This window comes from Ekhidna sp. ABH4_415, from assembly GCF_056161305.1.
This window is the reverse complement of sequence record NZ_JBSWYW010000003.1, coordinates 115,344-157,500: the sequence shown is the minus strand read 5'-3', so window position 1 is coordinate 157,500 and position 42,157 is coordinate 115,344. Positions and strand designations below refer to the sequence as shown.

The following is a 42,157-nucleotide window of genomic DNA, read 5'->3' as shown; positions in this document are numbered from 1 at the left end:
TTGCAATAATTGACCAACGGTCGTTTGAATGTTTTGAATGCGCGGATCACAGAACTCATGCACCTTATTGCAATCGGTGCAAATGAGGTGGTCATGCTGACGGAATCCATAGGCTTTTTCAAACTGAGCCAGGTTTTTTCCGAACTGATGCTTGGTGACCAAGTCGCAATCTACCAACAAGTCTAACGTATTATATACTGTGGCTCGACTAACCCGGTAGTTTTTGTCCTTCATACTAACATATAAGGACTCCACATCGAAATGCCCATCACGATTGTAAATCTCTTCCAAGATCGCAAACCTCTCCGGCGTTTTCCGTAAATTCTTATTCTCAAGGTGCGCTTGAAAAATTTTCCTTACTTCATCCATAATATTCTGTCCCTGCATATTGCAAATATAATTTATGGGATTCGATCAATTGGTGCGGCTCACCTTTACTACACCATTTACTTTCTCTAACTTCTTAACAAGTGTGTCAAGGTGTGAGGTGTCTTCTACATATAAGCGTATATTCCCTTCAAAGATTCCCCCTTCTGTATTAATAGATAAGGAGCGCATGTTTACCTTCAATTCCTCTGAAATAATATTGGACACATCACTCACGAGTCCCATTCTATCCGTACCTATAATGGCCAAGGTTGCTTCAAATGAATGTTTACGTGAGGATGCCCATTTCGCTTTTATTATTCGGTAACCATAATTGGATAAGAGTTCCGCAGCGTTAGGACAAGTAGTTCTGTGAATCTTAATACCCTCACTTACTGTGACGAAACCAAACACATCATCTCCCGCTATCGGATTGCAACACTTAGCGAATTTGTAGTCGATGATATCAAGATCTTCACCAAGAAGCAGTAAATCACTATCTGTTTTACGTACTCGGCTAAGCTTCTCTTCAATGTCTTTGGCTCCTCTTACACTCGGCTTTTTAATTTCATCTTTCTCACTTTTAGCAAAGGACTTTATTAATGAGTGATCAATCTTACCTGTTCCAACCAGGTAAAGCATATCCGTCACGCTCTTAGCGTTGAAATAGTGGGATATATCTTCAAGCACCGATTGCTTGTATTCCAGTTTGAGCTGTTTTAGCTTTCGTTTTACAATTTCCTTCCCTTCATCAATAAATACCTTTCTCTCCTCTTTGAGTGCATCTTTAATTTTCGATTTTGCCTTGGAACTCACTACATATTGTAGCCAGCTTTCATTTGGCTTTTGCTTACTAGAAGTAAGGATTTCTACCTGATCTCCATTTTTCAGCTCAAAGTTCAGTGGGACCAACTTTTGGTTCACCTTTGCCCCCAGACAATGCTCCCCTATTTCTGTATGTATATCAAAGGCAAAGTCTAATGCTGTTGCTCCTTGCGGCAAAGTCCTTAAATCACCTTTTGGTGTGAATACAAAAACTTCATCACTATATAGATTTGAACGAAAATCATCAACAAATTCGATGGCGTTACCGTCATTTTGCTCAAGGATCTCTCGTACTTTCGCGATCCACATTTCCAACCCACTCTCATCTGTTGTCTTTCCATCTTTATATTTCCAATGAGCTGCATATCCTTTTTCTGCAATTTCATCCATGCGTGTTGTCCTTATCTGCACCTCAACCCACTTCCCCGTATCGCTCATTACAGTGGTATGAAGTGATTCATAGCCATTTGCTTTGGGAATACTAATCCAATCCCTCAAGCGATCCGGGTTAGGCTGGTAATAATCTGTTACTAGAGAATAAACCTGCCAACAGTATGCTTTCTCATCTTTATATGGAACTTCCAGAATTATTCGTACAGCGAACAAGTCATAAACCTCCTCGAAAGGCACATTCTGTTTTTTCATTTTATTCCAGATGGAATGAATGGATTTTGGCCTTCCTTTTATTTCATAATCAACACCTAAAGAATTTAGTTTGTCCTTTATTGGACGAATAAAATTTCTTATAAACTTATTCCTCGAGTCCTTCGTTTCATTAATTTTTCCAGCAATTTCTTCATAGACCTCAGGTTCGCTGTATTTGAGGTAGAGATCTTCTAATTCGGACTTGAAAGCATATAGACCTAAGCGATGCGCGAGAGGAGCATATAGGTATATGGTTTCATTGGCAATCTTTAGCTGCTTGTTTCTAGGCATACTTTCCAGTGTACGCATATTATGCAGTCGATCTGCCAGCTTTATAAGAATCACCCGTACATCATCAGAAAGTGTGAGTAGCATTTTTCGGAAGTTTTCAGCCTGCTGAGAGCTTCCATGATCAAACACACCAGAAATTTTCGTAAGCCCATCAATAATGGTGGCCACTTTCTTCCCGAATAGTCTTTCAATATCATCCAGTTCATAGTCGGTATCCTCAACAACGTCATGTAATAATGCAGCGACGATGGATGTGGTACCCAGACCAATTTCCGAAACACATATTTCGGCTACCTCTAGTGGATGAAAAATGTAAGGCTCGCCAGATCTTCTGCGCATACCACTATGCGCTTCCATAGATGTATTGAATGCTTTTTTAATGATTTTAGCATCCCCATCTTTAAGAATAGGTTTTGCCTTTCGGAGCAAGCGTCTATAGCGCCTGATAATCTCTTTTTTTTCTGATTCTAAATCTTCCTCTACTACCATAATAATTTTACAAAATTAATCCCTTGTTGAATCAAAAATATTACCTACTTTTGCCTTCCAATTTTCGGAGCAAGAAAAAGTTCTCGCAAAGAAAACTGCGGATGTGGCGAAATTGGTAGACGCACTAGACTTAGGATCTAGCGCCGCGAGGCATGGGGGTTCGAGTCCCTCCATCCGCACTGAAAAACAACCCTCTTTCCGAAACCTCCCGATAGCTATCGGGATAGGGCCGAGTAAGAGGGTTTTTATTTTATAAATACCAAACAATAGTACGTTGGAAATAACTTTTGACAAAAACGAAAAAACTCAAGGTGTAATTAAAATTAGCGTAAACAGAGCTGATTTTCAACCTGGTGTAGATCAAAAAATCAAAGAGTACAGCAAGACTGCCAACATTAAGGGATTTCGTCAAGGAAAAGTGCCTCCGGGCATGATCCGAAAAATGTATGGAAGTGCATTGATTGTAGAAGAGATCAATAAATTGGTTTCTGATAAACTAAATTCATACCTAAGAGAAAGTGATACACAATTCTTAGGTGAGCCTTTACCAGTAGAAACTGATAAACAATTTGACTGGGAAAATGACGAGCAATTCGAATTCAATTATGAAATCGGATTTGCTGAGCCGTTTGAGGTAAAGGTTGATAAGAAGGTCAAGCTTGATAAGCACTCTATCAAAGTGGATGATAAGGTGATTGATGAGACCATAGAGAACCTGCAGCGTCAATTCGGTGAAATGGAGAATCCTGACACCTCTTCAGAGAAGGATACCTTATATGGTACGATCAAATCAAAAGATGGATCGGTTGATCAGGAGGTAAGTATTGATTTGAGAGATGTAGAAAAAGGTGCATTGAAAAAACTTACCGATGTGAAAGTAGGCGCTGAGGTTGAAGTGGATCCTAAGAAAAGCTTCAAGAATGATAATGTATTGAAAAATCAGCTCCGAATGGATGATGATGAATACAAAAAGCTAAAAAAGCTTACGTTCACCGTTCAAGCTATCAACCATTACAAGCTCGCTCCAATTGATCAGGAGCTGTTTGACAAGACCTTCGGTAAAGGTACGATCAAAGATGAGGCTGGATTTAGGGATCGTGTTAAAGAAATCGTATCTCAGAATTATAAAGGAGAAGAGGGGAAGTTTTTTGACCATCAGGTAAGAGAAAAGCTGACTGAATCTGCCAAAATTAATTTACCGGATGAGTTTTTGAAGAAATGGTTGATCAGAACCAATGAAAACATCACTCCTGAATTGATGGAGCTTGAGTACGCATCTTATGCCAAAGAGCTCAAATGGTCATTGATCCGGAATCAGATTGTAAAAAATCAGGACATTAAGGTAGAGCACGAGGACGTGATCAATGAGGCAAAAGCGCTTATTAAGCAGCAATTTGCAGGCTCAGGAATGGGGGATCAAATGAATGACCAGTTGGATACTTTTGCCAATAATTACCTACAAGGTGAGAATGGTGAAAATTACATGAAGGTTTTCAATCAGGTTCAGTCTCAAAAAGTACTTGATTACATCAAAAGCGAGATTACCGTAAAAGAAAAAGCAGTAACTCTAGATGAATTCAGAAAGCTGTGATTCTGAGCATTTGGTCATATAATTTGAACCATACGACATCATTTTAAGTTTTGAAGAAGTCCTGTACACGGGACTTTTTTATTTTTACACCGGATATCTTTAAATTATAGAAATGATAAACACTGAGGAATTCAGAAAATATGCCGTAAAAGGCCAGAATATAAGCGGAACTGCTGTTGACGATTATGTCCACCATGTGGAGAGCATGACACGAGCAGTAATCGAAGAGCGACCAACCAATTTTCGTGAAATTGACGTCTTTTCGCGTCTAATCATGGATCGTATTATCTTCCTGGGTATGCAGGTAGAGGAAAACATCGCTAATATCATAACGGCTCAGTTGCTCTTTCTTGAGTCTGTGGATTCTAAAAAAGACATTCTTCTATATATTAATAGTCCGGGTGGATCTGTCTATGCAGGGCTTGGCATGTATGACACCATGCAATATGTAAGCCCTGATGTAGCTACTATTTGCACTGGTATGGCTGCCTCTATGGGTGCGGTCTTATTATCTGGTGGAGCAGCTGGAAAGCGTTCTGCTCTTCCTCATGCGCGAGTGATGATTCACCAACCAAGTGGCGGAATGCAGGGTCAATCTAGAGATATGGAGATTACTCTCAAGCAGATGCAAGAATTAAGAAAAGACCTTTATAATATCTTGTCTAAGCATTCTGGCAAATCATTGAAGGACATAGAACGAGATTCAGATAGAGATTATTGGATGAGAGCATCCGAAGCAAAAGAATATGGCCTCATCGACGAGGTATTGGAAAAAAAATAAATCAGCATGGCTCAGGTAACTTGTAGTTTTTGTGGTAGAAATAAAAAAGATGTAGATCTGATGATCTCTGGCATACATGCTCACATTTGTGATAAGTGTATTGCTCAGGCTCAGCAGATTCTGAATGAAGAGTTGAAAACTACATCTGAGAATGAAAGTCCGAACTTCAAACTCATCAAGCCAGCCGATATGAAATCGCACCTTGATGAGTTTGTAATTGGGCAGGATGAGGCAAAGAAATATATCTCTGTTGCTGTGTACAATCATTATAAACGATTGATGCAGACGGCTGACAAAGATGATGTGGTTATTGAAAAATCAAACATCATCATGGTCGGTCAAACCGGAACAGGTAAAACATACCTGGCCAGAACGCTTGCAAAAATCCTACAGGTACCATTCTGCATTGCTGATGCGACGGTTCTAACCGAAGCTGGCTATGTAGGAGAGGACGTAGAAAGTATCCTGACTCGATTGCTCCAATCTGCAAATTATGATGTAGAAGCAGCTGAGCGAGGTATTGTTTACATTGATGAGATTGACAAGATTGCCCGAAAGTCTGACAATCCCTCTATTACACGAGATGTAAGTGGCGAAGGTGTGCAGCAGGCGTTGCTTAAACTGCTTGAGGGAACTACAGTAAATGTTCCACCACAAGGAGGAAGAAAGCACCCGGATCAGAAGATGATCAATGTGAATACCGAAAATATCCTATTCATTTGTGGTGGTGCTTTTGATGGAATTGAGCGTCACATTGCCAATAGACTGAACACTCGTCCAATTGGATTTGCTAATGACAATGAGTTCAAGTCGGGAGTTATTGATAAGGATAACTTATTGCAATACATCACTGCCCAGGACATTAAGAGTTTCGGTCTTATACCAGAGCTAATAGGGAGATTGCCAGTTTTAACCCATTTGGATCCTCTCAATAATGATGCATTGAAACAGATTCTAACTGAGCCTAAAAATGCGCTAATCAAACAGTACACTAAGCTTTTTGAAATGGAGGATGTTAAGCTCGATCTTCAAGAAGATGCGCTTGACTACATAGTGGAAAAGGCGATGGAATTTAAGCTGGGCGCCAGAGGACTGAGATCTATTTGCGAGGCAATTGTAACCGATGCGATGTTCGAACTTCCATCGAACAAGGACATCAAAGAAATAGTGATCGACCGAGCATATGCAGCTGAGAAGTTTGAGAAATCTAAATTTAATAAGCTGAGAGCTGCTTAATTGTCCTTATCTATCCACTCAATGATTTCCTGAGCTGCCTGCCTGGCAAATGGCTGAATTCCTATTATTGACTTGAGTTCCTGGTAACTTTGCATAATACCTGCACAATACTGATGGTCGTGTAATACTTTTTTGATCTCAAAAATTAAAACTCCTGTCTTATTTGCTGGAATATTGCTAATGATGTCCTTACCTAAAAGTTTATTAATCACTGCATTTTCATTATTCGATTTCCTGAATAGTGATTTTTGATAAACATTAACTGTAGGGCAATTTGTATACGCCGCAAACACATTGCTGAATTGATCCAAAGCAATGGATGCATTGGAACGATTAGCTGCAGCGACTGCTTCTTTCAGACTTAGGGAAACATCCAGAGTATTAAAATTGATATCAGGATTTAATTTCGAGATGTTTTTTAACAAGTTGTCTGCTAATCCTTTCTTCCCACGGTCTGAATAGAAAATAGACACCTCAGTAGATTCAACCTCATCATAATTATTGCCATTCAATTTTCTGATTACATCTGACAATAACAAGACATTTGGGATTTCGAGGCTTTTTACAGGAACATCCGTATAAACTTTTCTTACAGACAGCTGAGATAAATTCCTACGATCATGTTTATCCATCAACGTTTGATGAAAGAAGCAACACTTAATCTTTCGCTTTCTTGCCCGTTTTACTATTGAAATTGATTTGCTTGTTCCTATTACAATCAATAGATCTGGTCTGGATTTCTTTAATTGAGAGGTTACATTAGAGGGGTTAAACAAAATCTCATGACGGATATCAAATCGTCTGATTTCGTCGATAAGCTTTTCTGACAACTGGGAACAAAGAAGGCTTTCGGAAACGACCAGATACCTCATCTATTCCCCGTAGTAGTCAACAAAGTTTCTTGGAGTTTCATATAATCTCAATCTGTGCAGTTTAGCAGTTGGGATTATTGCATTGATCCTTGGTTCAAGTATTTTCCAAAATTCTATAACCAGGTTTTCACAGCTTCCCATTTTGCCCTGCATAAAAGGAACATCGAGATTGATATTCTTATGATCAACCTTCTCGATAATCTCTGATTGTATGATCTCTTTGAGTTTCTTAAGATCAATTACAAATCCAGTTTCCGGATCCACTTCACCTTTCACTGATGTGATCAACTCAAAATTATGCCCGTGCCAATTTTCATTGGCACAGGGGCCAAACACTTCGAAATTTTTTTCTTTAGACCAATTCGGATTGTACAGTTTATGCGCTGCGTTGAAGTGTTCCTTTCGGTGGATTACTAGCATTGAAGTAAAGTTAATCTGAAAGAAAAAAGCCATCATAATTGATGGCTTTATGTTTATCGCAATTTTATTTTATCTAAGTAAGCTTCAATATCCGGGGCTTTCTTCATCTTTCTAAGATTCTTCTCTATATCTTCAGTGTAATAATTTTTTAGTTTTATCGCTTTTGTCAAGACTCTTTTCATCCTAATTGAAGCATTCAACTCTGTGATTTCTCCATTTTCAACAGCCTTCTCATAATATTTATTTATCCTCCATACTGCCTTGTGGATATTGGGCTTTATCACTTTCTTTTCCTCAACTGCATAAGCACCTGTTCCCATCTCATAATAAACAAATTCATTCTCGAATTTATTCAATAACATAGTTACAGTATCACCCAAAATATGTGGACCAACATAATAACCTCTTTTGCTGGCATCATCTCCTAAGGAGCTAGAACTCTTATTGAGATACGTAACTCCACCCGTACCAACCGTCTCACTGCCTCCCGAAAACCTGGCCTGCCCCTGCACAACAAAGGTCAAAAAAATTACACTAATAAAATATATGACTCTCATCGTTTAATAAATCTTTTTGTTACTTCAATTTCGTTATTCTTCATGCGAAGAAAGTAAATACCACTCTTTAAACCACTTACATTAATAGTATTTTGAGAATCGGTTAAATATCCAGCTAAATGGCTTTTGCCAGACACATCAGTGACCTGATAGTAATATTCGTAATTTAATCCAGCTATTGTTACTACATTTTCAGAAGGATTAGGAAATACAGTGACATTATCATTTGTATTGACGCTAAGAACCATATCTTCCGATATAACAACTGTCTCAGTATAGTTTGAACGGTTTCCTTTTACTCCATCTGCGTAAAGTCTGTAACTGTATGAATTACCAGCTTCCAAAGTATCTCGATAAAATATTGTATTGTTTTCTAACCTTTTATATTCAGTGAACTCAGAGCCGTTAACTGAACGTTCCAACACATATGAAGTTTCATTTGTAGATCCATCAAACCATCTGATTGTTGCCACTTGATTTTCTACTTTGGAAAGCCTAAAATCAATTGGATCATCAACTGTATAATCAGGCTCTACACTTATATTGTCAATGAAAAGATTATTCCCATTCTTAGAAATATTACGAAAGGCAAATCGAGCGAATTCTAATTCTTCAGGAACCTCATACTTTATAGTCCTGGAAGACCATTCACTCCCATCAGATGGAACAAAACTTGATAAAATAGGATCTGCTGTTGCAAGTTCTGCTCCCCCCTGCTGCCATATTTCTATTTCTTTTGATCCACACTGAGAAGCCAATATTAATTCTAATGTGTCATACTTTGCAGGAATATCATTTTCAATATCAATAGGCCTGAAAGTGTAGGCAAGATCAAAAGAAATTGAAAATGACTTAATTCCATCAGTATTATAATTTCTAAGTATTAAAAAGTCAATATTTCTATTTAGTTCAGTAGAATAGCCGTGATTATCTATCCAAAAACTACCTGAAGAAGCATTACCTTCACTATCAACATCACCTCTGTACTCAAATGTCAAAGCTCTGTCTTCATTCTCAATGGTAAAATCAGAAGGAATTCCACTGTCTACCGAGGAAAAGTAAGGATCAATCAAAGTATTAGCCAAAGGATCGGTAATGCTGACAAAAGTCGCTCTTGATAAGGTTGATGTTTCTCCCTGACTATTTGTGACTGTGAGTGTAACGCCAAATATCCCAGATTGATTATATGTTACAACAGGATCTTCTGCTGTACTGGATGAAGGAGTACCTCCTTCAAATGTCCACTCATATGAGGTTGCTCCAAAGGCATCACCGTCAAATGACACTTGAGAACCAATGCATGTTGATGGATCATCCGCAGTAAACTTAGCTGTAAACCCATCTGTTTTAAATTTTAGATAAAACCTTCCATTCTCGAACCCTTCTCGCACACGATCATATTGGCCGGCAGTAAACATATCCTGACAAGCATCCAATGAGTAGGCCATGATATTACTTGGGTCTGGCTCATAGGGATCTCCGTTGGCATCCGTTGCACTACCAACATAAGAACAGTTATTTGAATTAACCATTCCACTTAAATTCGGATCTGCAGGTGTATCACAGATATTATCTCCTGCAGTCGTGCAGTTACTTCCATCGACTAATTCGTCCGTTGTTCCGGTATTTGTCTTTCCGTGTGTATGGAATAAGGTGAAATAATGACCTAATTCATGTTCTAATGTTGTTCCATTTAGTGTACAACCGTAAGTAGTAAAAACCCTATCAGAACTTGGAGGAAACCGTGTGTAACCACAAAGAGGTAGATTACCACTTGATAGTGAACCTGAAAAATAAATATTAATAACTCCAGAAATATCATTCGCTGATGCTACTGCTCCTTCATTAGAACTATCCAAATTATAATTATCATCATCAACTATAATGTTCACTTCACCTTCATGCTCAAATTGCATGTTCGCATTTGAATACAAAGCATTCAGTCTAGATATTATAGAATTAATCTGTGTTGTGGTAAGTCCGCCATCACCGGAACTTGTCATTATTGTATGAAATTTGATAGGAATCGTTACTTCAGTTGAGGCTAAAGTAGAAACTCCTCTGCTTCTAAGTGTTTGTATACTTTTCATGAAAGCGATGTTCTCTTCCGTCACTTCAGTACCGCACTCTTGAGAGAAAACAGAATGAATGGCAACCAAGCTTAAAAACAAATACAAAAATCTTCTCATAACATTATTTATAAACAAATAGAGCGGTAAAACATTACCGCTCTATTAACAAAATTAATACCAAATAAATTTATGGTTCAGGGAAAATATCCTCCATTTCGTGAATAACTCCGTTATTCGCCCATATATTAAAATTCAATACTTCAATCTCTCCACTATTAGGATTACTAGGGTTGGTAATTACAACTAACTCAAGAGCAGTATCTCCACTTGCATCTATAAGACCCCAAACAATTTCCTCACCATTAGCCAATGTTTGAGTTGGCAGGTCATCATTTAGGATTACAGAACTTACAACTTCACCCGGAACCATTTGATTGTCAAGGAATTCTGCAAATGCATCAGTGATTTCCACATCTTCCTCGCCACCAGCTGATAATGTATCAATATCAGCAGGATCTGAATAACCGAAATAGAAATCTATTAACGCATCACTTACTGCATAAAAAGTTACATCTTGAGCATCTGCCTCAGCATCCTTTCCTGTTACACGGAGCATGGCAGCTAATAAAGTATAGCCATTATTATCTAATACTTCAGTTATATCTTCCGAAGGTATTGGAGTAGGATAAGCCGATTCATTGTCAGTCAACTCATTTACAAAACCATTGTAAACAGCGACTGAGGCAGTCTCGTTTAACGTGTCGACTCCATTGAGAGTTAAAGTTCCTTCATCAGAATGCTGGATATAAAATTCCGATCCATTAACACTTTCAACTTTTGTTCCCGATGCTAAACTTGTAAAGTCTATAGCACCTTCAAAAGTATAAGTTTCAAGAAAATCCTGAATTTCATCTCCATCAGCAAAATCACCAGTAGCAGGTACGTAAGCATCAGATCCTTGCGTATTAACTAGCACAGTTACAAACTGATCAAGTGAAGTATAATCTCTAGCTGCAGTTGCACTTGCATTAAGCGTCGCAAAGCCACCCAAGAAATCAGCAATAACCAAATCATTGGTTAGAACTGCATCAATCTCATGAACTACTCCGTTATCTGCTGAGAAATTAGCTGAATCTGAATCGATCTCTACCTCATTCCAGTTAAATGCACCATCAACTACAACCCATTCCTGAAATCCGTCTGCCTCAGCACCTAGTAATGTTTCATACTTCCCATCAGCAAATTCAGTCTGATAAGTTCTACTACCAATAACATGAAATTTCAATAAACTATCGACTTCATTATCACTAAGAGCAGCTAATGTAGCAGCATCAAATCCTGCATCAATAAATGCTTGATCAGAAGGCGCTAAAACTGTGAAAGTCCCACTTCCAGATAGGGTTGCATCCAATCCTACTCTTACAAGAAGTCCCTCTAGAGTTACGTGATTACTTGAATTAGCAATAACACTAAACACATCATCGGCTGGAGCTGAAAGTACCTGACTAATGCCATGAGACACTCCGTCCGTACTAAATAAATCAGCTTCAACGACTGCTGCTTTACCATTTACACCTATACTTCCATCAGTTGAAAACGTAGGATAACTGCTTTTTCCAGCAAGTAACGTCTCCAGTGAAGCAATATTTGATGAAGATGTGAATGGAGTATTTGAAACATGGTACCTCAAAACATCTGCTAAGGCAGATGCATCGACATCAGAAATGGTATTAAAACCATTTGCGCTTAAATAATTGACAAATGCTTGGTTTGTCGGAGCGAATACTGTCACTGTATCCGTAGAAGCGAATAATTCACTACTTACACCAGCATGTGTTACCGCATCGACAAAAAGGGTGTAACCTCTTAATTCAAGCAAATCTAAGGTGCTGAGATTAGAGTAAAATCCCGTGTCGGAAGTCTTTACATCCGGATCATAGTCCTTACAGCCTATTAAAAAGACCGTAAGTGCTAAACTTATATATATGATTTTCTTCATAGTCTTAATTGATTTATTCATTAGTTGACTTTCTTAAGTTCCATTGTGAACTCACCATTGCCACCAAGTAAACCGATTATGGTAATATCTTTGGTGTCAGGATTATATGTCCCCAAAGTTGGACCTTGTGCCATAGTCCAGCCAATTCCGAACCATGCAGTCAAAGGTGTCACTACCTCTACTTGCTCTGGACACGTGATAAACTTAATACCATACGAACCTGTAAACGAAGGGTGATCCAAAATCGCCGAAGTTCCGGTTGGATCCGATGGATCAGCAGTTAATGTCACGGTTCCTGAACAGTCACGTGAAGCAGCTGCACATAAATCGAAATCCGGACAGCAAGAGTTTTCCGTTCCAAAAGAAGCCAAAGAGTACTCGCCTTCGAAAGAAGCTAAGTCAATTGGACAATCATCATCAACAAGCGTAACGGTAGCTACTCCTGCTTTAGCAAGTGTCGCATTCCCAATAGAATAACTATTATCAGATACACCAGTTATTTCCAAAGTAATTTGTTTATCTCCTTTTGGAAATAGGTCATTAACAGTAATTATACTGAAAGTAGCTGATGAAGAACCTGCAGGAATAACAACCGAAGATAAATCAGTAGTTACCGAATACTCATTACTTGCATCGTCTCCCTGATCTGCAAAATCAGACTGATCGAGGTATACAGCCGTAGCTGAAATAGTAACAGTTAAACTATTACTCAGGTCTGAAGATGATCTTAATACTGAAACCTGTACAGTAGATGCACCCACGGTACTATTCCCGTTTAATTCTGAAGTAGCAGAGGCCTCACCTACTGAAAATGAATTCGAAGCAAATGCTACAAACTTTTGATCTTCAATAGATGCAAATTCTGATTCCTTACAGGAGTAAATGACACCTGCAAGAAATACTATTAGTGTTATTATTTTAAAATATCTCATATCATTAAAATCTAGGTTCACAAACGACATATTAGTATCCCGCATTTTGAGTTAAATTCGGGTTTTGCTGTCGCTCTCTTTGAGGTACTGGCATCAATACATCCGTAGCAGCAAAATTACTTCCAGCCACTCCACTCATGATTGATTCAGCGTTTCCAGTTCGAACAATATCAAACCACCTGTGCCCTTCAAATGATAGCTCAATGAATCGCTCAGCTAAAACATCAGAAACAGAGCCACTTCCTGCATAAGCAGGAGCACCAGCTCTTGTACGTAAAGCATTGATATCAGATACTGCCTGGGCACCACCATTTCCTTCTGCTCTGATCAGGTACATTTCTGCTAATCTGAAAATAACTGTATTATCAGTTCCAGTAGCTACGTCGGTGTACTTTTCCACTATGTATCGACCACTTGGATCGCTTTCATTTAAAGAAATCAATGCTCTTGGATCATCATCGCTAGTGATGCTTCTATCTCCAAGCATAGCATCCACTAATTCCTCACCAACTGCATATTCAAATCTACCTCCATCTTGAAGAAACTGGAATGCTAATCCACTTTGGTCAGTCCCACTATAAAACATAGCGAAGATGATTGGACCTCCTGATTCAGGATTTCTAAACGCAGGAGTAAAGATTCCGGTATACGTACTACCTAAAGTATATGGACCATTTGTAATCACATCGTCAGCCACTGTAGCAGCTCCTGCTGCATCACCATCATACAACAATGCTCTGGCATGTAGCGCCTTGGCAGCCCACTCAGTCGCTCTATACTGATTGTTGTTACCCCAGTCTGCTGTAGCTAGTTCAGTAGCTGCAGTTTGAGCCTCAGTGATAACAAAATCATAAACGTCCGCTTGTGGAGTTCTGCTAATCGTACTATTAGTTGCAACATCAGTGGTTGTAACCAAAGGTACAGCGCCGTATAGAGCCGCTAAATGATGATGAAGAAATGCTCTTACAAATCTTGCTTCACCAATATGTACGTTTTTCTGATCTGCATCCAAATCAGGGAAATCCGTATTACTTAGAATTTCGATTACGTTATTGCACTGGAAAATAGTGGTGTACGCTTGCTGCCAAATGTTGTCTAAAGAAACGTTAGCTGCACTTACATCATTTTGATCCATCTCTGCAATGGATGGAAATGAACCACTATGCTGTAATTCATCACTTAGAATACCTGGATAACCAATACTAGAGTTACCATAAAGGCTCCCCGTTTGCATCCTACTATAAATACCAAGTATAGCTTGATCTGCACTTGCAGCATCAATAATTGTATTTTCTGTTAGAATCTGATCTACGGGCTCTTCCGTTACAAAATCCTCACATGAAAATGCAATGGTACTTAATCCAATTATTGTTAATAATATTTTTTTCATTGTCATATCTAGTTTATAGTCCCAGATTAATTCCTACTGAATACATTTTTGTATTCGGGAATGTCAAGAAATCAGTTCCCAGTGCCGTATTGGTAAATCCAAATGCACTTATCTCTGGATCTGGTCCATTGTAAGCAGTCCAAGTGATCAGGTTAGTACCCTGAACATAAATTCTTGCACTTCTAAGCTTAGCTTTAGAAACCAGCTCAGATGGAAGAGTATACGCAAGTGTTACATTCTTCAAACGAACATATGATCCGTCACTTAGAAAACGGCTGTTATCATTCGTGAAATCAAGAGAAGTTGTTTGAGATGCTCTAGGAATATCTGTTACATCTCCTGGCTGTCTCCATCTCCTCAATACATTTCTATCCAGCCCCCATCCTGCACTTACGTTTTGTGAGAACTGATGTGTATTGTTATATACGTCTACACCTTCAACAAACTGGAAGAACGCATCAAGGGTAATCCCCTTGTAAGAGAACCCTGTTGACAGACCTCCTATTATTTCTGGTGAGTGGTTACCAATTACCTGATTATCATCACTTGTAATAACACCGTCACCATTTGCATCTTCAAACACTGAATTTCCAGTAGCCGGATCTACACCTAGCCACTTAAGTGCATAGAATGTATTAATTGGTTCTCCTTCAATAATCGCACTTGCAAAACCAGCAAGGATTGGCTCATCTGAATTCAGTTCTTTAACCTCATTTCTCATGAAGGTTAAATTCAATTTACCTGTCCATTGAAATCCATTCAAATCAAGTATCACACCATTTAAGTCTAGCTCAATACCTTCATTTTGAACCACTCCAATATTATCCTGGAATGAGGTAAATCCTGTTGTCCATGGCACTTGGTTGTTAAAAAGTAATCCTTCCGTTTCCTGACGGAAAACACCCGCATTCATGTTCAATCTGTTGTTGAACATAGCCAATTCAAGACCCACATCAATCATAGTAGTTTCCTCCCAGCTAAGCTCCGGGTTCTCAAGACGAGAAGGAGTAAGTCCTGGTTGATCTAAATAAGAAGCTCCTCCAGAGAATGTACCTACATACTGGAAGCTACCAATCTGGTCGTTACCAGTTACACCGTAACTCGCTCTAATCTTACCAAAAGTAATGACATCAACATTGAAGAAATCTTCCTCAGAGAAGTTCCAACCAACGGAGAATGCGTAGAAGTTACCAAATTTGTTTTCAGGTCCAAATTGAGATGAACCATCCCTTCTGAATGAAACGGAAGCAAGATATTTTTCATCGTACGCATAGTTTACTCGGGTAAACCCTGACATGAAGCTTTGATCCAATCTAAATGAATCCCCTCCTGTGAAAACAGCAGCTGATCGGATGTACTTTAAGGATCCTCTAGCAAACCCGGTTGCGGTCACAAATCCTTGAGTGGTTCTTCTATTCTGCCATGTCATACCAGCTACAGCCGTAATTTTATGAGATCCACCAAAAGTTCTACTGAATCTAAAAGTCGGCTCAATATTATATGTTCCTTGATCAAGAGTAGAATAAGATCCTGCGCCTTGTGTACCTCTACCCTGAGCGGTAGTTTCAGGAGCGTACTGATCTTCTCTTACATAGTTCCAATCATAGCTAATATCCGTTCTAAAAGCTAAACCTTCAACTGGAAGCTTGTAAGTAATATTCCAGTTACCAAGAAACTTATTAGTAGTAGTTTCAAGCTTTTGCTGTAATGCTGCTCTAAGTGGGTTTGTGTTAAAACCTGGAAAGGTATCTTCAAACTCACCTGTTTCTGCATTTCTCAAAGGACGGTAGTTTGGCGCTAGTATAGCTGAACCATAAGTTCCGTAAATATTATTACCACTTTCTACCAAATTTTGCTTGTTGCTCGCGAAACTAATGCTGGTTCCGATAGTTAGGTCATCTGTTGCATTGTAATCAATATTGAGTCGAGTAGATAGTCTCTCAAATTGAGATCCAAGCATTACTCCTTCTTCATCTCTATAACCTCCACTAAGGAAGTACTTCAATGACTCGTTACCTCCAGATGCACTCACATTATATTCTCGAACGATTGCATCTCTAAAGATCGCCCCAATTAGATCAGAATCTGTTACTCCGTCCCAACCCAGTGCTTCATTTGAAAGACTTGGATCATTTGGACTTAGCCATGGAGAGTCATTTAAATACCCTTCTCTTTCAATCATGATTTGCTCAGGACCTGACAACTTTTCTACAAGTGCCAATGGCTTAGCCACTCCAGTCCATGCTCTAAAATCAATCTTAGCTTTACCGCTAGAACCTCTTTTGGTAGTGATCAACACAACTCCGTTTGCAGCTCTTGCACCATAAATAGCAGTACTCGCAGCATCTTTTAGAACCTGAATTGACTCAATATCCTGAGGGTTCAATGTTGCGAGAACATTTTGATCTTCACCTCCAATTGCATTTTGAGTCAAGTCTCCGTTCGAAATAATGATACCATCAACAACATAAAGTGGTTGAGCACCAGCATTTACTGATGTTTGACCTCTTACTCTAACGCTAACAGCACCGCCTGGCTGTCCACCTTGAGACTGAACAAATACCCCGGAAGCAAGCCCTTGTAATGATTGCTCTGGCGATACGTTTGGAAGTCTTTCAATATCTTCTTTGTTGACTGAGGCAATTGCACTCGTTAGCTCGGTTTTTAGCGTAGTACCGTAACCAACAACAACAACCTCCTGAAGCTCGGTTGCTCCTCCAAGTGTTACATCGATTGTAGTACGTGCACCTACTTGAATCTCTTGTGTCTCAAAACCTACATAAGAGAAAATAAGTGTGGCGCCATCATCTACTGAAAGTCGGTAGTTTCCATCCAAATCAGTAGTAACACCAGTTGTTGTGCCTTTAATCACAACATTCACCCCTGGTAAAGCCTCACCTGTATCATCGGTGACTTTACCTGAGACCGTTCTTTGCGCCATTGCACTAAATGCAATAACAGTTAAGAACGCAAAACTTAGTAGTAAAATCCTCTTCATACTTACTAGTTAATCGTTAAACATTAATTATTTGAAACCCGCAAGATATGCCATTTTAAGATTATTTAACAAAATAAGTTTTTGCCAAACGAGCATTTTAAACGACATTTTGTTTGAAAAAAAATAAAATCAATTTGATCGTATTGGGAAATAGGAAAAAGCCAAATTTTCCCTTCGCTATTAAAGTATTACTTTAATAAAATTTCGATAATCAGAGATGAATTTTTTAACAAAAACAAAACCTTTCAGTGTTTCATCCGTATGACACGAAATTCTATCCTGCGGTTGGACTGGCGGTTGATTTCAGAGGTATTTGGTTGGAGTGGCTGTGTATCTGCATAGCCTTTATACATTAAGCGTCCTTCATTAATACCCTTGGAAACCAGCGCGTCAAACACGGCTTTAGCTCTCTTCTCAGAAAGCGATTGATTATATGATATTGTTCCTGTATCGTCTGTATGACCGGCTATCTCTACTGTGATGTTTGGGTTTTCCTTCAAGAGCCAAAAGGCATTGTCAATTTCGGATTCCGAGCGTTTACTTATTTCATGGGAGTCCACCTCGAAATAGATGTTTTTTAAAACGAGTGTTTCTCCTTCCCTAACCGGAATAAGTTCAATATTTATGGTATCCGGTTTTAATGCTGTGTTGGAATCAGTCTTAAAGTGAAAGTCTGTATAGAGATACCCTTTCTTTTTAACATAACCTGCCAAATCCAAACCTACTGGTAAAACCATATAGTATTGTCCACTCACAGAATCCGATGTACTCTCATATATTGGGGTGTTACTCGAAAGGTCTACAACCTGAATGTCCGTGCTAAGTGGCTCACCAGTACTTGCATCTTTTACCACACCTACTATATAAGATGCACTTTTTGACCTCAATTCATCTGGAAGCATGATAGCAACAAGCTTGCTGTCCAGAATTTGATAGTTTTTTTGTTCTTCTTTTGCATAATAGGCTTTAGATCCTTCTCCTATAATTACGATGGACACTTCATCACGATACGTATTAATTGGGTATCCTAAATTTTTAGGCTTTGACCATGTTGAATCTTTCTTCTCTGATCGATACAAATCATACCCACCCATTCCAGGATAGCCATTTCCTGAAAAGTAAAGGGAGACTCCATTGGGATGAATGAACGGTGTGGTTTCATCTTTTCGAGTATTGATTGTCTTGCCAAGATTCTTTGGAACAGACCACTGGTCGTTTTCATATTTAGTAACCCAGATATCTCTTCCACCCAAACCTCCTCTCCTATTGGATGCGAAATACAGAGTTTTTCCGTCTGCGGATAACGATGGCTGAGATTCCCAATATATTGAATTGACTGGTTTTCCCAGATTTTTGGGATGTGTCCATGTATCGCCTATTTTATTTGTTATATATAGGTCACAGCTTCCCAATGAATTCCGACCGTCACAAGAGGTGAAAATCATGGTTCGACCGTCCGCTGAAACCGTACAAGCTCCCTCATTTAATGGCGTATTGATTCGAGAAGAAACAGATTGGGCAGGAAGCCATTTACCGTCTTTTCTATAGCTAACCACTATATCTTCATCTCCTCTTACATCATCTCTTTTCGTGAAGAAGATAGAAGCATCATCAATGGTGACTGATGGAAGATATTGTAGACGAAAGCGATTGATCTCTTTAGGCAGTAAGCTGACTTTGATACTATCGGTCGAATTTGCCAACTGATCTATGGCGAATTCAAGGCTTTTGGAAAGCAGGTCTATGTCAAAGTTTTCAGATCTTTCAGGAACCTTCTTTAAAAACTGACTCAGATAATCCTTTGCTTTTACATATTCACCCCTATCGAATGCCATAAAGGCCTGCTTTTCTAATACAGAGGCTATGGGATCAGGGGATGTTTCTATATAGGATTGGAATTTTGAATAAGCAGAGTCTTCTTTTCCTATCGCTTTGTAAAGACTGCCCATCCTTATATACGCTTCAAAGAAAGAGGGATCTTCTTTCGCTGATTCCTCTAGCAGTTCCAATGCTGAATAGAAATCACGATCCTTGTATTTCTTATCTGCTTTTTCATAAAGCTTTTTGGCCTTTTTATTTTCAGTGGATAAGACCTGGGAGTATGAAGATCCCAATAGCAAGAGAATCCCAATAAACAGGAGAATCCCTTTCAGGGAATATCCATGTACTTGTGTGTTTGAAGTGATATTTTCCATTTGGGATTTCGCTTCACAAAATCAACGATCAAAGGTGTCATTTCTTTTTCTTTTGACCACTCCGGTTGCAAGAATAGTTCCGCATTCGGATTCATTTTATCTCCATGCTCAGTAGCCCACTTAAAATCAGACTTGTTATAAGCTATCACTTTCAATTCGTGCGAATGAGCATAAAACTCCTTAAGAGGTTCTTTGAATTTCTTTGGAGAAAAACATACCCAATCCCATTGACCGGTGAGTGGATAGGCTCCAGAGGTTTCGATGTTGGTCTGAAGATTTACCCTGCTTAACTCCTCCGTAAGTTCAGTGAGATCATACATCAATGGCTCACCGCCAGTGACGACTACTACCTTCGCTCCAGACTGCTTTGCATCATCAACAATTTGCTTCACTGAAAACCACTTAAACTGTGAAGCATCCCAGGATTCTTTCACATCGCACCATACACAGCCCACATCGCAACCACCCAGTCTCACAAAATAAGCTGGAGTGCCGGAATAGAAGCCCTCACCCTGAATGGTGTAAAAAGACTCCATCACCGGAAGGAATTCCGGATCAGTGATTTCGCTCATAGGCTTTGAAAGTATTCAGTAGCAAGGAAGCAATGGTCATCGGACCTACTCCTCCTGGGACAGGTGTAATGAAGCTCGAAATAGGAGCCACCTCATCGTATACGACATCTCCTGCCAACCGGAAACCTGATTTTCTGGATGCATCTTCTACTCGTGTTGTGCCCACATCGATGATAACAGCACCCTCTTTCACCATGTCTTTTGTGATTAAACCAGGCTTGCCAACAGCAACCACCAAAATGTCAGCCTCTTTGGTATGACTTTTTAAATCTTTAGTGAGCTTGTGACAAACTGTTACCGTGGCGCCACCATCCTGCAACATCATTAAACTCAATGGTGCCCCGGCAATACGGGAAGCCCCTACAATTACACAATGCTTTCCTTCGGTTGGAATTTCATATCTCCTGATCAATTCCATCACTCCGAAAGGAGTGGCTGGCAAAAGCAGCTGATGGCTGGACATGATACTACCAAAATTTTGGTTTGTAAAACCATCTACATCTTTCAAAGGGGCGATACGTTCTGTAATATGCTCAACTGAAATGTGCTCTGGAAGAGGGATTTGAACAATGAAACCATCAATGTCTTCATCCTCGTTTAATTGCTCAATGTGCTTGATCAGCTTTTCTTCGGAAATGGTGCTTGCAAAATGCATGAGCGTGAAATCAAATCCGACTGCCTTACATGCATTGATTTTTCCATTTACGTAGGTATGGCTTGCGCCATCATCACCAACAATAATTATCGCTAAATGAGGCGGTCGCTTACCTTCGGCTTTTAGCTTCTCAACTTTTTCAGCGATCTCATTTTTAATGTCTTTGGAGACCTTTCTTCCGTCAATAATTATTGGTGATGACATTTTTTAATCAATTTTTAGTACAGCCATGAATGCTTCTTGCGGGATTTCTACATTACCAACCTGGCGCATTCGTTTTTTACCTTTTTTCTGCTTTTCCAGGAGCTTTCGCTTTCTGGAGATATCTCCTCCGTAACATTTAGCCAATACGTTTTTACGCATGGCTTTAACAGTTTCTCTAGCGATGATTTTTGTTCCAATTGCTGCCTGTACAGCAATTTCAAACATCTGACGTGGAATCAGCTCTTTTAGCTTTTCACACAGTCTTTTCCCCCATTCATAAGCTTTATCACGATGAACAATTGCAGAGAGTGCGTCCACTGTATCACCATTCAGCATGATGTCCAGCTTCACCATGTTGGATCTTCGATAACCAATTAGCTCATAGTCCAGAGAGGCATATCCGCGGGAGAGGGTCTTCAACTTATCAAAGAAATCAAATACAATTTCCGCTAATGGAATTTCGAATGTCAATTCCACACGGTCGGAGGTTAAGTAAACCTGATTCTTGATCTCACCTCTCTTATCCATACAAAGTGCGATGATCGGACCAATGAATTCGGACTTAGTGATAATCTGTGCACGTATGAAAGGCTCTTCAATGTGATCGATCATATTTGGCTCAGGAAGCTCTGATGGTGCACTTACTTTTAGGATTTCACCATCACTTTCAATCGCATGAAACTGCACAGAAGGCACGGTGGTAATCACGGTCATATCAAACTCGCGCTCCAATCGTTCCTGAACAATCTCCATGTGAAGCATACCCAAGAATCCGCACCTAAACCCAAACCCCAGAGCTGCAGATGTTTCTGGCTCCCATATTAAAGATGCATCATTAAGTTGGAGCTTTTCCATTGATGCCCTCAGCTCTTCAAACTCGCTGGTGTCTACCGGGTAGATGCCTGCAAAAACCATTGGTTTCACATCCTCAAACCCTTTTACCTGTCTTTGGGTAGGGCGATTGACATGTGTGATCGTATCACCAACTTTTACCTCTTTTGCTACTTTGATTCCTGAAATCAGGTATCCTACATTTCCTGCTGAAATCGAATTTTTAGGTTGATGTTCAAGTCTCAATACACCAATCTCATCCGCCTCGTATGTCTTTCCTGTATTGACAAATTTCACTTTGTCACCTTTATTCAAAGTGCCGTTAAATACCCTGAAGAATACCTCAATGCCCCTGTATGGATTGAATACGGAATCAAAAATCATGGCCTGAAGTGGCTCCTCCGGATCTCCTTTTGGAGAGGGGACTCTGTCCACAATTGCAGCTAAAATTTCGGTAATACCAATGCCTTCTTTGGCACTCGCGTGAATGATGTCTTCTTTATCGCACCCTATCAAATCGATGATCTGATCGGATACTTCTTCTGGCATTGCACCAGGTAGATCAATTTTATTAAGTACTGGAATGATCTCTAAATCATGCTCAAGGGCAAGGTATAGATTAGAGATCGTTTGTGCCTCAATTCCCTGAGCGGCATCAACTACCAATAGCGCTCCTTCACAAGCTGCAATGGATCGGGAAACTTCATAGGAAAAATCTACGTGTCCCGGGGTGTCAATAAGATTGAGGATGTACTTCTCATTGTTCAGCTCATAATCCATTTGGATTGCGTGGCTTTTGATGGTAATCCCACGCTCACGCTCCAGATCCATGTCATCCAGCAGTTGAGCCTGCATATCACGTTCGGTCACCGTTTGGGTGAACTCTAAAAGCCGATCAGCCAGGGTACTTTTACCATGATCGATATGGGCAATAATGCAGAAATTTCGAATGTTCTTCATATACTATAAGCCGGTGGATTGTGACTTTCTTTCTCCTCAATCCTTTGAAAATTAGCCGCAAAGGTAACATGCCGTCACCCTCCTTCAAAGTGCGTGTAAGTATTTGAGTAAAAATAAATTACTGCTTGTTTTTTGTGTCCATCATGATGGTAACCGGACCATCATTAATTAGGGATATTTTCATGTCAGCACCAAACTCACCTGTTTTCACTTCAGAAGATAATTGGCTTTCTAACTCCTCAACAAATGACTCATACATAGGGATTGCAACATCCGGCTTAGCTGCCTGAATATAGCTGGGACGATTTCCTTTTTTGGTGCTGGCATGGAGTGTAAATTGGCTAACAACCAAAGCCTCTCCACCAACATCAAGAAGACTCTTGTTCATCACCCCCTCTTCATCAGGGAAGATTCTCATATTGCTGATCTTGCGACACAACCATTCAATATCTTCTTTCGTGTCTGCATCTTCAATACCTAAAAGGATTAATAAGCCTATTCCTATTTCAGATTTAACTTGGCTATCAATTGTGACTGACGCTTCTGAAACTCTTTGAATTACTGCTCTCATGATGAATATGCGATATCTATCATTTCACCTGGTTTGATTCTTCTGAACCCCTCCTCATTTTGATGTGCGACCTTAATCATTGATTTGGCTACTTCCACATCCCGGATAGCTCCAACTTGTTTCTTAGATCCGATCACGAAAAAGGAGGCAATCTTACTGATCACTTTGGCTACTTCCTCAAACAATCGAAACTCTTTACGGTCGCCCAGTAGTAAGGAAGGCTGAAATATTTTTAATGCCCTCAACTTCAGATTCTGAAGCTGGTCCTCCAACTCACCTTTTGCCTTATTGTAAAATAGTGGCGAAGAGCTATTAGCACCAACTGCCGAAACAACCAATAACTGCTGAAAATCCTTTTGTTTACCCGCTATTTGTGCAAATGTCAGCGGGTACTCTACATCTACCTTTAGAAAAGCTTCTTTCGATCCGGCTTTTTTTCTGGTTGTGCCAAGTGCACAGTAGAAATCATGACCATTCATTTTAGCTTCATGCTTTGACAGGTCGTCAAAGTCTGCAATCTGAACTTCTACTACTTTCGGATCTTTTATGTGATACGGCCGTCTGGTTACAACCAAGATTGACTCATAATTATCATCTTTCAACATGAGTCTTACTAGTTGCCTTCCCACTAAACCAGTGGCTCCAATTACTACTGCTTTTTTCTTCATTTCGAATAATTATGAGCATGTAGTACAAAGAAATCAGTCAGCTTGTTCCCACTGTCCATCTTCCCATTGATGAAACTTCTTAATATCTCGATTAAGCTTCTTCACAATGAGTAAAACGACGGACGCATCATCAGTAAAACCAATTGCCGGAATGAAATCAGGAATGAGATCTGTAGGTGTGATGAAGTAAACCAATGCAAAAACAATAAGTACAATGGTAGATACAGGGAAGGCACGGTACTCTCCGGAGATATGAGATCGGAACATGCGCATCAAAATCTCGAGTTTTGATTTGAGCTCTTGCAGTTCATTGGAGTTTTCTGCCAGTCTTTTCAGCTTATTTCCCGCTTTGGTTAAAGTAGACTTCATCGCCTCTTTGTCAGTGGCGGTTTTTTTAGCTTTTTCCCATATTTTTTCCGTCTTTTCCATAATCTAAAAAACGTCCTGAATTTCTTCTTTGATATATCTGATTGCCTGTTTTGGTGTATCCATTTCTTCTCCTGCACTATTTTCTAAAATAGCCCTCGCAAGATCAAATCCTTTCGCTTTTTTCTCTAACGAATTAGCGGAAGAATTAATGACAGAAATGGTTTGTTCTACAGCGGTGGTTACATATGTCCAGGCGCTATCAGACATGTACACTTGCTGTGAAAGGTTGTGATTGAATTCATTTCTAATCTCATGAATTAATATTTGCTGAAACTCCTCTGCCGAATAATCCGAACTGCTCAATCTCGATATGAGATTTGCCGGGGTGATTCTTTCAAGCAGCAGAACAATCCGCTCATATGCCTGAAGGCGAATTGGCACTACGATTTCCTGGTTTTTCTGACGAACATTAAATGCAATCTCATCAAGTTGTTTTTGAAGGAACGATCGAACAAGCAAATAAGCAAGATAAAGAACCAGGCCAGCAGGGATTGTAATTTTTAGAAGGTCGTAAACCATTTCCATTGATTGGATTGTTTAGTGTTTTGATAAACGTCAAAAATAATACTTTTACACGGAGGCAATAAGTAAATCATAAAGTGATGAAACCACCTGTGGAAATAACGGATCGAGCGCTGGAAGAGGTTAAAAATATCTTAAAAAACAAAGGCATCCCTGAAGGCTATGGATTACGAATCGCAACCAAGGGCATGGGCTGTGGTGTTGGATTTAAACTGGGCTTTGATAAGAAAAAAGATACGGATGATGAATACAATGTTGATGGAGTACAGGTGCTCATCCGAAAAAGCGAAATGATGTTTTTGGTTGGGAAAAAAATCGAATTTTATGATGAGTCCGATGGAAGAGGCTTTGTGTTTACCTAACCCTCCAGCTCAACCGTGGCTTTATGACAAAGTCCTTTTATTGGTGGGTTGTATTTGCTGATTCGAACCTGCACACGATTGACCTGAGAAAAGTTTTCTTTCAAGGCCTTAATCATCTTGCCAGCCAGATGCTCCAGGAGATTGGCATCTATGCTCATTACTTCCTGTACAATCTCATACACCTTTTCGTAATTGACCGTGCCTTCCAGTTTATCATCCGATGCTGCTTCTGAAAAGTCTACATCCAGTGTTACGTCCACACTGTATTTGTTGCCGATTACACGTTCTTCTTCATAGTAGCCGTGGCGGGCGTAGAATTCCATGCCCTCTAATGACACCTTTCCCATCCTAGCTGTCAGTATCTAGTTCGTCAAAGAATGAAACGGTTTTAGATACACGCGGACCTTTCTTCCTCTCAGTTTCCTCTTTATTAGCCTTTGGCTCTTCCTTTTTTACCTCCTCTTTCTGAACTGGGGGCTCTTCTTTTACCTCCTGAGGCTTCTCGGCTTTTGGCTTTTCTTCTTCCTTCTCATCCTCCTGCTTTCTTTGGATAATCCGTTCTCGGAGTTCCTCCGTTTTAGGAGGCTCGGGTGAAGGTTCTGGTTTCTTTTCGGGTTCCGTTGGCTTTGGAACCTCTGCTTTCGGAGCTTCTATATCAATTGGAGGAGATTCCAGTTTTTTGCTTTCAGCCTGTACTTCTGTCTTCTCAGATTTAATTCTTTCTTCACTTTCTCTTGCCAGCTTCTTTACCCGCTTGACATAATCGTCAAACTTAAATTCCTTATTAGCACTGGTATTTTTCTCAACCTTCTCAATCAAAGTGACAGAAAGGTTCTTTAGCTCTTGCAGTGCATTTTGCCGATGATTCTCGATATCCCTATGATTCTGCTCAATGCTTTTCACTGCATCCTGCAACTCCTCGATGATCTGCCTTGCCTCCATTTCAGCCTGCTCGATCATCGCTCGGGCTTTATTCTTAGATTCACTTAGGAGCGCCTCTGCGTTCATCTTCGTCTCTTTCATGTGAAGCTCAGCGGCTTTATTGGCCTGCTCTATCACATTCGCACCGGTATCTTCAGCGGTCTTCAGTGTTTTGTATAGTGAGCTTTCTACCTCACGAAGTTTTTCTACCTCTTTTTCTGCCTGCTTCAGCTTAAGGGTCAATTCTTTATTCTCCTCCAGCATTCGCTCCCATTCATTGGATAATGACTGGAGAAAAGCGTTGACTTCATCCTTATCGAACCCTCTTAGCTTTTTCTCAAAGTCTTTCTGACGAATTTCCAGCGGTGTTATCTTCATTCTGCAAATTTAATTTCCCAAACGGAGATTGAGCGATCATCGCTACAAGTTACTAACAAGTCACGATAATTCATCCATAGCAGCTTATTAACGCTATTTCCGTGCCCAGCATGCCTGTGTTTATCCAGTACTTTTATTAATCTGAAATTATGAGCATCCCACAGCTTAACGGATTTGTCCATACTTCCGGTAATAAAATATCGACCATCCGCACGAAAGATCACGTCATTGATTGTGTATAAATGCCCTGCAATCGACTCCCGTAAAAGGTAATTTTCCTGCGTATCCCATACTTTCAGATGAGCATCTCTTCCTGTTGTGATCAGGTATTTCCCAGAAGGATGGTATTTCGCTGCGAAAACTGAGTTTTTGTGTCCTTTCAACACTTGCTTAACATCCATCGTATCAGGATCTACTACTCGAGCAACATTATCACTACAACCGATAACAATCTCACCTTCTATTTGAGCTATACTTCTAATGCGATCATTGGCATATTTTACCCTCTTCAGAATAGTGAGATCTTTTGAGAGAACAAGAACCTCTCCATTGGACAAGCCTGCCCAAAGTACATCTCCAACAATTTGAATATCAAAAATCTGATAATCGCCCAATTGGATTGACTTCACTTCTTTTTTTGCCTGAAGATTGATTTTATGAATCCCTTGATTGTTTTGTCCGGCATAAAGAAATCCATCCCGAGGATCATAAGTCAACGCATAAACCGAACTTGGAATTTTCACAATAACTTCTCCCTCATCGGGTGACCGTAAATCCCACATCACGATCATCCCGTCACCTCCGGCGGAGATAAATCGATGATCATCCAATGCCTGAAGCGTGTAGATACTATCATTATGACCGAGAAAAGTGTGGAGTTTTTTTACTTCGATTTTGCTCATTTGGAATACAAAATTATTACAATTGCCCATGCCATTGTTATTAAACAAGCAGATTGATGAACATTCTGCCTATGCGGTTTGGAACATCCAGGAAACATTTCTTGAAATTCCCTACCTCTCGCCGGAACCATATCCTGCCGAACTTCATCCGGTAAGGCAGGCTGAGTGGATCATTGGGCGTATTCTGGTAAAAACCCTTTGTGAAAAATTCAACATTGAATATCAGGGCATCAGCAAGCAAGACAAAGGCAAACCTTACCTCAACGGCAGTAATGCTAACATCTCTATCTCTCATTCGTTCCCAATAGCCGCGGCAATGATTCACCTGGAAAAACCGTGTGGAATAGACATGGAGCGCCCCCGAGATAAACACGAGTATGTTAAACTCAAATACCTGCATGAGTCAGAAATTCAATACCAGGATGACTTGCAAAAACTTTGCACCATCTGGTGTGCGAAAGAGGTGATCTATAAAATTTTCGGACGGAAGTTCCTCAGCTTAAAAGATGAGATCAAGCTGTCGTTTGAATCTGAAAGCCTGATCAAAGGAGAAATCCTGAAGCCAGGTCACGAAGAAGTTCACCACATTCATTATGAGTGGGTGAAAGACTATTTATTGGCCTTTGGCACCTAAATCACAAACTAAAATACTGATCATCAAGCTTTTGAAGGATCAATTTGACCTCATCTGCTTTGTGATAATCACCAAGTTTTTCGAAGGATACAATGAGGTTACGAAGGGCACGTAAAATGATATCCAGATTGGAGCACGGCTCGTAAAAAATGTCTTTCTTGTCCAATTGGAGGCTCTCAAGGTAATTATCTATGTCGTCTTTGGTAAATACCAATCCCCTATTGAAAACATTGATATAAAAGGACTCCTCTCCTATTTTGTAAGTTAGAATAAAGAGATTCGGTAGGTTCACTCCAAAAATCGGTAAATCCATTTTTTGCGCCAGCAGCAAATAAACCGCACACAATGAAATTGGATTTCCTTTCCTTGTTTCTAAAACCGCATTGAGCATTGAGTTGGCTGGAGAATGGAAGTTTTTCGTATTTGCCCGGAATTTGTACTTATTAAAGAAAACCTCATTAAAGACCTTGATACGATCGTATGGAGCCATCTCCTCGCTCATATGTCTCCACAGTTCATGATACAGCTGGTCCAGGTCTTTGCTTAGATCATCCAGTTCCAAATCAGGATATTGATAGGTAGCTACTATCCAAAGACCCTTTAGTAAGTCATCGGATTCATTTTCTTTCCATTCGACAAAACGCTCTTTTAATAGCTCAAACTGAAGCTCGTGGATCAGGTCTTCAATTTTACTTTGAATGATCGGATTGAATGTGCTTTCCCATTCCTGCTCCAACATTGGAATCACGCTTGTCCCGATAGACATAATCTTTTCCTCTACATGAGATACTACCTCATGATCTTCGTCATCCAGCAGGACTACTAACGCCTTTATTTCAGAATCTTTCAGCACTTAATAAAGTTATTAAGTTTGGATGACACCTACATTCATACGCTCTTCAATTGGCGCATGATTGGCCATCTCAATTCCTTTGGAAATGACTTCCCTGGTGTCTTTCGGATCAATGATGCCATCCACCCACAACCTGGAGGCCGCAAAGTACGGACTTAATTTTTCCTTGTACGAATCCTCGATCTTTTTCAGCTGTTCTTTTTTATCCTCCTCGGTTAGCTCCTTGCCTTTAGCTTTTGCTGAAGCTATTTCGATTTGAAGCAATGTTTTTGCAGCTGAGCCACCACTCATTACCGCTATTTCGGCAGTTGGCCATGCGTATATCAATCGTGGGTCATAAGCCTTGCCACACATGGCATAGTTTCCTGCGCCATATGAGCTCCCCATCACGATACTGAATTTTGGAACAACAGAATTAGAAACAGCATTCACCATTTTCGCTCCGTCCTTGATAATGCCTCCATGCTCTGAACGGGATCCTACCATGAACCCATTCACATCGTGAAGGAAAACTAAAGGGATTTTTCTCTGATTGCAGTTCATGATGAAGCGCGCAGCTTTATCGGCTGAATCAGAGTAGATAACCCCACCCATCTGCATTTCGCCTTTCTTAGTCTTCACCACTTTTCGTTGATTCGCGACAATACCTACACTCCATCCATCTATTCTGCCATATCCACATACAATCGACTTTCCGTAAAGTTCTTTGTACTGATCAAATTCTGAATCATCGACCAGACATTTGATCACATCGACTGCATCATATTGAATGCCTCGATTGGCCGGAAATTCTCCATAAATGTCTTCTAGTTTTTTCTTAGGAGGTTTGCTCTCCGCTCTGTTAAAACCAGCAGTTTCGGGTCCACCTGTTTTATCAAAAATCTTTTTTATCGCGTCGAGTGCTGCTTTGTCATCCGGGAATTTATTGTCGGTTACTCCAGAAATCTCACAATGCGTGGTTGCACCACCCAATGTTTCATTGTCAATATCCTCACCAATTGCAGACTTTACTAGGTAGCTGCCCGCCAGGAAAACGGAACCTGTGCCATCAACAATCAGTGCTTCATCAGCCATGATTGGTAAATAAGCCCCTCCAGCTACACAGCTTCCCATTATAGCTGCAATCTGAATGATTCCTTTTGAGGACATGACAGCATTATTTCTAAACTGTCTCCCAAAATGTTCTTTGTCAGGAAAAATTTCATCCTGCATTGGAAGGAAGACCCCAGCGCTATCAACCAGATAGATAATCGGCAGGTTATTTTCCATAGAGATTTCCTGAGCTCTTAGATTCTTTTTTGCCGTCATCGGAAACCAGGCTCCAGCCTTTACTGTAGCATCATTTGCTACAATCATGCATTGTCTGCCTGAAACCTTCCCTATTCCTGTAACCACACCGGCTGATGGACATCCTCCCACTTCTTCGTACATGCCATCTGCTGCAAATGCTCCTACTTCCAGGAAATCATTGGGATCGTCAAGCAAATAATCGATTCGTTCCCGAGCGGTAAGTTTTCCTTTTTTTTGGTGAGAGGCAATCTTTTTTTCTCCTCCGCCAAGCTTCACTTTTTTTAGACGCTCGTTTAGTTTGTACACCAACTGCTTGTTGGCATCTTCATTTTTATTGAATTGAATGTCCATGAATGTTCGCTACTTTCCTTCCTGTGGAATACCCTTCAGTTTTTTATTCTTTCTTCCGAGTGGACCTAAAAAGTCTTTTGGATAATTATTAAAATGAATGATTAATTCATCCATATCTACTAAAAGCTTATTCAGATTGTTATAAACAGAGTCGTTGTTCAGTAGCTTACCTACAGTTCCTTCGTCTGATTGGACAGCTAGCAGCAATCGATTTACATGCTCCAGTGATTCGTTTACTTTTTCAAGTGTAGCGGCTACTGGTACCTCATTCAGAGAGTCCATGAGCATTTTCGAGCTTGAAATTAATCCTTCAAGTTGCTCACTTCTGTCCTTAATACTTATAATCAATGAATCTGATGATCTTAAAACCTTTTCAACTTCAAGTTTATTTACCTTGTAGGTGATCGATCCAATGGCATATTTTAATGTATCCACTGTTCCAGCTATATCCGTTGCTCGTAATTCATCCAGTACATCATTGAGTTTTGCAAGTGTAGTATTCAAGTTATCTGCTACCGGCTCAAACTGAGACAACATCCCCCCATCCATTTCAGATGCCAGTGTATCTCCTGGTTGCGCCCTTTCGGGTGATTCCCCTACATTTAATACAATCGCCTTTCCTCCAAAGAGCCCGTCATTCGCCAATGTGGCAGAAGCATCCTTTCCAATCACCAGATTTTCATCAATATCTATAGAAACCACGATGTATCCCTTATTCTGCACCAGGTCAAAGCCACTGACTCTACCGACAGGTAGTCCATTGAAGTAAACGGGGTTGGATACATTAAGTCCAGAGACATTTGTATAGGCGGCATAGTATCTGTTAGAGGGTGAAAATAGATCAGACCCTCGCAAAAAATTGAAGCCATAATAGAGAAGAGCTCCGGCAATAATGGTGATTAGACCAATCTTGAATTCTTTTGACACAGTTCTTAATTTTTAGTTCTGAGCATCAAATGCTTCTTTATATTCTTTGATGGCACGATAAATACCAGATGCAATGTATGACTGCACTTCCGGGTTATTTAATTCTTTTTCCTCCACCGGGTTGGAAAGGTAGCCAATTTCCACCAACACACTAGGCATTGCAGTGCTCCACATTACATATAAACTGGATTGCTTTACCCCATAACTTCTTCTTCCTGCACGGTTTCTGAGCTGATCATCAATCAAGCCCGCCAGTAGGAGGCTATTATCCTGATAGGCTGACTGAGTGAGGTTAAAAAGGATGTAAGATTCCTCAGATTTTGGATCGAAATCATAATTCTTCTCATAATCCTCCTCCAATAGAATTACTGAGTTTTCTCGCTTTGCTACTTCCAATGCCCGATCGGTATTCTGTGCTCCCATTACGTATACCTCAGATCCCCTGATGGCCTTTTTTCTGGAGTATGGAGTTGTTTTTGGTAAGGAGTTTGCATGGATCGAGACAAACAAGTCGGCATCATGATTATTTGCAATCTCAGATCGCTTTTTCAGATCAATGAACGTATCGTCTTTACGAGTGAAAATAACCTCTACTCCGGGCACATATTTTTCAACATATTCGCCCACTTGCATCGCTACCTGAAGAGCTACATCTTTTTCTTTGGTGTAGGAACCAACCGTTCCTGGGTCTTTTCCACCATGCCCGGGATCAATTACAATTTTGGTAACAGAAAAATTTTTCTTCCCTACCGGCTGAAAAGATGCTAAAACTAAAAATAAGGTCAATCCGATGGGTACTACTAGATTTCTCACTCCCTATATTGTCTAAAATGAAATACTTTTACGCAAAAGTTAAAAAAACAGGCAATAATTGCAGTTTTCAAATGTTCTCATTTGCAAAAAATCTGCCAATTGCAACAAAAATTAAACATCTCAAAGATAGTTTGGTCATCATTCATTTTCAAAAAAGCGAGTTGGATTGAGGTGTCTCATTTTACTTTTCTGTTTAACTATCTGTTTCCATGGGCTTTCACAGGAAATAGACACACTATCTGCTGAGGGCTCTCAACCCTTAATGGAAGCTGATACACTAATATCAGATAGCACCAGAGCGGACTCTGTGGTTCAGTCAACTTCAGCTAACAAGCGAAGTGATATTGAAACTACAATTAACTACAATGCAAACGATTCCATTTTTTTTAATATAAAAAGCAGAGAGCTTTTTATGTATGGAGATACACACATTGACTACGGGAGTGTTGCACTTGATGCTGAACGCACAGATGTAGATTGGAATAAACGCACGCTTAAGGCAAAGTATGTGACTGACTCGACCGGAAAAAAAATAGGCAAGCCCGTTTTTACCGACGGTCCTGACACATATGTAACAGACGACATTATTTATAACTTCAAATCTGAAAGAGCCTTAATTAAAGGTGTTATCACTGAACAAGATGGCGGGTTTATGCATGGTGAGGATGTAAAGAAAAATTCAGAAGATGAGTTATTCATTCGTGGAGCTGAATACACTACATGCAATCTGGAGGACCCTCACTTTTCCATCAAGTCTACCAAAATCAAGGTAATTCCAAACAACAAGGTTGTTTCAGGACCTTTTAATATGCGTTTCCGGGATTTACCCACACCCTTATTTTTCCCATTTGGGATGTTCCCACAGCCAAAAGAAAAGTCATCGGGTATTGTCGTCCCATCTTACGGAGAAGAGCGAAGAAGAGGTTTTTTTCTCCGAAACGGAGGATACTATTTTGCAATCAGCGATTACATTGATTTAAGACTAACAGGAGATATTTACTCTAAAGGGGGGCATGGTGTTCAGGCTGTTTCCAATTATTATAAGCGGTATGCTTTTAGAGGCACCTTCAATTTTTCATATGTAAAATCAATTTCGGATGATTTGGAAAACCCACTGGAAACGAACGACTACAGCATCCGGTGGAATCACACCCCCGAATCAAGGGGAAACTCTTCATTCTCAGCCTCAGTAAATGCGGCATCAACCAGTTATAATACAAACAACAATCTTGTTGTTCAGGATTTTGATAGAAGTATAAACTCTCAGCTAGCATCAAATATTAGTTACAGAAAAACGTTTGCTGGTACTCCTTTCCAAATGTCCAGTAACCTTCGACACAGCCAAAACTTGAGCACGGGCATTGTTAACCTTACACTTCCTGATCTTACTGTAAATATGCAGCGGATTTACCCGTTTAAAAATGTGGTTAACTCAAGCAAATCACCATTGGCAAAGCTCAATTTCAGTCACAACTTCGTAGCAAAAAATGAGCTCTCCAATGCGGCTGTAAGAAATGTCGGCTTCAACGTGGTGAACCGTGGTGAACGTTCTGATGAAGTTATAGATTTTAATCAAGGCAATCTTGGAGAAATAATGGATAGGTCAAAACTGGGAGGAAAGCACACTATTCCAATCTCCACCTCTCTAAGTCTCTTGAAGTTCTTTACATTAAACCCAACCTTCAATTACCAGGAACTTTGGTACAATAAAGAGTTACAATATGAATATGTTGAAGAAGAAAATGGTGTTAGAATAGATACTGTAGACGGCTTCAGCAGAGCAGGTAGCTGGTCTACAGGAGCTTCTTTAAACACCCGAGTATATGGCACAGCCTTTTTCAATAAGGGAAAAATCCAGGCTATCCGTCATGTTATGACCCCTAGTGTATCTTTTAGTTATAGCCCGGACTTTTCTGATCCTAAATATGGTGTTTACAGCGATATTCAGGTCGATTCACTCGGAAATACCCAGCGTGTCAGTCGATATGAAGGGTTCGCCTACGGTTCTCCACCAGGGGGTGAAAGTAAAACGCTTGGATTCTCTCTCTCAAACAACATTGAGATGAAGGTTACAAGTAAGAAGGATACGGTGAATGGTTTTAAAAAAATAAAACTATTCGATAACCTTGGCCTTAGCACGGGATATAACTTAGCCGCAGACTCATTCAAGCTAAGCAACATAAATGTTAATGCACGTACCAGCTTTTTTGATGGAAAAGTCTCTCTTAACTTCACCGGGACATTAGATCCCTACGAGTATCTTCTAATTTCAGAAAGTGTGAATAGTAGTGGGGAAAGAACAGTACGACAAAGAAGGCTAGACAGGTATACATGGAATAACGGAAATGGGATAGGTAGACTTTCAAATATGACGACAGCTATTAGCTTAAATTTATCTCCCAAAGGATCTTCCAGTCGTAATAACTCTAATCAAAACAATCAGGGAGCTCTCCCTGGAGATCAAGGTATAGCTCCGCCAGATGAGCAAGTAGGTTTTGATGGTATGACTGACCTTGAACGTCAACAAGTAGAACATATCCAGAACAACCCCGAACATTACGTAGATTTTGCTGTTCCCTGGAGCTTAAGGGTACAGTATTCAATCAATAGAAATAAGCGCGGATTTGAAGACCCCACTATTCGTCAAAGTCTTTCTTTCAGCGGCACTTTAGGTCTTACTGACAAAACTCAAATCACCTTCAATTCAGGTTATGATTTTGAGGCAAAAGATTTCACAACTACACGATTAGGAATATCGCGTGATTTACATTGCTGGACAATGAACTTTGACTGGGTGCCGTTTGGGCGATATCAATCATACTTTTTATCCATCAGAGTTAAGTCACAAGTGCTTCAGGATCTAAAACTAGAGAAACGGAGAAGCTTCTTCGATTTCTTCAATTAAAATAGACCAAAAAAATTGTAAAATAGCATTGACAACTCCCCCAGCCCTCAAATCCCTTATGGTTTGAGGGCTTTTTTTTTACAATTAAAATGACTTTTTCAAAGCTACTCTTACAGGTTTAAATCAATTTTTAAACAAACAAATCATGCTTATGAAAAAGTTTTTCTTTTCAATGATTGCTTGCCTCTTTGCAATGGCTTATGCCCAGGCTCAGAGGACGGTATCCGGTCGCGTCACCGACGATGTTGGTGTAGGTTTACCCGGAGTAAATGTGGTAATAAAAGGAACTACTACAGGAACTACTACAGACATTGATGGCAACTATCGCTTACAAGTAGATGAAGGCGATGTTCTGGTTTTTTCTTTTGTGGGTTTTAATACTCAGGAGGTCAATACCGGCAGTCGGTCAGTAATTGACGTCACCATGGGTGGAGCTACTGAATTACAAGAAGTAGTTGTCGTAGGTTTAGGGGGAGAGGTAGATAGAAGAAAGCTAGCTACTACAGTTGACAGGGTTTCTGCTAAAGATCTGGAAGCAACTCCCATTGTACGGATTGATCAACTTTTACAATCCAAGCTGCCTAATACTCAAATACTTCAAAGCACAGGTGCTCCCGGAGGTACCTCGATAATTAGAAGTAGGGGTGTTAATTCGGCGTTACTTGGACAGCAACCAGTTATCTACATTGATGGCGTTCGCGTTGATAATCTCAATACTTCACCGGGACTATCCGCAGCAACTGGCGGCCAACAGAACAGTTCGTTAGCTGATATTCCAGTTGACCAAATCAAGGACATCACATTTCTGAAAGGAGGAGCTGCAACGACATTATATGGTTCTGATGCGGCAAATGGTGTCTTGTTAATCACGACAAACAAAGGTCAGGCAAACCAGACTACTGTGACCTACGAAGCTCAATTAGGGGCTATTCAAGGCACCACAGACTACTTTGTTTATGGAGACATTATTAAAGATGTAGCATTTAAGACTGGATTCCTGAATTCACATCGAATTGGATTTAGCGGTGGAAATCAGAATGTTACCTATAACTTCTTTGCTAAGTACCGAGATGATGAATCATTTGTTGAAGGTCTGGGTGAAACTCGATACTCAATTGGAGGAGGGTATCAAGCTACAATCAATGATAAATTGATATACCAGGGTTCCTTCTCTTATTTAAGAAATGAGTACACTTTGCTTAATAATGCCAATAGCTCATTTGACCGAATATTTGGAATCGATCAGGGTGGTATTGGAACGGCCTTTGGGCTATCAACAAATGACCCGGCTGAATGGACAGCTGAAGACATTGAACTAGCCCGTGAGCTGGTCAGTGATGTGAATCGACTTTCAGACATTTCTAATAATGTAAGTCGTTTTACGAATTCGCATAAGTTCTCATACAGCCCAATCGACAACTTATCTATAGATGCAACCATAGGTTTTGATTATAGATTTAGTAGGAATCAAAATATTCAAACAAATGAATTTTTGGTTGCACAAGGTGCAGTGGCTCCTGGAACAACTGATCAGGGCTCTATTAACAGAAATGACAGAAGTTTTCTTGGAACAACTGGTACACTTTCTGTAAAATATGATGCTCAAATCAATGATTTCACATTTACTACAATTGGAGGGGGGCAATTCTTTCGAACCGCAGATAATCAGACACAAATAATCACCTCAAATCAAGCTGAAACTTCTACTTCGGTAAATATTTCTGCTGAACAAACGGTTGCTGATTTTCAATCCAGCGTTGCTAACTGGGGTTTCTTTTTGCAGGAGACCATTGGATTTAAGGATAAAGTTTACCTTGACCTGGGTTTTAGAAACGATAGAAATACTGCATTCGGTGAGGATGTGATTAGTGAGTTTTACCCTAAAGCAGGCATTTCATATGTTATCAGTGAAGAGCCATTCTGGAGTGGCGCATCCAATATCGTTAATTCACTTAAGCTAAGAGCTAGCTACGGAGAAGCCGGAAATTTCCCTCCTCCATTTACAAGAGATGCACAGCTGAACGCAAATGCATTTAATGGTCAACTTGCTTTTCAGCCAGGTCAGCCAGGAGAACCTGGTTTAGGGCCTGAGAGACTGAAAACGACAGAGTTTGGTGCTGATGTTGGATTTTTGAGTGACAAGATTAACCTCGGTGTTACCATGTGGCAATCAGTTACAGAAGATGCTATTTTCACAGCTCCATTCGCTCCATCTACAGGAACAGAGAATCAGCCAAGAAACCTTGGTGAAATTGAAAATAAAGGCGTGGAAATTACCTCAAGTTTCAAGATTATCAATAACTCAGACTGGACACTATCATTCAACGCTTCTGCAAATTTGCAAAAAAACGAAGTTGTTAGCAGTGGTGGATCTCCTGAATTCAACATTGGAGGATTCACTTTTCTTGGTCCATTTGTTAAAGAAGGATTACCTGTTGGTTATCTAAGGGGTTCACAGCCCACTTTTGACGAAAGTGGTAACGTGACAAACGTAGAACAGAATGCCAATCTGGGAACACCAATTCCTGACGTTTATGGTAGTCTCGGCCTAAACGCTAGCTACAAGAAGCTTAGTCTCTATATTGCTGGAGACTATCAGAAGGGTGCTTCGGGTGTGAACACAGATGAAGTTCTTCGTTTTTTTAGAGGCCTGGATGATGATAGAATTCCTGAACCAGCGAAATCAAACAGCTTTTTTGATCTGGCTGGAGTTTGGGTAGAAGACACAGACTTTTTAAAGATTAGAAATATCACACTTACGTATGACCTAAGCGATGTGTTAGGTAATCTAGCACTTATCAAAGGAGGGACAGTTTCATTCTCGGCGTTAAATCCATTTAATTTTTATTCTTCTGTTTTTGACCCGGAATTGACAGGAGCTGGTGCTAGAGGCACACTACCTGGAACGAATACTGTGACTCAAAATAATGTGACTGTTGGATCCTTTGGTTTTGGGACATTCTCAGCACCTAGGCAATACGTGGGTACTGTTAGACTCAGATTTTAAGAGTTGTTAAAATTCAGATTTTGAAGAAATGAAAAAGAATATTAAATCTATAGGCTTAATCGTTACAATACTGTTTTTTTCAGTTGCTTGTGAGGATTTTGAACCAAATAAGAATATTGAGAATCCCAATCTTTTATTGGAAAATGTGATTGGTTCCCCGGGATCTACCGCATCATGGATTGTAGGTCAGGAAAGGCAAATGGCTATTTTATATAATCAGTTGCTCACACTTGCTGAACTGGGAAGTGACAACTATGAGAATACACAAACGTTCTACAATCAACAGTTTGATGGTTTGAATATGTCGTTTCAAGATGCCAACATTAATACTTTGGCATTTAGAATAGCTGACCTTCGTGTTTCTGGTAACATAGGATTGCAGGATATACAACCTGCTGATCCTGATGGAACTGACGCTCAGCGAGCAGAACTTCTATTCTTTACCGGTTGGGCGAAGCTTCTGGCAGGTGAACTATTTGTTTCACTGCCAGATACTGAACTTCCAGAATCAGATCCAGCTACCCCTAAGTCTACTACCGAGAATTTACAAGCTGCAGTAACTGATTTTTTAGCTGCAGAGGCACTGGACGCTTCTAATGCAGGAATAAAACTTGCTTTAGCACGAGCATATTATGCTTTAGGAAATCAAGCCAATGCAGTAACTAAGGCGAATGAAGCCCTTGCATTGGATGATGAATATGTTAGAACTGTGGAGTTTGATGGATCTAATGGACCTACAAACACCATGGCAGATGCCGTATTCCAGAGGGGTAATTTTGACGACCTTCAGCCACTTCCAAGATTGGACTTTTTGGATCCTAAGTACATTGTACTAGGTGAAGATGAAAGCCCTATCGCTATTCAAAAGTCAGAGGAGGCGTATTTGATTTTGGCTGAGGCAGAACTTGCAGATAATGATATAGCAGGAGCCCAAGCAGCACTAACAAGCCTTTTAAGTTTAGTGAATACAAGACCATCTCATCTTGATCCGGGCGCACCCGTTCAGGATGTGAGTTTTGATGATGCCGTAGAAGGGCGTATAGGCGGAGGCAGCATTCAGAGGCCAAATGCTGACACTGTTACTGTAGCTGCTAGTGCTTCTGACCCATTTGTTAGCGGTCTTGTTTTAACCCGGGGTGTTAATCCACTTCCCATTCCTGCAATTTCAGGAACTAGCGTGGTCCAGACAGACATTGATGCGTTGGCAACAGTTGATGATGCATTGGAGCTGGTTTATTTAATGAGACAGGAAATTTTCTTTGGAGAAGGCAGAAGGTTCTTCGATTTAGGATTAAAAATGCCTATTTCAGAAAACGAACAATTAACTAATCCGAATGTCTCATCAAGCGATATACAGTCATTCATCCCTTCATTTATACCAACAGATATGGATACGTTTACGATAGATGCTGCAAATGGTGAAATTACAATTACCCATAACATGAATACAATTATTGTTCAGAATAGAACCGACGACAGTGTTGTTCCATTCTTTTAGACACCTTAGAACCAGTACGTATTAAAAAAGGGGCTTAAGCCCCTTTTTTAAATTTCAAATGATAATATAGGAACTATATCAAAGTATAATTCCCAAAAAATTTACGAGGACTTGCATCCAGAAAGTACTTAAAATCCTTTATTAAATGCGACTGATCATAATATCCGCAATGGTAGGTCAATTCCGTTAGACTAATATCTCCATTTTCCCTGTAGGAATTAATGAAATAATTGATCTTCTGAACTTTGCAGAACTCTTTGGGAGTCAATCCAATTTCTCTATTGAAGTGCTGTTCAAGTTTTGATTTGCTAACTCTGAGCTTTGTATATATCTCTTTAACCGACACAGTGCCATTGCTTTCTCGGATTTGGTCTATGGCATCAACTATGATCATATTATACTCAAAAAAGCCAGAGCTGCCATCTAAGAGATCTTCAAGTCGATCACTCAGTTTATACTTATCCGTTAGGTCAAACCCCTTACACAGCCTCTCTAGCCCATTCTTATCTAAACCAAGATCGAATACACCATATGAGATCTCGTTGAGATTATCCGAAATCTTTTTAGCATAAATTGGATTTACCTTGATTATAAGACAATTTGATTTAACCGAAAGTGGAATGACAGCTCCCTTTCGCCTGGGCATTAGGAAATAACTTTTTCCCACCAAAAAGGTGAGCGGTCTCACGCTTCCAATGCATTTGAATGTGAGGTTTCCACTAATTGGAATAATTATTTCAGCATTATTATCAGGGATTAGTGTGTAATACCCTTTCAATACGTCTGCTGTTATCTGGAAGAAATCTACCACAATAGCCAGTTTTTCAGTTAGTCCTAGTTCTTGAGTGTACATCTTGGTGACATTTAGAGTTTCAACCAAAACGTATTAAACCACCCTCCTACCTATTGATTTTCAGTCACATATGTTAACAATCGTGATTCTTTATATAAAGGATCACGCTTTTTTACTTATCTAATAAATAAACTTAGGGGAAAACCTAACTGGATTGTTTTACTTCTCTAAATTGAGTTGGCGACATCCCTGTTTCGCTTTTAAAGGCATTGTAGAAGGATACTTTATTAGAAAAACCGCATTCATCGGCAATCGCTTCAATTGTATAATGATCGAACTGACCGCCTGAAAGAAGCTCTTTTGAGTACTCGATACGAAAAGAGTTTATGAATTTATTGAAATTGCCATTGCTGAAACGATTTATTGCCCTGGAAACCTGTCGCTCATTGTAGGTCAACTCAGAAGCGAGATCCGAAAGTTTCACACTCTTATTTAAATAATACTTCTCATTTGATATAAGGGCTATGGTCTTATTGTAGATTAACCGCAACTCCTCCTCATCTTCATTTGTTTTCGCCTCAGCTCCTGGCCTGGGTCGGTATTTTGTATACCAGATCAGGGCTATCCCTAACAGGGTAAGACCTATTGCAATCATTATCCAATTCACTTTGAGTTATTAAGGTTATAACAAACGATAAAGCTACAAACCCTGATCAGTGAGAAAAATCTTCTTTTTTACAGATAAAAAAGTTTCAGTTTTTTTTACAATTATTCAGGTTGGTGCTACTCTATTCTTGTATTCCTCTTCATACTTTATAGAGGGGTACAGGGTTACTACTGGCCCCTCTTTTTTTATAATCGGTCACAATTTTGTTTAGAATTATTCTAAGATTCTTGTTAGAACATTCCGAGGTATTTCAATATCCGCAACCATAAATATTTTTTTTTCGTTAAAAAATGTACATTTGATTATCAATCAGTTACACTGTCAACCATGAAAAAGAAAAGAGACAACTGGCTCAATTTCAAGAATATCATCCATTACGCCTTTGATGATATGTGGACAAGTGTGTGGAGGTTTCTCCTTAAAAGACAGAACAGATTTCATCGGCATCATATTCATCATGACAATGAATAGGATTGTAAAAAATTATAGATTTTCAAGAAGTCGGCATTTGCCGACTTTTTTTATTTAAATATTTTCACCCTGACGCAACCAATGGCAGCATCGCTGCATCTACCCCATGAAGGTCAAAACCATGCTGCGAATAAATAAGTCACTAACCGAAGAAGAATTGCTGGAAGGCTGCCGGAAGGGTAAGGCTTCAGCGCAGCGTGGTTTGTACGATCGACTGGCTCCCAAAATGTTGGGAGTTTGCCTCAGATACATAAGAGACAGAGAAGAAGCTGAACATATTATGATCGGAGGCATAGTAAAAGTATTTGAAAAAC

Annotated in this window: 37 protein-coding genes and 1 tRNA gene (2 of these 38 only partly in view); 11 read left to right on the top strand and 27 right to left on the bottom strand. The window is 39.8% G+C overall.

Annotated features, from left to right (window positions below; all coding sequences use genetic code 11):
- Together ACXAH9_RS05945 and ACXAH9_RS05940 are read right to left on the bottom strand one after the other, a co-directional pair.
- Positions 1-387, bottom strand: the 5' portion of a protein-coding gene (locus ACXAH9_RS05945; protein ID WP_349563457.1) for a Fur family transcriptional regulator. 78 nt of this gene lie to the left of the window's left edge; only the first 387 of its 465 coding nucleotides appear in the window; its start codon is at positions 385-387; its stop codon lies off the left edge, out of view.
- Positions 388-414: 27 nt separating this feature from the next.
- The gene (locus tag ACXAH9_RS05940) at positions 415-2,616 is read right to left on the bottom strand and encodes a RelA/SpoT family protein (protein ID WP_474893942.1); all 2,202 of its coding nucleotides are present in this window, start codon (positions 2,614-2,616) and stop codon (positions 415-417) included.
- 97 nt (positions 2,617-2,713) lie between these two features.
- Between ACXAH9_RS05940 and ACXAH9_RS05935 the strand changes: the two genes are divergently transcribed.
- The 4 genes from ACXAH9_RS05935 (at position 2,714) to clpX (ending at position 6,224) form a co-directional block, all read left to right on the top strand.
- A tRNA-Leu gene (locus tag ACXAH9_RS05935) sits at positions 2,714-2,795 on the top strand.
- A gap of 95 nt (positions 2,796-2,890) precedes the next feature.
- Entirely contained in the window at positions 2,891-4,207 is a 1,317-nt protein-coding gene (gene tig, locus ACXAH9_RS05930; protein ID WP_474893941.1) for a trigger factor, read from the top strand.
- 112 nt (positions 4,208-4,319) lie between these two features.
- Positions 4,320-4,988: a ClpP family protease gene (locus ACXAH9_RS05925; RefSeq protein WP_474893940.1), complete on the top strand. Its 669-nt coding sequence runs from the start codon at positions 4,320-4,322 to the stop codon at positions 4,986-4,988.
- Positions 4,989-4,994: 6 nt separating this feature from the next.
- The gene (clpX, locus tag ACXAH9_RS05920) at positions 4,995-6,224 is read left to right on the top strand and encodes an ATP-dependent Clp protease ATP-binding subunit ClpX (protein ID WP_474893939.1); all 1,230 of its coding nucleotides are present in this window, start codon (positions 4,995-4,997) and stop codon (positions 6,222-6,224) included.
- On the opposite strand, the gene ACXAH9_RS05915 is transcribed toward clpX, so the two are convergent.
- From ACXAH9_RS05915 to ACXAH9_RS05840, 16 genes are all read right to left on the bottom strand, one after another.
- Positions 6,221-7,096: a hypothetical protein gene (locus ACXAH9_RS05915; RefSeq protein ID WP_474893938.1), complete on the bottom strand. Its 876-nt coding sequence runs from the start codon at positions 7,094-7,096 to the stop codon at positions 6,221-6,223. The genes clpX and ACXAH9_RS05915 overlap by 4 nt on opposite strands.
- The gene (locus ACXAH9_RS05910; RefSeq protein ID WP_474893937.1) at positions 7,097-7,516 is read right to left on the bottom strand and encodes a 6-pyruvoyl trahydropterin synthase family protein; all 420 of its coding nucleotides are present in this window, start codon (positions 7,514-7,516) and stop codon (positions 7,097-7,099) included.
- A 53-nt stretch (positions 7,517-7,569) separates the two neighbouring features.
- Complete coding sequence (locus ACXAH9_RS05905; RefSeq protein ID WP_474893936.1) at positions 7,570-8,073, bottom strand: hypothetical protein; 504 nt, start codon at positions 8,071-8,073, stop codon at positions 7,570-7,572.
- Positions 8,070-10,262, bottom strand: coding sequence for a T9SS type A sorting domain-containing protein (locus ACXAH9_RS05900; RefSeq protein ID WP_474893935.1), 2,193 nt, complete (start codon positions 10,260-10,262; stop codon positions 8,070-8,072). Before ACXAH9_RS05900 ends, ACXAH9_RS05905 begins: the two co-directional genes overlap by 4 nt.
- A 70-nt stretch (positions 10,263-10,332) precedes the next feature.
- Positions 10,333-12,144, bottom strand: a complete 1,812-nt coding sequence (locus ACXAH9_RS05895; protein ID WP_474893934.1) for a fasciclin domain-containing protein — start codon at positions 12,142-12,144, stop codon at positions 10,333-10,335.
- Between the two features lie 20 nt (positions 12,145-12,164).
- A complete protein-coding gene (locus tag ACXAH9_RS05890; RefSeq protein WP_474893933.1) occupies positions 12,165-13,076 on the bottom strand; it encodes a hypothetical protein in 912 nt (303 codons plus the stop codon).
- A gap of 31 nt (positions 13,077-13,107) precedes the next feature.
- Positions 13,108-14,466 carry a RagB/SusD family nutrient uptake outer membrane protein gene (locus tag ACXAH9_RS05885; protein ID WP_474893932.1) on the bottom strand — a complete coding sequence of 453 codons (1,359 nt, stop codon included), beginning with the start codon at positions 14,464-14,466 and terminating at the stop codon, positions 13,108-13,110.
- A 13-nt stretch (positions 14,467-14,479) separates the two neighbouring features.
- Complete coding sequence (locus ACXAH9_RS05880) at positions 14,480-17,464, bottom strand: SusC/RagA family TonB-linked outer membrane protein (protein ID WP_474893931.1); 2,985 nt, start codon at positions 17,462-17,464, stop codon at positions 14,480-14,482.
- A gap of 245 nt (positions 17,465-17,709) precedes the next feature.
- Positions 17,710-19,659, bottom strand: a complete 1,950-nt coding sequence (locus ACXAH9_RS05875) for an OmpA family protein (protein ID WP_474893930.1) — start codon at positions 19,657-19,659, stop codon at positions 17,710-17,712.
- A complete protein-coding gene (locus tag ACXAH9_RS05870) occupies positions 19,614-20,231 on the bottom strand; it encodes a 7-carboxy-7-deazaguanine synthase QueE (protein ID WP_474893929.1) in 618 nt (205 codons plus the stop codon). Before ACXAH9_RS05870 ends, ACXAH9_RS05875 begins: the two co-directional genes overlap by 46 nt.
- Positions 20,215-21,090 (bottom strand): bifunctional 5,10-methylenetetrahydrofolate dehydrogenase/5,10-methenyltetrahydrofolate cyclohydrolase, encoded by an 876-nt coding sequence (locus ACXAH9_RS05865; protein ID WP_474893928.1) that lies wholly within the window; start codon positions 21,088-21,090, stop codon positions 20,215-20,217. Before ACXAH9_RS05865 ends, ACXAH9_RS05870 begins: the two co-directional genes overlap by 17 nt.
- Before the next feature lie 3 nt (positions 21,091-21,093).
- Positions 21,094-22,881 (bottom strand): translation elongation factor 4, encoded by a 1,788-nt coding sequence (lepA, locus tag ACXAH9_RS05860; RefSeq protein WP_474893927.1) that lies wholly within the window; start codon positions 22,879-22,881, stop codon positions 21,094-21,096.
- A 118-nt stretch (positions 22,882-22,999) separates the two neighbouring features.
- On the bottom strand, positions 23,000-23,452 hold the full coding sequence (gene dtd, locus ACXAH9_RS05855) for a D-aminoacyl-tRNA deacylase (RefSeq protein WP_474893926.1): 453 nt from the start codon (positions 23,450-23,452) through the stop codon (positions 23,000-23,002).
- Positions 23,449-24,120 (bottom strand): NAD(P)H-binding protein, encoded by a 672-nt coding sequence (locus ACXAH9_RS05850; protein WP_474893925.1) that lies wholly within the window; start codon positions 24,118-24,120, stop codon positions 23,449-23,451. The genes dtd and ACXAH9_RS05850 overlap by 4 nt, the downstream gene beginning before the upstream one ends.
- A gap of 33 nt (positions 24,121-24,153) precedes the next feature.
- A complete protein-coding gene (locus ACXAH9_RS05845; RefSeq protein WP_474893924.1) occupies positions 24,154-24,549 on the bottom strand; it encodes a YkvA family protein in 396 nt (131 codons plus the stop codon).
- Between the two features lie 3 nt (positions 24,550-24,552).
- Complete coding sequence (locus ACXAH9_RS05840; RefSeq protein ID WP_474893923.1) at positions 24,553-25,074, bottom strand: DUF7935 family protein; 522 nt, start codon at positions 25,072-25,074, stop codon at positions 24,553-24,555.
- 77 nt (positions 25,075-25,151) lie between these two features.
- On the opposite strand from ACXAH9_RS05840, the gene ACXAH9_RS05835 reads away from it, so the two are divergent.
- Positions 25,152-25,433: a HesB/IscA family protein gene (locus tag ACXAH9_RS05835; RefSeq protein ID WP_350206764.1), complete on the top strand. Its 282-nt coding sequence runs from the start codon at positions 25,152-25,154 to the stop codon at positions 25,431-25,433.
- Here ACXAH9_RS05835 and folB read toward each other — a convergent pair.
- Genes folB through ACXAH9_RS05820 form a run of 3 tightly spaced genes read right to left on the bottom strand, consistent with a single transcriptional unit; the run spans position 25,430 to position 27,634 of the window.
- Complete coding sequence (gene folB, locus ACXAH9_RS05830) at positions 25,430-25,780, bottom strand: dihydroneopterin aldolase (RefSeq protein ID WP_349563478.1); 351 nt, start codon at positions 25,778-25,780, stop codon at positions 25,430-25,432. The genes ACXAH9_RS05835 and folB overlap by 4 nt on opposite strands.
- 1 nt (position 25,781) lies before the next feature.
- Complete coding sequence (locus tag ACXAH9_RS05825; RefSeq protein ID WP_474893922.1) at positions 25,782-26,732, bottom strand: DivIVA domain-containing protein; 951 nt, start codon at positions 26,730-26,732, stop codon at positions 25,782-25,784.
- Complete coding sequence (locus ACXAH9_RS05820; RefSeq protein WP_474893921.1) at positions 26,729-27,634, bottom strand: WD40 repeat domain-containing protein; 906 nt, start codon at positions 27,632-27,634, stop codon at positions 26,729-26,731. The genes ACXAH9_RS05825 and ACXAH9_RS05820 overlap by 4 nt, the downstream gene beginning before the upstream one ends.
- Positions 27,635-27,662: 28 nt before the next feature.
- Between ACXAH9_RS05820 and ACXAH9_RS05815 the strand changes: the two genes are divergently transcribed.
- Positions 27,663-28,268, top strand: a complete 606-nt coding sequence (locus tag ACXAH9_RS05815; RefSeq protein WP_474893920.1) for a 4'-phosphopantetheinyl transferase family protein — start codon at positions 27,663-27,665, stop codon at positions 28,266-28,268.
- A gap of 1 nt (position 28,269) precedes the next feature.
- On the opposite strand, the gene ACXAH9_RS05810 is transcribed toward ACXAH9_RS05815, so the two are convergent.
- The 4 genes from ACXAH9_RS05810 to ACXAH9_RS05795 are packed head-to-tail and all read right to left on the bottom strand — an operon-like array spanning position 28,270 to position 32,502.
- The gene (locus ACXAH9_RS05810) at positions 28,270-29,121 is read right to left on the bottom strand and encodes a transglutaminase-like domain-containing protein (protein WP_474893919.1); all 852 of its coding nucleotides are present in this window, start codon (positions 29,119-29,121) and stop codon (positions 28,270-28,272) included.
- A 12-nt stretch (positions 29,122-29,133) separates the two neighbouring features.
- A complete protein-coding gene (locus ACXAH9_RS05805) occupies positions 29,134-30,762 on the bottom strand; it encodes an acyl-CoA carboxylase subunit beta (RefSeq protein ID WP_474893918.1) in 1,629 nt (542 codons plus the stop codon).
- Positions 30,763-30,771: 9 nt separating this feature from the next.
- The gene (locus ACXAH9_RS05800; RefSeq protein WP_474893917.1) at positions 30,772-31,689 is read right to left on the bottom strand and encodes an MlaD family protein; all 918 of its coding nucleotides are present in this window, start codon (positions 31,687-31,689) and stop codon (positions 30,772-30,774) included.
- Between the two features lie 12 nt (positions 31,690-31,701).
- Positions 31,702-32,502, bottom strand: coding sequence for an N-acetylmuramoyl-L-alanine amidase family protein (locus ACXAH9_RS05795; RefSeq protein WP_474893916.1), 801 nt, complete (start codon positions 32,500-32,502; stop codon positions 31,702-31,704).
- 262 nt (positions 32,503-32,764) lie between these two features.
- Between ACXAH9_RS05795 and ACXAH9_RS05790 the strand changes: the two genes are divergently transcribed.
- The 3 genes from ACXAH9_RS05790 to ACXAH9_RS05780 all read left to right on the top strand — a co-directional run bounded on the left by ACXAH9_RS05790 (position 32,765) and on the right by ACXAH9_RS05780 (position 39,912).
- Entirely contained in the window at positions 32,765-35,407 is a 2,643-nt protein-coding gene (locus ACXAH9_RS05790) for a putative LPS assembly protein LptD (RefSeq protein WP_474893915.1), read from the top strand.
- Between the two features lie 151 nt (positions 35,408-35,558).
- Positions 35,559-38,414: a TonB-dependent receptor domain-containing protein gene (locus ACXAH9_RS05785; protein ID WP_474893914.1), complete on the top strand. Its 2,856-nt coding sequence runs from the start codon at positions 35,559-35,561 to the stop codon at positions 38,412-38,414.
- 28 nt (positions 38,415-38,442) lie between these two features.
- The gene (locus ACXAH9_RS05780; RefSeq protein ID WP_474893913.1) at positions 38,443-39,912 is read left to right on the top strand and encodes a hypothetical protein; all 1,470 of its coding nucleotides are present in this window, start codon (positions 38,443-38,445) and stop codon (positions 39,910-39,912) included.
- Between the two features lie 73 nt (positions 39,913-39,985).
- Here the strand turns inward: ACXAH9_RS05780 and ACXAH9_RS05775 are convergent, their stop codons facing one another.
- Both ACXAH9_RS05775 and ACXAH9_RS05770 read right to left on the bottom strand, forming a co-directional pair.
- Complete coding sequence (locus ACXAH9_RS05775) at positions 39,986-40,765, bottom strand: helix-turn-helix domain-containing protein (RefSeq protein ID WP_474893912.1); 780 nt, start codon at positions 40,763-40,765, stop codon at positions 39,986-39,988.
- A gap of 145 nt (positions 40,766-40,910) precedes the next feature.
- Positions 40,911-41,372: a helix-turn-helix domain-containing protein gene (locus tag ACXAH9_RS05770; protein ID WP_474893911.1), complete on the bottom strand. Its 462-nt coding sequence runs from the start codon at positions 41,370-41,372 to the stop codon at positions 40,911-40,913.
- Between the two features lie 327 nt (positions 41,373-41,699).
- Here ACXAH9_RS05770 and ACXAH9_RS05765 point away from each other — a divergent pair, with 327 nt between their 5' ends.
- Both ACXAH9_RS05765 and ACXAH9_RS05760 read left to right on the top strand, forming a co-directional pair.
- A complete protein-coding gene (locus tag ACXAH9_RS05765; RefSeq protein WP_474893910.1) occupies positions 41,700-41,843 on the top strand; it encodes a hypothetical protein in 144 nt (47 codons plus the stop codon).
- A 121-nt stretch (positions 41,844-41,964) separates the two neighbouring features.
- Positions 41,965-42,157, top strand: the 5' end (the start) of a protein-coding gene (locus ACXAH9_RS05760) for an RNA polymerase sigma factor (RefSeq protein ID WP_474893909.1). It continues 395 nt past the right edge of the window; only the first 193 of its 588 coding nucleotides appear in the window; it begins with the start codon at positions 41,965-41,967; its stop codon lies off the right edge, out of view.

Coding starts and splice junctions, on each gene's coding strand:
- ACXAH9_RS05910 (WP_474893937.1), bottom strand. CDS start 7,516: ATGCTAGTAATCCACCGAAAGGAACACTTCAACGCAGCGCATAAACTG.
- ACXAH9_RS05775 (WP_474893912.1), bottom strand. CDS start 40,765: ATGTACACTCAAGAACTAGGACTAACTGAAAAACTGGCTATTGTGGTA.
- ACXAH9_RS05900 (WP_474893935.1), bottom strand. CDS start 10,262: ATGAGAAGATTTTTGTATTTGTTTTTAAGCTTGGTTGCCATTCATTCT.
- ACXAH9_RS05850 (WP_474893925.1), bottom strand. CDS start 24,120: ATGAAGAAAAAAGCAGTAGTAATTGGAGCCACTGGTTTAGTGGGAAGG.
- ACXAH9_RS05785 (WP_474893914.1), top strand. CDS start 35,559: ATGAAAAAGTTTTTCTTTTCAATGATTGCTTGCCTCTTTGCAATGGCT.
- ACXAH9_RS05840 (WP_474893923.1), bottom strand. CDS start 25,074: ATGGAAATGGTTTACGACCTTCTAAAAATTACAATCCCTGCTGGCCTG.
- clpX (WP_474893939.1), top strand. CDS start 4,995: ATGGCTCAGGTAACTTGTAGTTTTTGTGGTAGAAATAAAAAAGATGTA.
- ACXAH9_RS05895 (WP_474893934.1), bottom strand. CDS start 12,144: ATGAAGAAAATCATATATATAAGTTTAGCACTTACGGTCTTTTTAATA.
- ACXAH9_RS05925 (WP_474893940.1), top strand. CDS start 4,320: ATGATAAACACTGAGGAATTCAGAAAATATGCCGTAAAAGGCCAGAAT.
- ACXAH9_RS05765 (WP_474893910.1), top strand. CDS start 41,700: ATGAAAAAGAAAAGAGACAACTGGCTCAATTTCAAGAATATCATCCAT.
- ACXAH9_RS05865 (WP_474893928.1), bottom strand. CDS start 21,090: ATGTCATCACCAATAATTATTGACGGAAGAAAGGTCTCCAAAGACATT.
- ACXAH9_RS05780 (WP_474893913.1), top strand. CDS start 38,443: ATGAAAAAGAATATTAAATCTATAGGCTTAATCGTTACAATACTGTTT.
- ACXAH9_RS05805 (WP_474893918.1), bottom strand. CDS start 30,762: ATGGACATTCAATTCAATAAAAATGAAGATGCCAACAAGCAGTTGGTG.
- folB (WP_349563478.1), bottom strand. CDS start 25,780: ATGGGAAAGGTGTCATTAGAGGGCATGGAATTCTACGCCCGCCACGGC.
- ACXAH9_RS05870 (WP_474893929.1), bottom strand. CDS start 20,231: ATGAGCGAAATCACTGATCCGGAATTCCTTCCGGTGATGGAGTCTTTT.
- ACXAH9_RS05820 (WP_474893921.1), bottom strand. CDS start 27,634: ATGAGCAAAATCGAAGTAAAAAAACTCCACACTTTTCTCGGTCATAAT.
- ACXAH9_RS05815 (WP_474893920.1), top strand. CDS start 27,663: ATGCCATTGTTATTAAACAAGCAGATTGATGAACATTCTGCCTATGCG.
- ACXAH9_RS05915 (WP_474893938.1), bottom strand. CDS start 7,096: ATGAGGTATCTGGTCGTTTCCGAAAGCCTTCTTTGTTCCCAGTTGTCA.
- ACXAH9_RS05905 (WP_474893936.1), bottom strand. CDS start 8,073: ATGAGAGTCATATATTTTATTAGTGTAATTTTTTTGACCTTTGTTGTG.
- ACXAH9_RS05885 (WP_474893932.1), bottom strand. CDS start 14,466: ATGAAAAAAATATTATTAACAATAATTGGATTAAGTACCATTGCATTT.
- ACXAH9_RS05880 (WP_474893931.1), bottom strand. CDS start 17,464: ATGAAGAGGATTTTACTACTAAGTTTTGCGTTCTTAACTGTTATTGCA.
- ACXAH9_RS05890 (WP_474893933.1), bottom strand. CDS start 13,076: ATGAGATATTTTAAAATAATAACACTAATAGTATTTCTTGCAGGTGTC.
- ACXAH9_RS05835 (WP_350206764.1), top strand. CDS start 25,152: ATGAAACCACCTGTGGAAATAACGGATCGAGCGCTGGAAGAGGTTAAA.
- ACXAH9_RS05825 (WP_474893922.1), bottom strand. CDS start 26,732: ATGAAGATAACACCGCTGGAAATTCGTCAGAAAGACTTTGAGAAAAAG.
- dtd (WP_474893926.1), bottom strand. CDS start 23,452: ATGAGAGCAGTAATTCAAAGAGTTTCAGAAGCGTCAGTCACAATTGAT.
- ACXAH9_RS05845 (WP_474893924.1), bottom strand. CDS start 24,549: ATGGAAAAGACGGAAAAAATATGGGAAAAAGCTAAAAAAACCGCCACT.
- ACXAH9_RS05875 (WP_474893930.1), bottom strand. CDS start 19,659: ATGGAAAATATCACTTCAAACACACAAGTACATGGATATTCCCTGAAA.
- ACXAH9_RS05790 (WP_474893915.1), top strand. CDS start 32,765: ATGGAAGCTGATACACTAATATCAGATAGCACCAGAGCGGACTCTGTG.
- lepA (WP_474893927.1), bottom strand. CDS start 22,881: ATGAAGAACATTCGAAATTTCTGCATTATTGCCCATATCGATCATGGT.
- ACXAH9_RS05940 (WP_474893942.1), bottom strand. CDS start 2,616: ATGGTAGTAGAGGAAGATTTAGAATCAGAAAAAAAAGAGATTATCAGG.